This is a genomic window from Pandoraea pulmonicola, assembly GCF_000815105.2.
GTDB classification, from domain to species: domain Bacteria; phylum Pseudomonadota; class Gammaproteobacteria; order Burkholderiales; family Burkholderiaceae; genus Pandoraea; species Pandoraea pulmonicola.
The window spans coordinates 4,714,488-4,772,158 of the sequence record NZ_CP010310.2; the positions used below are offsets into that span (position 1 = coordinate 4,714,488).

At 66.6% G+C, this 57,671-nt stretch carries 49 protein-coding genes (2 of these 49 cut by a window edge); 29 read left to right on the plus strand and 20 right to left on the minus strand.

The genetic code is table 11. The features are described 5' to 3' along the window. The 3 genes from argF to RO07_RS20155 form a co-directional block, all read left to right on the plus strand. A protein-coding gene (argF, locus tag RO07_RS20145) for an ornithine carbamoyltransferase (RefSeq protein ID WP_039413022.1) crosses the window boundary here: on the plus strand, positions 1-493 show its 3' portion. The gene continues 434 nt to the left of window position 1, outside the view; 493 of the gene's 927 nt are visible here — the last part of the coding sequence; its start codon lies off the left edge, out of view; it ends in the stop codon at positions 491-493. A 420-nt stretch (positions 494-913) separates the two neighbouring features. Continuing rightward, positions 914-1,237 (plus strand): pyrimidine/purine nucleoside phosphorylase, encoded by a 324-nt coding sequence (gene ppnP, locus RO07_RS20150; RefSeq protein WP_039405221.1) that lies wholly within the window; start codon positions 914-916, stop codon positions 1,235-1,237. A 93-nt stretch (positions 1,238-1,330) separates the two neighbouring features. Further along, positions 1,331-2,809 (plus strand): patatin-like phospholipase family protein, encoded by a 1,479-nt coding sequence (locus tag RO07_RS20155; RefSeq protein WP_335645802.1) that lies wholly within the window; start codon positions 1,331-1,333, stop codon positions 2,807-2,809. 33 nt (positions 2,810-2,842) lie between these two features. On the opposite strand, the gene murB is transcribed toward RO07_RS20155, so the two are convergent. Beyond that, positions 2,843-3,859, minus strand: a complete 1,017-nt coding sequence (murB, locus tag RO07_RS20160; protein WP_039405223.1) for a UDP-N-acetylmuramate dehydrogenase — start codon at positions 3,857-3,859, stop codon at positions 2,843-2,845. Between the two features lie 241 nt (positions 3,860-4,100). Between murB and RO07_RS20165 the strand changes: the two genes are divergently transcribed. Beyond that, entirely contained in the window at positions 4,101-4,586 is a 486-nt protein-coding gene (locus tag RO07_RS20165; protein WP_039405225.1) for a YajQ family cyclic di-GMP-binding protein, read from the plus strand. Between the two features lie 83 nt (positions 4,587-4,669). Here the strand turns inward: RO07_RS20165 and plsY are convergent, their stop codons facing one another. Beyond that, on the minus strand, positions 4,670-5,272 hold the full coding sequence (gene plsY, locus RO07_RS20170) for a glycerol-3-phosphate 1-O-acyltransferase PlsY (protein WP_039405227.1): 603 nt from the start codon (positions 5,270-5,272) through the stop codon (positions 4,670-4,672). Between the two features lie 126 nt (positions 5,273-5,398). After that, a complete protein-coding gene (ybaK, locus tag RO07_RS20175; protein ID WP_039405230.1) occupies positions 5,399-5,890 on the minus strand; it encodes a Cys-tRNA(Pro) deacylase in 492 nt (163 codons plus the stop codon). 97 nt (positions 5,891-5,987) lie between these two features. Here ybaK and RO07_RS20180 point away from each other — a divergent pair, with 97 nt between their 5' ends. Further along, a complete protein-coding gene (locus RO07_RS20180) occupies positions 5,988-7,553 on the plus strand; it encodes a class I adenylate-forming enzyme family protein (RefSeq protein ID WP_039405233.1) in 1,566 nt (521 codons plus the stop codon). A gap of 22 nt (positions 7,554-7,575) precedes the next feature. Here RO07_RS20180 and xerD read toward each other — a convergent pair whose 3' ends face one another. Then, entirely contained in the window at positions 7,576-8,529 is a 954-nt protein-coding gene (xerD, locus tag RO07_RS20185) for a site-specific tyrosine recombinase XerD (RefSeq protein ID WP_039413029.1), read from the minus strand. 104 nt (positions 8,530-8,633) lie between these two features. Continuing rightward, complete coding sequence (queG, locus tag RO07_RS20190) at positions 8,634-9,890, minus strand: tRNA epoxyqueuosine(34) reductase QueG (protein ID WP_084072725.1); 1,257 nt, start codon at positions 9,888-9,890, stop codon at positions 8,634-8,636. Between the two features lie 8 nt (positions 9,891-9,898). Between queG and tsaE the strand changes: the two genes are divergently transcribed. Together tsaE and RO07_RS20200 are read left to right on the plus strand one after the other, a co-directional pair. Continuing rightward, on the plus strand, positions 9,899-10,432 hold the full coding sequence (gene tsaE / locus RO07_RS20195; RefSeq protein ID WP_039405235.1) for a tRNA (adenosine(37)-N6)-threonylcarbamoyltransferase complex ATPase subunit type 1 TsaE: 534 nt from the start codon (positions 9,899-9,901) through the stop codon (positions 10,430-10,432). After that, complete coding sequence (locus RO07_RS20200) at positions 10,414-11,874, plus strand: N-acetylmuramoyl-L-alanine amidase (protein WP_115089057.1); 1,461 nt, start codon at positions 10,414-10,416, stop codon at positions 11,872-11,874. Before tsaE ends, RO07_RS20200 begins: the two co-directional genes overlap by 19 nt. 139 nt (positions 11,875-12,013) lie before the next feature. On the opposite strand, the gene RO07_RS20205 is transcribed toward RO07_RS20200, so the two are convergent. Next, positions 12,014-12,682 carry a VTT domain-containing protein gene (locus RO07_RS20205; RefSeq protein ID WP_039405237.1) on the minus strand — a complete coding sequence of 223 codons (669 nt, stop codon included), beginning with the start codon at positions 12,680-12,682 and terminating at the stop codon, positions 12,014-12,016. Positions 12,683-13,066: 384 nt separating this feature from the next. Here RO07_RS20205 and mutL point away from each other — a divergent pair, with 384 nt between their 5' ends. The 9 genes from mutL (at position 13,067) to RO07_RS20250 (ending at position 24,059) form a co-directional block, all read left to right on the plus strand. Continuing rightward, on the plus strand, positions 13,067-15,046 hold the full coding sequence (mutL, locus tag RO07_RS20210) for a DNA mismatch repair endonuclease MutL (protein WP_052266751.1): 1,980 nt from the start codon (positions 13,067-13,069) through the stop codon (positions 15,044-15,046). Positions 15,047-15,053: 7 nt separating this feature from the next. Further along, positions 15,054-16,001 carry a tRNA (adenosine(37)-N6)-dimethylallyltransferase MiaA gene (gene miaA, locus RO07_RS20215; protein WP_039405239.1) on the plus strand — a complete coding sequence of 316 codons (948 nt, stop codon included), beginning with the start codon at positions 15,054-15,056 and terminating at the stop codon, positions 15,999-16,001. Between the two features lie 301 nt (positions 16,002-16,302). Continuing rightward, the gene (locus RO07_RS20220) at positions 16,303-17,178 is read left to right on the plus strand and encodes an ABC transporter permease (protein ID WP_039405241.1); all 876 of its coding nucleotides are present in this window, start codon (positions 16,303-16,305) and stop codon (positions 17,176-17,178) included. A gap of 1 nt (position 17,179) precedes the next feature. Then, entirely contained in the window at positions 17,180-18,232 is a 1,053-nt protein-coding gene (locus RO07_RS20225) for an ABC transporter ATP-binding protein (protein ID WP_039405242.1), read from the plus strand. A 61-nt stretch (positions 18,233-18,293) separates the two neighbouring features. Further along, positions 18,294-19,358, plus strand: a complete 1,065-nt coding sequence (locus tag RO07_RS20230; RefSeq protein WP_039405244.1) for an extracellular solute-binding protein — start codon at positions 18,294-18,296, stop codon at positions 19,356-19,358. Between the two features lie 74 nt (positions 19,359-19,432). Further along, a complete protein-coding gene (locus RO07_RS20235) occupies positions 19,433-20,320 on the plus strand; it encodes an ABC transporter permease (protein WP_039413039.1) in 888 nt (295 codons plus the stop codon). A gap of 166 nt (positions 20,321-20,486) precedes the next feature. After that, positions 20,487-21,683 carry a M24 family metallopeptidase gene (locus RO07_RS20240; protein WP_039405247.1) on the plus strand — a complete coding sequence of 399 codons (1,197 nt, stop codon included), beginning with the start codon at positions 20,487-20,489 and terminating at the stop codon, positions 21,681-21,683. Between the two features lie 44 nt (positions 21,684-21,727). Beyond that, positions 21,728-22,969 (plus strand): metal-dependent hydrolase family protein, encoded by a 1,242-nt coding sequence (locus RO07_RS20245; protein ID WP_039405249.1) that lies wholly within the window; start codon positions 21,728-21,730, stop codon positions 22,967-22,969. A gap of 175 nt (positions 22,970-23,144) precedes the next feature. Continuing rightward, positions 23,145-24,059, plus strand: a complete 915-nt coding sequence (locus tag RO07_RS20250) for a LysR substrate-binding domain-containing protein (protein ID WP_039405252.1) — start codon at positions 23,145-23,147, stop codon at positions 24,057-24,059. Positions 24,060-24,345: 286 nt separating this feature from the next. On the opposite strand, the gene RO07_RS20255 is transcribed toward RO07_RS20250, so the two are convergent. Together RO07_RS20255 and purM are read right to left on the minus strand one after the other, a co-directional pair. Then, positions 24,346-25,371: an IS110 family RNA-guided transposase gene (locus RO07_RS20255; protein WP_039405255.1), complete on the minus strand. Its 1,026-nt coding sequence runs from the start codon at positions 25,369-25,371 to the stop codon at positions 24,346-24,348. A gap of 151 nt (positions 25,372-25,522) precedes the next feature. Beyond that, positions 25,523-26,569 (minus strand): phosphoribosylformylglycinamidine cyclo-ligase, encoded by a 1,047-nt coding sequence (gene purM, locus RO07_RS20260; RefSeq protein WP_039405259.1) that lies wholly within the window; start codon positions 26,567-26,569, stop codon positions 25,523-25,525. A 147-nt stretch (positions 26,570-26,716) separates the two neighbouring features. On the opposite strand from purM, the gene hda reads away from it, so the two are divergent. From hda to panB, 6 genes are read left to right on the plus strand one after another with little or no spacing between them, the layout of a single operon-like run. Further along, entirely contained in the window at positions 26,717-27,427 is a 711-nt protein-coding gene (gene hda, locus RO07_RS20265; RefSeq protein ID WP_039405262.1) for a DnaA regulatory inactivator Hda, read from the plus strand. 30 nt (positions 27,428-27,457) lie between these two features. After that, positions 27,458-28,138, plus strand: a complete 681-nt coding sequence (locus RO07_RS20270; RefSeq protein WP_039405265.1) for a histidinol-phosphatase — start codon at positions 27,458-27,460, stop codon at positions 28,136-28,138. After that, positions 28,135-29,664 carry a polynucleotide adenylyltransferase PcnB gene (gene pcnB / locus RO07_RS20275; protein ID WP_039405268.1) on the plus strand — a complete coding sequence of 510 codons (1,530 nt, stop codon included), beginning with the start codon at positions 28,135-28,137 and terminating at the stop codon, positions 29,662-29,664. Before RO07_RS20270 ends, pcnB begins: the two co-directional genes overlap by 4 nt. After that, positions 29,661-30,173: a 2-amino-4-hydroxy-6-hydroxymethyldihydropteridine diphosphokinase gene (gene folK, locus RO07_RS20280; protein WP_039405271.1), complete on the plus strand. Its 513-nt coding sequence runs from the start codon at positions 29,661-29,663 to the stop codon at positions 30,171-30,173. The genes pcnB and folK overlap by 4 nt, the downstream gene beginning before the upstream one ends. Continuing rightward, positions 30,170-30,826 (plus strand): deoxynucleoside kinase, encoded by a 657-nt coding sequence (locus RO07_RS20285; protein WP_039405273.1) that lies wholly within the window; start codon positions 30,170-30,172, stop codon positions 30,824-30,826. Before folK ends, RO07_RS20285 begins: the two co-directional genes overlap by 4 nt. Positions 30,827-30,878: 52 nt before the next feature. After that, complete coding sequence (gene panB / locus RO07_RS20290) at positions 30,879-31,697, plus strand: 3-methyl-2-oxobutanoate hydroxymethyltransferase (protein ID WP_039405275.1); 819 nt, start codon at positions 30,879-30,881, stop codon at positions 31,695-31,697. A 54-nt stretch (positions 31,698-31,751) separates the two neighbouring features. Here panB and RO07_RS20295 read toward each other — a convergent pair whose 3' ends face one another. Both RO07_RS20295 and RO07_RS20300 read right to left on the minus strand, forming a co-directional pair. Continuing rightward, entirely contained in the window at positions 31,752-33,131 is a 1,380-nt protein-coding gene (locus tag RO07_RS20295; protein WP_039405277.1) for a sensor histidine kinase, read from the minus strand. Continuing rightward, positions 33,128-33,790, minus strand: coding sequence for a response regulator transcription factor (locus RO07_RS20300; RefSeq protein WP_039405279.1), 663 nt, complete (start codon positions 33,788-33,790; stop codon positions 33,128-33,130). Before RO07_RS20300 ends, RO07_RS20295 begins: the two co-directional genes overlap by 4 nt. A 281-nt stretch (positions 33,791-34,071) precedes the next feature. Here RO07_RS20300 and RO07_RS20305 point away from each other — a divergent pair, with 281 nt between their 5' ends. The 3 genes from RO07_RS20305 to RO07_RS20315 all read left to right on the plus strand — a co-directional run bounded on the left by RO07_RS20305 (position 34,072) and on the right by RO07_RS20315 (position 36,895). Continuing rightward, positions 34,072-34,872 carry an ABC transporter ATP-binding protein gene (locus RO07_RS20305; protein ID WP_052266752.1) on the plus strand — a complete coding sequence of 267 codons (801 nt, stop codon included), beginning with the start codon at positions 34,072-34,074 and terminating at the stop codon, positions 34,870-34,872. Positions 34,873-34,882: 10 nt separating this feature from the next. Further along, the gene (locus RO07_RS20310; RefSeq protein WP_237171308.1) at positions 34,883-35,794 is read left to right on the plus strand and encodes an ABC transporter permease; all 912 of its coding nucleotides are present in this window, start codon (positions 34,883-34,885) and stop codon (positions 35,792-35,794) included. 72 nt (positions 35,795-35,866) lie between these two features. Then, complete coding sequence (locus RO07_RS20315) at positions 35,867-36,895, plus strand: ABC transporter substrate-binding protein (RefSeq protein WP_039405282.1); 1,029 nt, start codon at positions 35,867-35,869, stop codon at positions 36,893-36,895. Positions 36,896-36,950: 55 nt separating this feature from the next. Here the strand turns inward: RO07_RS20315 and RO07_RS20320 are convergent, their stop codons facing one another. From RO07_RS20320 to grpE, 5 genes are all read right to left on the minus strand, one after another. Beyond that, positions 36,951-38,909, minus strand: coding sequence for a chorismate-binding protein (locus RO07_RS20320; RefSeq protein ID WP_039405283.1), 1,959 nt, complete (start codon positions 38,907-38,909; stop codon positions 36,951-36,953). A 3-nt stretch (positions 38,910-38,912) separates the two neighbouring features. Next, positions 38,913-40,055, minus strand: a complete 1,143-nt coding sequence (gene dnaJ / locus RO07_RS20325) for a molecular chaperone DnaJ (protein WP_039405285.1) — start codon at positions 40,053-40,055, stop codon at positions 38,913-38,915. A 127-nt stretch (positions 40,056-40,182) separates the two neighbouring features. Continuing rightward, positions 40,183-42,099, minus strand: coding sequence for a molecular chaperone DnaK (dnaK, locus tag RO07_RS20330; RefSeq protein WP_039405287.1), 1,917 nt, complete (start codon positions 42,097-42,099; stop codon positions 40,183-40,185). A gap of 96 nt (positions 42,100-42,195) precedes the next feature. Next, the gene (locus RO07_RS20335) at positions 42,196-42,624 is read right to left on the minus strand and encodes a thioredoxin family protein (protein ID WP_039405289.1); all 429 of its coding nucleotides are present in this window, start codon (positions 42,622-42,624) and stop codon (positions 42,196-42,198) included. A gap of 181 nt (positions 42,625-42,805) precedes the next feature. Beyond that, complete coding sequence (gene grpE / locus RO07_RS20340; RefSeq protein WP_039405291.1) at positions 42,806-43,351, minus strand: nucleotide exchange factor GrpE; 546 nt, start codon at positions 43,349-43,351, stop codon at positions 42,806-42,808. Between the two features lie 296 nt (positions 43,352-43,647). On the opposite strand from grpE, the gene RO07_RS20345 reads away from it, so the two are divergent. Next, a complete protein-coding gene (locus RO07_RS20345) occupies positions 43,648-43,836 on the plus strand; it encodes a hypothetical protein (protein ID WP_167369440.1) in 189 nt (62 codons plus the stop codon). Between the two features lie 157 nt (positions 43,837-43,993). On the opposite strand, the gene RO07_RS20350 is transcribed toward RO07_RS20345, so the two are convergent. From RO07_RS20350 to hrcA, 4 genes are all read right to left on the minus strand, one after another. Then, positions 43,994-44,395 carry an RNA-binding S4 domain-containing protein gene (locus RO07_RS20350; RefSeq protein WP_052266753.1) on the minus strand — a complete coding sequence of 134 codons (402 nt, stop codon included), beginning with the start codon at positions 44,393-44,395 and terminating at the stop codon, positions 43,994-43,996. Beyond that, entirely contained in the window at positions 44,392-45,567 is a 1,176-nt protein-coding gene (gene hemH, locus RO07_RS20355; protein ID WP_072637111.1) for a ferrochelatase, read from the minus strand. The genes RO07_RS20350 and hemH overlap by 4 nt, the downstream gene beginning before the upstream one ends. A 149-nt stretch (positions 45,568-45,716) precedes the next feature. Beyond that, positions 45,717-48,188 (minus strand): DUF6600 domain-containing protein, encoded by a 2,472-nt coding sequence (locus RO07_RS26760; RefSeq protein WP_157118220.1) that lies wholly within the window; start codon positions 48,186-48,188, stop codon positions 45,717-45,719. A 246-nt stretch (positions 48,189-48,434) separates the two neighbouring features. Continuing rightward, positions 48,435-49,463 (minus strand): heat-inducible transcriptional repressor HrcA, encoded by a 1,029-nt coding sequence (gene hrcA / locus RO07_RS20365; RefSeq protein WP_039405293.1) that lies wholly within the window; start codon positions 49,461-49,463, stop codon positions 48,435-48,437. 117 nt (positions 49,464-49,580) lie between these two features. Here hrcA and RO07_RS20370 point away from each other — a divergent pair, with 117 nt between their 5' ends. Beyond that, positions 49,581-50,489 (plus strand): NAD kinase, encoded by a 909-nt coding sequence (locus tag RO07_RS20370; protein ID WP_039405295.1) that lies wholly within the window; start codon positions 49,581-49,583, stop codon positions 50,487-50,489. A 23-nt stretch (positions 50,490-50,512) separates the two neighbouring features. Beyond that, positions 50,513-52,177, plus strand: a complete 1,665-nt coding sequence (gene recN / locus RO07_RS20375) for a DNA repair protein RecN (protein ID WP_039405297.1) — start codon at positions 50,513-50,515, stop codon at positions 52,175-52,177. Positions 52,178-52,259: 82 nt separating this feature from the next. Here recN and glnE read toward each other — a convergent pair whose 3' ends face one another. Then, positions 52,260-55,073, minus strand: a complete 2,814-nt coding sequence (gene glnE / locus RO07_RS20380; RefSeq protein WP_052267431.1) for a bifunctional [glutamate--ammonia ligase]-adenylyl-L-tyrosine phosphorylase/[glutamate--ammonia-ligase] adenylyltransferase — start codon at positions 55,071-55,073, stop codon at positions 52,260-52,262. 403 nt (positions 55,074-55,476) lie between these two features. Between glnE and RO07_RS20385 the strand changes: the two genes are divergently transcribed. After that, positions 55,477-57,671, plus strand: partial view of a YhdP family protein gene (locus RO07_RS20385; RefSeq protein WP_084072726.1) — the 5' portion only. 2,182 nt of this gene lie beyond the right edge of the window; the window shows 2,195 of its 4,377 coding nt (coding positions 1-2,195); the start codon lies at positions 55,477-55,479; the stop codon falls past the right edge of the window.

Genomic DNA, 57,671 nt, shown 5'->3' on the forward strand with positions numbered 1-57,671 from the left:
CTACTACGAACACCGCGGCCCCATCAAGGGCAAGACGGTGACGTGGATCGGCGACGCGAACAACATGTCGTATACGTGGATCCAGGCCGCCGAGATTTTCGGCTTCCAGTTCAATATCTCGACGCCGCCGGGCTACCGCCTCGATCAGGCGATGGTGGCCGAATCGAGCCGTCCGTTCGTGCGCGAGTTCGACGATCCGCGCCAAGCGTGTGAAGGCGCCGATCTCGTGTCGACCGACGTCTGGACCAGCATGGGCTTCGAAGCGGAAAACGAAGCGCGCAAGGCCGCCTTCGCCCAATGGTGCGTGAACGCCGAGCTCATGCAGCGCGCCAAGTCCGATGCGCTCTTCATGCACTGCCTGCCCGCTCACCGTGGCGAGGAAGTCTCCGCGGACGTGATCGACGGCCCGCAGAGCGTGGTCTGGGACGAAGCCGAGAACCGCCTGCACGTGCAGAAGGCCCTCATGGAGTTTCTTATGCTCGGCCGCGTGTAAGCGCTCACCGAAGAACGTCCAATCCGCCAGCCCGGATCGGTGCAACGCCATCCGGGCTTACCTTTGCCCACTGTTTTGCATGCTGCTGTTTGCGCGTTGTTTCGCACGGCGCCCGCCCTCACGCCCCAAACGCATCTGCGCCCCACCGCAACAAACGTTCCGCTATCATCGCTGACGCGTTGCCGTCACGCATCGACGCACGCATCATGGCAGCACGCCGCCGTCCGACACCGCCGCCAGGACATTTCACAATTTGCACCACAACGGGGCAAATCTGTTGTGCAACGCACAAATTCCTGGCGAGTCGACGTTCGAAACGTGCTAGCATGAATTCACGCCTGCCCCGTCGGGGCGGGCATATCGAGTCTCTAACACAGCTCTTCATCGCGACTTCCATCGCTTTCGACACCGCATTCGGTCATGACGCAAAACGCTACGCAGTTCGACAACGTTTCCGTAATCAAGCGCGCTAACACCTATTTCGACGGCAAGTGCGTCTCGCACACCGTGCTGTTCCCGGATGGGACGCGCAAGACGCTGGGTGTGATCTTCCCGGCCACGCTGCAGTTCGGGACCGATGCCCCTGAAATCATGGAAGTCACGGGCGGCCGCTGCCGCATTCGCCTGGCCGGCCAGACCGAATGGCAGGAATACGCCACCGGTCAGCAATTCTCCGTGCCCGGTAACAGCAAGTTCGATATCGAGGTCGTCGAGACGCTCGATTACGTCTGCCACTACGGCTAACCGACGGCCAGCATCGCAGCCGCGCGAGCATGATCGACGTCTCGCGCGTTGCCCTCTCGGCCGGTTCAGCGCGGCCCGGCGCCGCTACTCACTATGTCGCGTCTGCCCCCCGAATCCGCCGACGATGCCGCCGGCGAACTGCCCTCCTCGGCGCCGGCATCGGCGCGCGATCCGTCCACGAGCACCACCCGCACGGCCCGCGCTAGCCGCGCCCGCCGCACTATCGGCGCTGCCGAGCCTCCCGACACTTCGCCGACACCGTCAAACGGCACGAACACCGATCTCGAGCCGAGCGACGTCCCCTTGCTGCCACCAGACGGCCGCACCCGCTCCGGCAAGGCGCCGGCGACGCGCGCCCGCAAGCCTCCATCGACGGCGAAGCGCAAAGACAGTCACGCCGACGCCAAGGGCGACCTCGACACGCCTGCCGGGACCGGCAACGGCTCACGGACTTCGGGCACGCCCACCCAATCCTCGAAACCTTTGCGCAGCCGGCGCGGCAATGCCAAGCACAAGGGTATCGATCTGGGATTGCAGGGCGGCGGCGCGCACGGCGCCTATGCGTGGGGCGTGCTGGACAAACTGCTGGAGGACGGACGCCTCGAGTTCGAAGGCATCAGCGGCGCGTCGGCGGGCACGATGAACGCCGTGGTCCTCGCGCATGGCCTGCTCGAACGCCCGGGAGTGGACCCACGCGAGAAGGCCCGCGAGGCACTGCACAGCTTCTGGCTCGGGGTATCGCAGGCAGGCTCGTCGGCAACGGCGTGGGCGCAAACCGTCTTCAGCTGGCTCAATGGCCGACCGACCGAGTATCCCGTGTGGCACGACTGGATGCAGAGCATGCAGCAATGGATGATGCCGTTCTCGCAGCCCACGACCGAGATCAATCCGCTGCGTACCGTGCTCGAAGCGCAGGTCGATTTCGAACGACTTCGCGAGAGTACGGCGACCCATCTGTTCGTGTCCGCGACCAACATCCGCACCGGCAACATCCGCATCTTCCGCACGCCGGAAATCACGCTCGACGTGGCGATGGCATCGGCGTGTCTGCCGTGGTTGTTCAAACCGGTGAAGATCGAAGAAGACTATTACTGGGACGGCGGCTATCTGGGCAACCCCGCGCTCTACCCGTTCTATTACGAGACGGTCACGAGCGACATCCTGATCGTCCACATCAATCCGATCGAGCGCAAGGAGAAGCCGGTATTGCCGGGGCAGATCATGAATCGCGTGAACGAGATCACGTTCAACGCTTCGCTGCAACGCGAGTTCCGCGCCATCTCCTTCGTCCACAAGCTCATCGACGAAGGCTGGTTGAAGCCGGAATTCCGCAAGCGTCTGAAGTACCCGCTGATCCACTCGATCCGCGCCGACAAGGAACTCTACGATCTGTCCTCGTCGACGAAATTCGTGACCGACTGGCACTTCCTCACCACGCTGCGCGACCGTGGCCGCGAAGCCGCGAGCCGCTGGCTCGACGCGCACTATGGCGACGTCGGCGTGCGCTCGTCGGTCGATCTGCGACGCGACTACTTGCAGCGCCTGCCCGACGCGACGGCGATCAAGGCCTGAGCCATCCGGCGTCGGACGGCGGCGGCACGGCCGTCAAAGCACGAGCGGTTCGGGTTCGAGCGTGATGCCGAAGCGCGCCTGCACACTGGCCTGCACGGCGCGCGCGAGCGCGACGATATCGGCGCCGCTCGCGCCGCCGCGATTGACGAGCACCAGCGCCTGACGTTCATGCACGCCCGCCCGGCCGAGCGACTTGCCGCGCCAGCCGCACTGGTCGATGAGCCAGCCGGCGGCCACCTTCGAGGTGCCGTCGGGTTGTGCATAGCCCACCGCTTGCGGGAAACGCTCGCGCAGCGCGGCGAACGTCGCCGCATCGACCACGGGGTTCTTGAAGAAGCTGCCCGCATTGCCGAGCTCCATCGGATCGGGCAGTTTGCGACGGCGAATGCCTGCGACCGCATCGAATAGCTGACGGGCGTCGGGGGTCTCGATACCGGCGTCGGCGAGCGTGCGAGACACGTCGGCATAGCCTGTGACGGCCTGCCACGGTTGCGGCAGGCGCAGCGTCACCGCCACGACGATGTAGCGGCCCGGCTCGCGTTTGAACAACGAGTCGCGGTAGCCGAACGCGCACGCCTCGCGCGTGAGCCTAACGAACTGGCCGGTCGCCGTATCGAGTGCGCGCAGCTCGGCGAAGCGCTCGGCCAGTTCGAGCCCGTAGGCGCCGATGTTCTGGATGGGCGCCGCGCCCAGCGTGCCGGGAATCAGCGCGAGGTTTTCGAGGCCGGGGCAGTCTTGCGAGAGCGTCCAGTCGACGAAGTCGTGCCAGACTTCGCCCGCGCCACCGCGCACGTATCGCGCATGCGCGTCGTCGGCGAGACGTTCGCGGCCGCGAATCGCCATGCGCAGCACCACGCCGTCGAAGTCGCGCGTGAGCACCACGTTGCTGCCGCCGCCGAGGACGAGCCGGGGCAAGCCACTCAGCTCGGGCGTGGCGAGGGCCTCCAGCAGCGCCGCCTCGCTGTCGATCGTCACGAGATAGCGGGCGGTGGCGGGCAGGCCGAAGGTGTTGAATTCGCGCAGACTGGCGTCGCGTTGCAACTGGAGCATGAGGTACACAGAGACCGGTGGGCGCGGCCGCTCCGGCCATCGTCAGATGGGGGACGCGGAACCGACGGCTGAATTACAATGTCGGGCGAAAGCACTTGCGTACGAGTTCACGCACGAATTTGCGCATTATACCGGCGCCGTCCCCGCCGTTCGGAATGCCGAACGGGCCCATGACGCGCGCCGGCCCTGCCGCCGCGCACGGCAGCCATTTCACGAACCCTTTGTATTTCAGGAGAACCAGATGCCATCGTTTGACGTGGTTAGCGAAGCCAACATGGTAGAGGTCAAGAACGCCGTCGAGCAGGCCAACAAGGAAATCTCGACGCGATTCGACTTCAAGGGATCGGACTCGCGCGTCGAGCACAAGGAGCAGGAGCTGACGCTGTTCGCGGACGACAACTTCAAGCTCGATCAGGTCACGCAGGTGCTCGTCAGCAAGATGGCCAAGCGCAACGTGGACGTGCGCTTCCTCGACTACGGCAAGATCGAGAAGATCAGCGGCGACAAGGTCAAGCAGGTGGTCAAGGTCAAGAAGGGCGTCGAAGGCGATCTGGCCAAGAAGATCGTGCGTCTGATCAAGGACAGCAAGATGAAGGTGCAGGCGAGCATTCAGGGCGACAGCGTGCGCATCTCGGGCGCCAAGCGCGACGATCTGCAAAGCGCCATCGCGCTGCTGCGCAAGGACGTGACCGACACGCCGCTCGACTTCAACAACTTCCGCGACTGAGCGGCGTGCATCCCGCTGCCGCACTCGGCAGGCACAAAAAAACCCGCAGCGACTGCGGGTTTTTTCATGGCTCGGCACCGGCGTCACTTCTTCTGGCCGATGCGGCTCTCCTTGCCGGCGATCAGCTTGCCGATGTTCGAACGGTGCCGGTAGACGAGCAGGACCGCCATCACGATCACCGCCGGCGCGTACGGTCCGAAACCGAACATGAACACGTAGTACAGCGGGGCGAACACGGCGGCCACCAGCGCCGCCAGCGACGAGTAGCGGAAGAAGACGGCGATGATCAGCCACGTGGCGATGACGGCCACGCCGAGGATCGGATCGATGGCGAGCATGACGCCGGCAGCCGTTGCCACGCCCTTGCCGCCCGCGAAGCGCAGGAACACCGGGTACAGGTGGCCGACGAATACGGCCAGCGCCACGGCAGCCAGTCCGAAGTCGCCCACGCCCCAGGCGTCGGCGAAGCGTTCGGCGAGATAGACGGCGAACCAGCCCTTGAAGGCGTCGCCGACGAGCGTGAGCACGGCCGCCTTCTTGTTGCCCGAGCGCAGCACGTTCGTGGCGCCGGGGTTGCCCGAGCCATAGCTGCGCGGGTCGGCAAGCCCCATGGTGCGGCTGACGATCACCGCAAACGGCACCGAGCCGATCAGATACGCGAGAACGATAAAAACCAGTGTGGCCATGAACTTCGTGCGTGATGAGTTTTTGTGATGGGCGCCATTCTACTTGAGCCGCCCCGCCACCCCATTCTGGCAAACACGGGGTTGCGTTGCGTCGCCATCGCGCTGACGGATGGCAACGCCGACGCCTCATTCGTCCAGCGCGCAGGCCACCGGTTTGGCCGCCAGCGTATTGAGCAGCACTTGCGGCGCGATGCCGATGAGATAGCCGCGGCGGCCGCCGTTGATATAGATCTGCGGCAAGTCGAGAATCGACGACTCGACGTAGACCGCCATGGCCTTCTTCGTGCCGAACGGCGACGTGCCGCCGACCATGTAGCCCGAATGCCGTTGTGCGACGTCGGGCTTGCAGGGTTCCACGCGCTTGGCGCCGATCTGGCGCGCGAGATTCTTCGTGGAGACAGTGCGGTCACCGTGCATGAGCACGATCAACGGGCGCGCCTTTTCGTCCTCCATGACCAGCGTCTTGACGACGCAATGCTCGTCCACGCCCAACTGGCGTGCCGATTCGCCCGTCCCGCCATGGTCGACGTACTCGTAGACGTGTTCCGTGAAGGCCACTTTCTTTTGCTTCAGAAACTGCGTGGCCGGCGTTTCCGAGACGTGTTTGGTCTTGCTCATGGGCGCCTATTGTAATGAAATGGGTAGCCTCGCGCCGTCCCGGCATGTTTTCCACTTCCCCCTCTCTCGTCCCCCTCACCCGCATTACAATGCGGCCATGTCCGCTCCCCCCGATACCTCGCGTGAAGACGCGTTCGCCGCCACGCTGCTGGCGAGCCTGCCCGCACGCATCGACACCCTGCCCGCGCGCATCGCCGCGCACGCCCCTTCGCGCGTCGCCCTGATCGACGACTTTGGCCGCCTGACCTACGACGAACTCGCTCGCGCCGTCGCGGCGTGCGCCGCGCGCCTGCATGCGCACGGCGTCGGCGGCGGCGACCGCGTGATGATCGTCGGCGAGAACGGGATCGCTTACGTGGTGCTGCTGCTCGCCGTCGCTTCGCTCGACGCATGGCCCCTGCTGTGCAACGCACGGCTGAGCGCGGCGGAGTTGCGCGCGATCCGCGAGCACGCACGGCCACGCTGTGCCGTCTACACCGTCGACGCCTCGCCGGACGCCGCCGCCCACGCACGCGCCGACGCCGCGACCGTCGCCTGGACCGAACTCGCGCTCGGCGCCATTGCGGTGTCCGACGTCGATCCCGGGAGCGAGGCCGAAGCGGTGGCAACGGACCCCGCCACGCAATGCGCCGCGCTGATCTACACGACGGGTACAACCGGCACCCCGAAAGGGGTCCGTCTGTCGCATCGCAACCTGATGTTCGTCGCAGCGGTATCGAGCACGCTGCGTCGCGTGGGCGCCGACGACGTGGCATACGGCGTGCTGCCCATCTCGCACGTGTATGGCCTCACATCGGTGTGCCTCGGCACGCTCTACGCAGGCGGGACGTTGCGGCTTGCGGCGCGTTTCACCCCCGAAGCGGCGCTCGATTCCCTCGCCCACGACGGTCTGACGATCCTGCAAGGCGTGCCCGCCATGCACGCTCGCCTGATGGCCCATGTGGCAAGCGAGGGCACGCCACTGGTCGCGCCGCGCCTGCGCTTCGTCTACTCCGGCGGCTCCCCGCTCGACGCGACGCTCAAGGCGCGTGTCGAAGCCTTCTACGGCCTGCCGATCCACAATGGCTACGGTCTCACGGAGAGCAGCCCAACCGTCTCCCAGACCTTGCTCGATGCGCCGCGGGAAGACTGCGCGGTCGGGCTCGCAATTCCCGGCGTCGCGGTACGCATCGTGTCACGCGACGGGCACGACCTGCCGGACGGCGAAGTCGGCGAACTCTGGGTGCGCGGACCGAACGTCATGCTCGGCTACTACCACGCCCCCGAACTGACCGCCGCGGCCGTCACCGCCGACGGCTGGCTGCGCACCGGCGATCTTGCGCGCCGCGAGCCGGATGGCGCCCTGTTCCTGGCAGGCCGCGCCAGGGAACTCATCATTCATTCCGGCTTCAACGTCTACCCGATCGAAGTCGAGCAGGCGCTCGCAAGCCATCCGGACGTGTTGCAGGCCGCCGTGCTCGGTCGTCCCGGGAACGGCAACGAGGACGTCGTCGCCTTCGTGGAGGCGCGACCGGGCCGCGAGATCGACGTGACGACGCTCGCGGCGTGGGCAGCCGGGCGTCTAGCGCCCTACAAGCGTCCCGCGCAGATCCGCGTGCTCGACGCCCTGCCCGCCGCCTCGACGGGCAAGGTGCTCAAGCACAAACTCAAGACGTTGTTGTAAAGGGGCGTTGGCGCGCGCCGGACTAGCCGCGCGGATGATGCTGCGCGTGCAGCGACTTGAGGCGCTCGCGCGCCACGTGCGTATAGATCTGCGTCGTGGAAATGTCCGCGTGGCCGAGCAGCAACTGCACCACGCGCAGATCGGCGCCATGATTGATCAGGTGCGTGGCGAACGCGTGACGCAGCGTATGCGGCGAGAGCGGCGCGCGAATATCGGCCTGCAGCGCGTAGCGCTTGATCAGATACCAGAACGCCTGACGCGTCATGCCGTCGCCGCGCTGGGTGACGAACAGTGTGTCGCATGCGCGGCCCGCAAGCAGCACGCCGCGACTCTCGGCGAGATAGCGCGTCAGCCAGCCGTTGGCTTCCTCGCCGAAAGGCACCAGCCGCTCCTTCGCCCCCTTGCCGAAAATGCGCAGCACACCTTCGTTCAGTCCCACTTCGATGGTCTTGAGCGCGACCAGCTCGGACACCCGCAGCCCGCTTGCGTACATCAGCTCCAGCATGGCGCGATCGCGCAGCCCCAGCGGCTGCGAGAGATCGGGAGCGGCCAGCAGCGCCTCGACTTGCGTCTCGGAAAGCGTCGAGGGCAGACGCTGCGCACGCTTGGCCGAGGCGATGCGCAAACACGGATCGTGCTGCACAATGTGCTCGCGCAGCGCCCACTGATAGAAGCGTTTGAAGACCGACAGGCGGCGATTGATGCTGCTCGCCAGGCTTTCGCGACGCCACGCCAGGTAGGCCGAGAGTGCCGCCTCGTCCACGCCGTCGAGCGACGTCTCTCGTTTGGCGGCGAGCCATTCCGCGAAGAGACGCAGATCGCGACGGTAGGCGTCCAGCGTGTTGCGCGAAAGGCCATCTTCGAGCCAGATCGTGTCGCAGAACTGATCGATGAGCGCGGTGCTGCGTCGGAACGTCTTGCCGTCGGGGTCGAAGCGCAACGCATTCGCGTCGGCATCGGCCCCGCGCTCGGTCATGCCGTCGCCATGTGTCCCGTCGAGCGCGGCCTGCTCGAAGGGTTCGTCGGCATCGGCCGCGTCGGTGGCATCGACGGGCGCGGTGACTTTACGGGCTCGCGTGCTCAAGCTGGAACTCCTTCCTGGGCGAGCGCCCATTCAACATGTTCACGCACGAGTGCGGACGGATGATCGCGGCGCGCAAGCAAGGCGTTGCGCAACGGGATCCGCGCAGCCGCGTCCGGCGTGTCGCGCAGCGCGTTGCCGAGCCCGACGGCCAGATTGCGCAGCCAGCGCTCGTGGCCGATGCGGCGGATCGGGCTGCCCGCGAGTCGCTCCATGAATTCCGCCTCGGTCCAGGCGAAAAGCTCGACGAGCGAGGCGCGCTCCAGCCCGTTGCGCGGCGCGAAATCGGCGAGCGGCGACGGCTGGGCGAATTTGTTCCACGGGCAGAAGAGCTGACAGTCGTCGCACCCGTAGATGCGATTGCCCATCTTCGCGCGCAGCGATTCGGGAATCGCGCCCTTGTGCTCGATGGTCAGATAGGAGATGCACAGTCGTGCATCCACGCGAAATGCTTCGGTGATCGCGCCGGTCGGGCATACGTCGCGGCACTTCTGGCACTGCCCGCAGTACTCGCCGCGCTGCATCGCGCCGTGAGCGTCGCCACGCTCGTCGAGCTCGCCCATGTCGACGGGCAGCGGCACGTCGACGAAGATCTCGCCGAGGAAAAAGAGCGAACCGGCGTCGCGGGAGAGCAGCAGCGTGTGCTTGCCGCGCCAGCCGAGGCCGGCCTTCTGCGCCAGTTCGACTTCGAGCACCGGCGCCGAATCGGTGAACACGCGATACCCGAACGGGCCGATGGCCTGCGCGATTCGCTCCGACAGTTGCTGAAGACGGTTGCGCATGACCTTGTGATAGTCGCGCCCCCGCGCATAGATCGACACGATCGCCTCGCCGGGATGTTTCGCCCGTTCGGCCTCGTGCCGACGCCACCCCGCCATGTCGGTGTCGCTCGGCAGATAGTTCATGCGCGCGCTGATCACACGCACGGTGCCCGGTACCAGTTCGGCAGGCCGGGCGCGCTTCATGCCGTGCGCGGCCATGTAGTCCATCTCGCCGTGGCAGCCGTCGTCGAGCCACCGTTGCAGGCCCGCTTCGGCGTGCGAGAGATCCGTGTCCGTGATGCCGATCTGGCCGAAACCAAGCTCGTGCGCCCACTCGCGAATGCGCAGCGCGAGCGCGCTCAGCCCCTCGGCGTCGAGGGCGGCGAGGCTCGCTTTGTCGCGCGATGGCGACACTTCCGAGGTATTCGGAAGCGTCGATGGCTCGACTTGTGCGGCGGTAGCGGGGAAAATCACGGGAGCTTTCATCTCCTCCATTTTACGCAATGCCCGCCATGCCCGATTCCTCCGCGCCGCCCCCGCTGGTCGAGCGCATCTTCGCGCTGCCGGACGAAGCCGCCACCGAGGCCTTCGCCGCGGCGCTCGCACGCGTCATCGTGGCGCGCATGGCGCATACCGACGCCGCCCATGCGGGCCTGCACGTGCAGCTCTCGGGCGATCTCGGTGCGGGAAAAACCACGCTCGTGCGCGCGCTGTTGCGTGCGCTGGGCCACGCGGGACGCGTGAAAAGTCCCACCTACGCGCTGTGTGAACCATACAACATCGACACACCGCACGGCGTGTTGCCGGTCTATCATTTCGACCTGTACCGCTTCGCCGATCCGGCCGAATGGCATGACACGGGCTTTCGCGAGCATTTCGCGGGCGACGCCCTGTGCCTGGTCGAGTGGCCCGAAAAGGCGGAAGACCTGCTGGGCACGCCCGATTTGCGCCTTTGCCTGGAACCTGTCGGCAACAGCCGCCGTCTGACGACGAGCGCCTACACGCCGGCCGGTCTTGCTTGCCTGAACTCATGCTGATCAAACGCTTCGCCCGAACCGACGACGCCTCATCGCCCAATGCCGGCCGACGCCGCGCACTGCGCGCCGGGGCCTCCACTCTCGTTCTCGCCCTCACCGGCCCCCGCCTCGCCTTCGCCAATGCGATCGTCGCCGTGCGCGTGTGGCCCGCCCGCGACTACACACGCGTCACGCTCGAGACCGACAATCCGGTCAAGTTCCAGCAACAGCTGATGGAGAGCCCGAACCGCTTCGTGATCGACCTCGACGAAGTGGACCTGAGCCCCGCGCTGCGCGACCTCGTCTCCAAGATCCAGCCGAACGACCCGCAGATCATGCAAGTGCGCGTCGGGCAGTTCAAACCCGGCGTGGTGCGCATGGTCTTCGACCTGAAGGCCGGCGTGAAGCCGCAGTCGTTCACGCTGCCGCCGGTCGCGGGCTACAGGTACCGCACGGTGTTCGATCTCTATCCTGCCGTCGAGCCCGACCCGCTCATGGAGCTGCTCGCCAAGTCGGGGCACAAGGCCGAAGCGCTGGCACAGAACTCGCCGCCCCCATCCGGCGCGGGCACACCGAGCACCGAAGAGAGCGAAGCGTTCTTCCAGCGCTACGCGCAGCGCGAGCCCGGCTCGCGTGCGTCGCGGCCCGGCCCGTCGCCAGCCACACCCGACAAGGCGCCGCCTCTCGCCCAACGCAAGGACGACGACGACGGCCTGCCCACGCCAGCACCCTCGCGCGGCCCGAAAACGGCGCGCCTGCTCACCATCGCCATCGATCCCGGCCACGGCGGGGAAGATCCGGGGGCGGTCGGCAGCGCAGGCACGTACGAGAAAGTGGTCGTGCTGCAGATCGCCAAGCGGCTGCGCGAGAAGATCGATGCCCAGCCGAACATGCGCGCGATGATGACGCGCGACGCCGACTTCTTCGTGCCGCTCGGCGTGCGCGTGCAGAAGGCGCGCCGCGTGGACGCCGATCTGTTCATGTCGATTCACGCCGATGCGTTCACGTCGCCGTCGGCCAATGGTGCGTCGGTGTTTGCGCTCTCGGAGCGCGGCGCCACGAGCGCGACCGCACGGCTGCTCGAAAAAACGCAGAACGCCTCCGACCTGATCGGCGGAGTCAACATCAAGACCAACGACCGGGCCGTGGCCCACGCGCTGCTCGACATGTCGACGACCGCGCAGATCCGCGACAGCAAAGTCTTCGGCAACGCCCTGCTCGCCGAGATCGGCACGGTGGCGGACCGGCTGCACAGCAAGAACGTCGAACAGGCGGCCTTTGCCGTGCTCAAGGCGCCCGACATTCCATCGGTACTGGTCGAGACGGCCTTCATCAGCAACCCCAAGGAAGAAAGCTACCTGAACGATCCGGCCTATCAGGATCGACTCGCCAACGCGTTGCTCAAGGGCATCAAGGCGTACTTCGCCAAGAATCCACCGATCGCGAAGAATCGCACGGCGTGAGGTTCTCTGTGAGGCTCGCTGTGATGTGCACCGAACGCCGCCCATGAGAAAAATGGCGCGTCCCGTTGCCGGACGCGCCATTTTGTTTTGCGAAGCGACGGCTTCGCGTCGCTTTGTGCTTGCTAGTGCTTGTTAGTGCTTACTCGCCCTGACCTTGCGGCACGCGCCGGCGACCTCGCGTGAACACCTTCCAGAGGGCGCCGAGCGCAATGGGCACCACGGCGGCCGAAATCCCGACCAGCACGATGACGTTGAGATACTGCTTGACGAACGGCAGGTTGCCGAACAGGTAGCCCCCGCCCACGAGCAGCACCACCCAGATCCCGGCGCCCAGCACGTTGTAGAGCTGAAAGCGCGCCCACGACATGGCCGACACGCCCGCCACGAACGGTGCGAAGGTGCGCACCACCGGGACGAAGCGCGCCATCACGATCGTCTTGCCGCCGTGGTGCTCGTAGAAGTCATGGGTCTTGCGAAGCGCGTCGCGATCGAGGAATCGCCAGTTCTTCTCGTACACGCGCGGCCCGATCTTGGAGCCGATCCAGTAATTCAGGGTGTTGCCGGTCACGGCCGCAATAAAGAGCAGCACGCCGAGCAGCCAGGGATCCATCGCGCCCGTGGCCGCGAAGGCGCCACCGATGAACAGCAGGGAATCGCCCGGAAGGAACGGAAAGAGCACCAATCCCGTTTCCACGAACACGATCATGAAAAGGAACAGATACACCCAGTTTCCGTATTGATCGATAAACACGCCCAGGTGTTTGTCGATGTGGAGCACCATCTCCAGCAACTGCACCAAAGTATCCAAGTCGATTCCTCAAGATAAAGGACGCCGGCCCGTCCCCACGGACTCGCGACGAGTCGCATCATACCAGCGCAAACGTCGGGCGTCGTTAAGTCCCCATGACAGTCGGCTGGCGTCGGACATGGGGAATCGAGCGCAGCGGCATTTCGCCCCCGAATGTCCGGATATACCCACTCGCCCTAACGCTCCCATGACGGGAATGTGTCGGATTCTAGTCGTATTGCGGGCTGAAACATCGGTCGGCTTATGTCTTTGAGGGCAGCCCTTATAATGGTTCCCATGTCAGCCACCCCGACCTCCACTTCCTCGGCACAAGCCCAGGCCTGCGCGCCGGGCGACGCCGCTTCCGACATCGCCGCCGACGCCTCCGAGCGCCGCCCCGGTCCCATGCCGGCGAGCCTGGCGCCCGCGCGTCCGATCCGCGTGCTGCCCGATCAACTCATCAGCCAGATCGCCGCGGGCGAGGTGGTCGAGCGTCCGGCGTCCGTGGTCAAGGAACTGCTCGAAAACGCGCTGGACGCGGGCGCCCAGGCCCTGCAGATCAAGCTGGAGGAGGGCGGCGTGCGCCGCATTGCGATCACGGACGACGGCGGCGGCATGTCCGCCGACCAGTTGCCGCTGGCCCTCACCCGTCACGCGACGAGCAAGATCCGCACGCTCGACGAACTGGAATCGGTGCTCACGCTCGGCTTCCGCGGTGAGGCGCTCGCGTCCATCGCCTCGGTGGCGCAGCTCACGCTCTCCAGCCGCCAGGCCGACGCCCCGCATGCCACCGCCATCGACGGCAACACCGGCGCCCTCACGCCGGCCGCGGGCCCGGTCGGCACTACCGTCGACGTGCGCGACCTGTACTTCAACACGCCCGCCCGCCGCAAGTTCCTGAAGACCGAGCAAACGGAGTTCGGGCATTGCATGGACGTGATCCGCCGCAGCGCGCTTGCGCGCCCGGACGTCGGCTTCTCGGTCCTTCACAACAACCGGGCGGTCGAACACTGGAACGCCTCGGACGCCGCCACGCGCGTCAAGCGCGTGCTCGGCAACGACTTCGCCGACGCCCACCTTGCGCTCGACGAAGGCGCCGGCGACCTGCGTCTGTCGGGCTTCGTCGGGTTGCCCACCGCCAGCCGCGGCCGCGCCGACCAGCAGTTCTTCTTCGTGAACGGCCGCTTCGTGCGCGACAAACTGCTCACGCATGCCGTGCGCGCCGCCTACGAGGACGTGCTCCACGGCGACCGCTACCCCGCCTACGTGCTGTACTTCGAGCTGCCGCCGCAGTTGGTGGACGTGAACGTCCACCCATCGAAGATCGAAGTGCGCTTTCGCGATGCCCGCAGCGTTCACCAGTTCGTGTTCCACGCGGTGCAGCGCGCACTCGCGCGGGCAGCCGGCAGCGGCGGCACCACGCATGCGGCGCATCTGACCGACAGCGGTGGACTCGCCGCCGGCCCGGGCGCTGCAAGTCCCGCCTTCGCGGGCGCGAGTCCGGCCGGCGGCTTCGGCACGCCGGGCGGCGCCAGTTGGACGCCGCGCATGCGACAGGGCACGCTGCCGGTCGCGCAGCCGATGTCCGTCTACGACAACCTGTTCGGCCGCACGGCGCCGCCTGCGCCGCGTCCGTACGGTCAGCCGGGCGTGACGAACGTGACGGATGTCCCCTCGCCCGCCTACGGCAACGCCGGTGCGACGCAAGACGGTGCCGCCGCGGACGGGCTGAGCGCCGCGCTCGGCGGCAATGCGGCACAAGCGGGGAGTTCGAGTGACGCGGGCAATCCGGAGACGCTCGAACAACCGCTCGGCTTCGCTCTCGGTCAGTTGCACGGCATCTACATCCTCGCGCAGAACGCCTACGGGCTCGTGCTCGTCGACATGCATGCCGCGCACGAACGCATTCTGTACGAGCGCTTCAAGCAGGCGCTCGTCGCGCGCAACGTGCCGGTGCAGCCGCTGCTCATTCCGGTGACGTTCTTCGCCGACCCGGTGGAGATCGGCACGGCCGAAGAGCATCAGGAGACGCTCACCGCACTCGGCTTCGATCTCGCCGCCATGTCGCCCACCACGCTCGCCGTGCGCGCGATTCCGGCTTTGCTCGACGGCGCCGACGCGCAAGCGCTCGCGCGCGCCGTACTGGCCGATCTGCGTCAATACGGCGGCTCGCGCGTGCTCACCGAGCGTCAGCACGAACTGCTCGGCACGCTCGCCTGCCACACGGCCGTGCGCGCGAACCGTCGCCTCACGCACGAAGAGATGAACGCGCTGCTGCGCCAGATGGAAGCCACCGAGCGCGCCGATCAATGCAATCACGGCCGCCCCACCTGGTATCAGCTCACGCTCGGCGATCTCGACAAATTGTTCATGCGCGGACGTTGAGCGGTTCATGAAGGCATCTCCCCCGATCGTCTGTCTGCTGGGCCCGACGGCCTCCGGCAAGACCGCCGCCGCCCTCGCGCTGGCGCAGGACACGCCGCTCGAGATCGTCAGCGTCGACTCCGCGCTCGTCTATCGCGAGATGGACATCGGCACGGCCAAGCCGAGTGCGGCCGAGCTCGCTGCCGTCCCGCATCATTTGATCGACATCATCGATCCGCGCGACGCCTACTCGGCCGCGCAGTTCCGCGACGACACGTTGCGACTCGTCGACGAGATCGCCGCGCGCGGCCGCCGCCCCTTGCTCGTCGGCGGCACGATGCTCTACTACAAGGCGCTCACGCAGGGCCTTTCGCCGCTGCCCTCGGCCGATCCGGCAGTGCGTGCGCGTCTCGACGAAGACGCCGCGCGCGACGGCTGGCCCGCCATGCACGCGCGTCTCGCGCGCATCGATCCGGTGACGGCGGCGCGCCTCGCGCCGAACGACTCCCAGCGCATTCAACGCGCGCTGGAAATCCACGAACTCACAGGCAAACCGATGTCGCAGTGGCTCGCCGAGCAGGCGCAGGCGCCACAAGACGCGAACCCGCACACCTTCGTGCCCGTCGCGCTGGAACCCGGCGATCGCTCGATCCTGCACGCGCGCATCGCCGAGCGTTTTCACGCCATGCTCGCAGCGGGCTTCGTCGAAGAAGTGGAGCGTCTGCGCGCGCGGGGCGATCTCGACCCGAGCCTGCCGTCCATGCGCTGCGTCGGTTATCGCCAGGTGTGGGAATACCTCGACGGCGAGACCGACTACGACACCATGCGCGACAAGGGCATCTTCGCCACGCGCCAGCTGTGCAAACGCCAGCTCACGTGGCTGCGCTCGATGCCCGAGCGTCACGTCGTCGATTGCACGGCCCCCGACGCCGCACAGCGCGCCCTGGCGACCGTGCGCGCCCTCTGGCGAGACTGAACGTCCCGCGACAGGCACTTCGCCGCATCGGCCGCGAAGTGCCGCACCTCGCGCCGTAGGCTTCGCGCCGCGGGCCCGGCCCTCGTACATCGAATCCCATTCCCCCCGCGACATCCCCCTTCAACCATCCCGCTCACGCCGTGCGAAAGACATCGCGATGTGCCGGCCGGTGCATGCTTCGCCTCCGTTGAAACCCTGACAGCTTTCCGGTTTGCATGTCGATTTTGATATGCTAATTTGCATATCAACGTTTCGATCAATGCAAATTTGCATCGAATCCACGATACCGGGAAGGACGCCAATGACGCAGACTTCGATGGAGCCAGGTGGGGTGGCAGGCAGCGCGCTCAGGTTGCCGGCGGGCGGTCCGCGTCGCGTGCCGCTGAGCAGATGGGCCGTGCGCGCGGGGATCACGCTGATCTACCTGTTCATGCTGAGTCCGCTGATCTTCGTGGTGTGGCTGAGCTTCTTCAAGGACGCGATCATCACGTTCCCGCCCAGCGGCTACACGGTGTCCTGGTATCTCAACGCGTGGCGCAATGCCGCGTTTGCCGACGGTTTCCTGCTCTCCCTCAAGCTCGCGGCCTGTGCCGCCATCGGCGGCGTGATCCTTGGCGTGGCGGCCTCGCTCGCGCTCGCGCGCTATCGGTTCCCGGGCCGCCGCACGCTGGGCAACGTGTTGCTGTTGCCGCTCGTCGTGCCGGGCATCGTGGCGGGCATCGCCACCTACCTTTTCTATCTGCGCGCCGAAAACCTGCTGGATGTGGACATCGTCGGCACCTTCGGCGGCCTCGTGATCGCGCACGTGTGTCTGACCATTCCTTGGACGATGCGACTCGTCGGCGCAAGCCTGTCGCAAATCGACGGCACCATCGAAGAAGCGGCGCGCAATCTCGGCGCTGGCCCATGGCGCACGCTCTGGCGCGTGACGCTGCCGATGCTGCGCCCGGCCATCGTGGCGGCGGTGCTGTTCAGCTTCATCGTGTCGTTCGAGAACCTGGAACTCACGCTGCCGCTCGTCGGCCCGGGCAAGACCACGCTGCCCATCGCGATCATGCAGTACCTCGAATTCAACCTCGATCCGACGATTGCGGCCGTCTCCGCCGCACAGATCGTGCTGCTCGGCATCGTCATGCTGATCACCGATCGCTTCGTCAAACTCAGCCAGGTGATCTGACATGGCCAACGTTTCGCTTCGCGGGCTGCGCAAGCAGTATGGCAACGCCGCTGCCGTCGCCGACTTCTCGCTGGAGATCGCCGAAGGCGAGCTCGTCGCCTTCCTCGGCCCGAGCGGCTGCGGCAAGACCACCACGCTACGCATGGTCGCGGGCTTCGTCGAGCCCACCGCTGGCGAGATCTGGATCGGCGGCAAGGAAGTCTCGCGTCTGCCGCCGCATCGCCGCAACACCGGCATGGTCTTCCAGCGCTATGCGCTGTTCCCGCACATGACCGTGGCCGAGAACGTGGCGTTCGGACTGGAGATGCGGCGCGTGTCGAGCGCCGAGCGCGACACGCGCATTCGCGAAGCGCTCGACATGGTGCGGCTCTCCGCGCTCGCCGATCGCTATCCGCGACAACTCTCCGGCGGTCAGCAGCAGCGCGTGGCGATCGCGCGCGCGCTCGCCATCCGCCCCGACGTGTTCCTGCTCGACGAACCGCTTTCGAATCTCGACGCCAAGCTGCGCACCGAAGTGCGCGAAGAGATCCGCGCACTGCAGCGCCGGCTCGGCCTGACCACGATCTTCGTCACGCACGATCAGGAGGAAGCGCTTGCCATCGCCGACCGGCTCGCGGTGATGCACGACGGTCGCGTGCAGCAGATCGGCACCGCCGATGCGCTCTACGAGCGTCCGGCCAATCCGTTCGTCGCGAATTTCCTCGGCAAGATGAATTTTCTCGCCGGTCGGATGCACGACGGGCATTTCGTCACCGCGAAGGGCGAGCGCCTGGCCCTCGCGGGTGCGGGGTCCGACGCGACCACGCTCGGCATTCGCCCCGAGCGCCTGCGGCTCGCCGACGCCCCCGCCGGCAACGAAACTGCCCTGCCCGTGACGGTGGATCAGACGATCTATCTCGGCGCCACGCTCGAGCTTCGGCTCAAGAGTGCGCAAGGCGAAACGCTCGTGGCGCACGTTCCCAACGTCGCGCGCGACGACGCGAGCCGCTACGCCCCCGGGCGCGCGCTCAAGGCATGCTTCGCAAGCCGCGACTGCCTGTTCTTCAATGCCTGACGACACCTCGCAATCCGCTTCACTCCCACACGCCTCGGCCCACGTTTCGAAGGATGACGACATGACGCATGCCCTGAACCGCCGCACGTTCCTGAAGACCGCTTCCGGTCTCGTGATCGCCCCCGCACTGGGCCTCGACGCCCTCTCGGCACATGCCGCCGCGGCGTGTCCCAACGTGGTCGTCGGCACCTGGGGCGGCGACTATCTGAACCTGCTCGAACAGAACATCGGCAAGCCGATCATCGAAGCCGCCGGCGGCAAGGTGACGTACGATTCCGCAGGACAGGTCGATCGCATGACGAAGCTGCGCGCCGAAAAGACCTCGCGCCGCGGTTCGATGGACGTGGCTTGTCTCGCCGATCTGGACATGTACGACATCAACCGCTCGGGCATTCTGGAGCCTGTCGACACCAAGCTCGTGCCGAATCTCGCCAACACGCTGGAGGCCCTGCGTCGGCCGTACTCGATCCCGCACATCTTCAGCGCGATGGTGATCGTCTACAACCCGGAGAAGCTCGGCACGAAACCCGATTCGTTTACGGCCGCACTCGACCCGAAGCTCAAGGGCAAGGTCGGCTTCTCCGACATCCTCTACAACTTCAATGTGGTGAGCAGCTCGCTCGCCGCCGGCCACAAGGACGGCAACATGGCGGGCGGCGTGCAATTCCTGCGCGAGCTGCGCAAGACGCAGCAACCCAAGGTGTATCCGTCGAACGAGGCGGTGGCATCGGCGCTCAAGAGCGGCGACATCTGGTTCACGTGCATGTGGAAGGCGCGCGCACTGCAGTGGAAAAAAGCCGGGGTACCCATCGAATACGTGCTGCCCAAGGAAGGGGCGGTGCCGGTCTCGTTCGAAGCGGCCGTGCCGAAGAACTCGCAGTCCAAGACCTGCGGCTTCAACTACCTTGACGCCATGCTCGACCCGCGCGCGCAGATCGGCTTCGCCGAGACGATGGGCTACGCGCCGACGGTGAAGAACGCGAACCTGCCGCCGTCGCTGCAGCAGAGCGTGGGCTTCACGAGCGCCGAGCTCGATCGCATGGTCAAGCTCGATTACGCGCGCTTCACCGCCGACAAGCCGGCGTTGCTCGACTTCTGGAACAAGGAATTCAAGGTGGGCCTGTGAACGTCGCCGCCCCGCCCGATTCCGACGACCGCATCGGGGATCCGCTCGTGAATTCGACCCACACGGCGCGCCGCATCGGCGCCGCACGTTCATCAGTACGCTCGGTAAGCGGCGCGCTCACGGGCGGCTCGCTCGCCGCGCCGGCCACGCTCGTCGTGCTGTTCGTGATTGTCCTGCCCGGCTTGCAGCTGGTGCGCTACAGCTTCAACCGGTTCGATCCCGTCGAGATGATGATGGCGGCGCTCACCGGCGCGAACTACGTCAAGTTCTTCACCGATCCCTATTACCTGTCGGTGCTGTGGACGACGATCAAGGTCGCCTCGCTGTGTACCGCGCTCGCGCTCGTGTTCGGCTTTCCGGTGGCCTATGTGCTCGCCCGCACGCAAAGCCGTTTCAAGAGTCTGCTCGTGATGCTGCTGGTGTTCCCATTGCTCGTGGGCAACGTCGTGCGCGCGGCCGGCTGGATGGTGATGCTCGGCAACGCCGGTTTCGTCAATTCGCTGCTCGTTTCGCTGGGCATCGTGCCGGAGCCGGTGCGGCTGCTGTACACGCCGTTTGCCGTCGTGGTCGGCACCACGGCGGTCGTGCTGCCGTACATGATCCTCACGCTGCAAAGCGTGCTCGAGGGCATGGACTTCTCCGTCGAGGAAGCGGCGCGCAACCTCGGGGCGACGTTCCAGCAGACGCTCACCCGCGTAATCCTGCCGATGGCGGCGCCGGGCATCGCGGCAGGCACCATGCTCGTGTTCATTCTGTGCATGAACGCCTACGCCACGCCGGTGCTGCTCGGGGGGACCGGCATCACCATGATGACGCCCGCGATCTACGACCAGATCGCCAAGGCGAACAACTGGCCGTTCGGCGCGGTGCTCTCGATCGTGTCGATGGTCGTGACGTTCGCGCTGGCCATCACGTCGCACTGGCTCATTCAACGCCGCTATGCGAAGACGATGATGACCTGACCGACTTCGCGCTCGCCTGCCGCGCCGTCTCGCGGCATTCACGCCACACGCGCCACCCGGGCCGCTCATCGCGTGGCCGGACACGCAACGATGCTGCCACACGTCCGACACATCCGACTCGCTCAACACTTCCGACACACCTGACACCCGCACAAAGGACTCCGCCATGCCGACACTCTCCGATGCCACACGTCAGTACCGTCAACGCCTGATGCACGAACTGATGGACCGCGCGCGCGTCGATGCGCTCGTGTTCACCGCCGCCGACTTCTTCCAGTGGGCCACCAACTTCCATGTCGACGTGCAGACCTGGGAGCGCCCGATCGCCGTATGCGTGCCGCGCAACGGCGAGCCGTTCGCCGTGATGAACGAGTTGTCCACGCACCATCTGATGATGGCGCGCGAGCGCGGCCACCTCTGGCTGGATCTCGATCGCGTCGCGCTCTATGCCGAGCATCCGCGCGTGACACAGCGTCTACCGCTGCTCGCCGAAGTTCCCGCGCTCATCGCCGAGCGGCTGCGCGCGGCAGGACTTGGCGCATCGCGCATCGGCGTCGACGCCGTGGGCGGGCCGCTCGCCCGTGCGGCCGCGTCGATGCCCGACGCAAAGCTCGTGCCAATGCTCGCCGACATGCGCGCGCTGCGCTGGGTCAAGCACGAGGAGGAGATCGCGATCATGCAGGCGGCGTCGGCGTTGGCCGACTGGGTGCAGGAGCGTTATCGCGAGAACATCCGTCCGGGGCGTCTCGTGCAGGAACTCGACTACGCGATGGCCGCGCTCATGGTCACCGAAGGCGCCAGGCGCTTTCCCGGCGAGAACCTCGAAGTCCTGCGCTGCTGGACGCTCTCCGGTCCGGCCTCGGCCTCTCCCCATGGCGACGGTGCGTCGTGCGGCGCGCGCATCAACGCGGGCGACGGCCTCGTCAACATCGTGATCCCGCGCCTGAACGGGCTCGTGATCGAAAACGAGCGCACGTGGTTCTGCGGCAAGCCGTCGAGCGAGCAGGCGCGCTTCCACGAAGTCGCGCGCGCCGCCAACGAAGCCGCCGTGGGCGCCGCCGTCACGGGCCGCCCGGTCTCCGGCATCGACGCCGCCGCGCAAGCCGTGATCGAGAAGGCCGGCTGCGGCGAGTACATCCGCCATCGCACCGGGCACGGCATGGGCATCATCGGCCACGAGTACCCGGACGACATGGCGTTCAACCACCGCCCGCTGCTGGCCAACGAGGTCTATTCGGCCGAGCCGGGCATCTACGTCTACGGCCTGGGCGGCTTCCGTCTCGACGACTCGGTCGTCACGGGCGACACGCCGCGCATGCTCACCCACACGCCGCGCACGCTGGCGCACGCCACCATCGACTGAGCGCGCCGCGCGTCAAGAAAAATCATCATTCGGGAGGAAAAGTCATGGAGTCGATCCTGTTGTCGAATTGCGCGCTGCTCGACCCGCTCAAGGGCGAGCTGCGCGAAGACCACGCCGTGCTGATCGAGGGCGGCCGCATCAAGGAAGTCTCGGACAAACCGATCCGCGCCCAGTCGGCGCGCGAGATCGACGTGCGCGGGCGCACCGTCATGCCGGGTCTCATCGATCTGCACGTGCATGTGCACGCCACGCAACTCAACCTGTCGGCGCAGGCGCATCTGCCCAACGTGCTCGTCACGCTCAAGTCCGTGCCGATCCTGCAGGGCATGCTGCGGCGCGGCTTCACCACGGTGCGCGACGCCGGTGGCGCGGGACACGCCATCAAGCATGCGGTCGAGAGCGGCCTCGCCGAGGGGCCGCGCCTGTTCGTGTCGGGCCGGGCGATCAGCCAGACCGGCGGACACGGCGACGGTCGTGCACGCACCGATTACATCGGCACCGATGGGCCGTGCCCGTGCTGCGTGCGCGTCGGCGCCCTCTCGCGTGTGGCCGACGGCGTGGACGAGGTGCGCCGCGCCGTGCGCGAGGAACTGCAAATGGGCGCCGATCAGATCAAGATCATGGCCTCCGGCGGCGTGGCCTCGCCGACCGATCCCGTCGGCGCGTGGGGCTACTCGGAAGACGAAATCCGCGCCATCGTGGCCGAAGCACGCGCCCGCGGCACGTATGTGCTTGCCCACGCCTATACGGCGGCGGCCATCGAGCGCGCGGTGCGCTGCGGCGTGCGCACGATCGAGCACGGCAATCTCGTCGACGCCCCGACGGCGCGCTACATGGCGGAACAGGGCGCCTACGCGGTGCCGACGCTCGTGACCTACGACGCGCTCGCCAGCGAAGGCAAGTCGCTCGGCCTGCCCGACGACAGCGTCGCGAAGATCGCCGACGTGCACGCGGCCGGGATGCGCTCGCTGGAGATTTTCCGCGAGGCCGGTGTGAAGATGGGCTACGGCTCCGATCTGCTCGGCGAATCGCAGCGCCTGCAGAGCGACGAATTCCGTCTGCGCGCCGAAGTGCTGTCGCCCGCCGAGATTCTGCGCAGCGCGACGGTCATCGGCGCGGAAGTGCTCGGGCAGGCCGGTCAGTTGGGCGAGATCGTGGCCGGCGCCCATGCCGACGTGCTCGTCGTCGACGGCAACCCGCTGAAGTCGCTCGACTGTCTGCTGGGCCAGGGTGAGCAGATTCCGGTGGTGATGAAGGGCGGTAAAATCCACGCTTTCGCGCTGTAAGGCGGGCGCAGCGGGCGCGTCATCCGGGCCGCCCCGGCGAGGGTTCCGAGGATCCCGCATGCATCGACACGCGGGACCGGGCGGTGGCCGCTCCAGGCGCCGTCCCTCGCGGCGGCGCCGGCTCCCGCGGGTCCGCCGCACATCGCGCACACGCTAACCCTTCCGTGGAGAATCGATGGATTTCCGGCACATCGACGCCTTTCGGGCGCTGATGCTCACGCGCACGACCACCAAGGCGGCACAGGCGCTCGGCACGTCACAGTCCGCGGTGAGCCGTCTCATCGCCGATCTGGAACGCTCGACGCGTCTCACGCTGTTCGATCGCGCACGCGGCCGTCTGGAGCCGACGGCCGAGGCATTCGCGCTCTTCGAAGAAGTCGAGCGCCGCTACGCCGGACTCGACAACATCCGCGAGTTTGCGCTCAACCTGCGCAATCCCGACAAGGCGGTCATTCGTGTGGGTTCGGTGGTGTCGTTCGGGCTGGGGTTCTTTGCCCGTGTGATGGCCGGCTACCGCGCGTTGCATCCCAGCGTGCAGCTCGCGCTGACGACCGGGGCCTCGGATCTGATTCGCGATCAGGTCATTACGCATCAACTCGCCCTCGGTCTGGTGACGGATATCATCGACGTGGCGGGGACAGACGCCGTCTCCTTCGCGAAACTCGATGCGATCTGCGCGCTGCCGGCAGCTCACCCGCTCGCACGCAAGAAGGTGGTTCGCCTGGCCGATCTGCGGGACCAGCCGATTCTGTCCTACGAACCGACCGACATGGTGCGCTGGGGCATGGATCGCCTGTTCGCCGAAGGCAATCTGCACCGGCAGGTCGTGGCTACCGCGCGTTATTCGATCAACATCGGCACGATGGTCAAGGAGAACGTCGGTATCGGGTTGCTGCACCCCGTGTCCGCCTACGACTTTCTCGACTCCGATCTGGTGTTGCGACGCTTCGAGCCGTCGATGCCGTTCCACACGCTGCGGATCACGCCACGCGCCGCCGCGCCCAGCGGCCAGCTTGACGACCTCGTGCGCGTGATGGAAACCACGCTCGACGATGTAATGCGTGCGGTCGAAGCGCGGATGAAGCGTTGACACCTCGCGGATCGTTCGGCAAAAACAATCTATGGTCACCCCCATTTTTGCAAGACTGATTTGATGCAGTGTTTGGCTTGCCTAAATCTATCCGGCGTCGATGTGGGGAGTTTCTCCCCGCGCCACGATGAGAGTCGCGCCTGACACTCCTAAAAAGCCCCTCGGCTTCAAGAGCCAATTGTTTTATCAGGTTGTTCGTCAGGCCGGTGTGCCGTTCACGTCATCCAATTTCAGTCGTCGCAAAACCAGGTGGGTGTTTCTCGGAAAATAGTTAGGGAGTAGGCGCTCAAGTTGGCATGGCGCTCGGCCTCGCATCGAATATCGTGTTGTGTGTGGCCAGCGCCCATGCGGTTCGTGCCAGCTTGTTCGCTAGCGCACAGGCCACTACGTTCGAATGCCTACGTGTGAGCATCGCGCGCACCCAGTCGGCGAGGCGGCCTGTCTGACGTTCCAGCCGCTGCATATATGCTCGGGCGCACTGCACTAACAAACGCCGCAAGTTCTTATCTCCACGCTTGCTTATACCCAGCAAAGTCGCACGGCCGCCCGTGCTGTACTGGCGTGGCACAAGCCCTGTGGCTGCGGCAAAATCGCGGCTGCATGCGTATTGCTTGCCATCGCCCATCTCAGCGGCCAACACGCTGGCGGTGATCGGTCCAACACCGGGGATGCTCAGCAGACGTTGCCCCAGATCGTCCTCGGCAAGTTGGCGCGTCAGCTCCTTTTCGATTTCACAGATTTGCTCACAAAGGTACTTGTGGTGAGCGTGTAATCGCTCGAGCACAGCGATAAGCCGTGGCGGCAGCGAATACTCGGCCAACACCGCAGGCAAACGCCTGATGACTGCCTGACCGATCGGCAGGCTGATGCCGAATTCGAGCAAAAACCCATGGAGTTGGTTAATCGTCTTGGTCCGATCCCGAATCAGCGATTCGCGCACCCGATGCAATGCCCCGAGCGTCTGCTGCGATTCGGTCTTTGGTGTCACAAACCGCATGGCCGGACGAGATGCCGCCTCGCAAATCGCCTCGGCATCCACGAAGTCGTTTTTGTTGCTTTTGACGAAAGGCCGCACGAATTGCGGCGAGATGAGCCTGACTTGATGCCCAAAGCCCGCAAGTTGCCGGGCCATATGATGGGCTCCGGCGCACGCCTCCATGACCACCGTGCAAGCATGAAATGTCGCGAAAAACTCGACCAGTTGCTTGCGACTCACCCTCTTGCGAAACACGGCTTTGCCTTGCCGATCCTGCCCATGAAGGTGAAACGTATGCTTGCCTAGATCGATTCCTACCAGCGTCACGGTTTGCATGATGGCCCTCCAAAATGAAAACACCCTACCGCGTTACCCGCGTGTAGGGTGGGGGTGACCATCTCATTAGCCCCCCGGAGGCCATCCCCCGACGGGCTTCATTCGTGCATTCCCTGCCGCGAGGGCGCCGAGCACCCCGGCCGCGGCCCGATTACGACACGATCGTTTGCGCCTCGCCTTCCTTGCGCTCGCGGATCGCGCCCAGACGGTAGACCGTCTCGCCCGAGGCTTCGAGGTGCTGGATCGCCGCATCGGCGTCCGCCGCCGAGACGATCACCGCCATGCCGATGCCGCAGTTGAACACGCGATGCATTTCGGCGTCGGCCACCTTGCCGTGCGCCTGCAACCATTGGAACAGCGGCGGCAGCGTCCAGGCGTCCTTCTTGATATCGGCCGTCAGGTTGTCCTGCAGCACGCGCGGGATGTTCTCGACGATGCCGCCGCCCGTGATGTGCGCCATGCCCTTGACCGGCAACGTCTGCATCAGCGCCAGCAGCGGCTTGACGTAGATGCGCGTGGGCGCCATCAGCACGTCGCGCAGCGGTTGGCCGTGAAAGTCGGCGTCCAGGTCCGGCTTGGCGACCTCGATGATCTTGCGAACGAGCGAGTAGCCGTTCGAATGCGCCCCCGACGAGGCCAGGCCCAGCACCACGTCGCCCGGCACGATGGTCGTGCCGTCGATGATCCTGCTCTTTTCGACCGCGCCGACCGCGAAACCGGCCAGGTCGTACTCGCCGTCCGGGTACATGCTCGGCATTTCGGCCGTCTCGCCGCCGATCAACGCGCAGCCCGCCAGCTCGCAGCCCTGCGCGATGCCCTTGACGACGGTGGCCGCCGTGGCCACGTCCAGCTTGCCGCAGGCGAAGTAGTCCAGGAAGAACAGCGGCTCGGCGCCCTGCACCAGAATGTCGTTGACGCTCATGGCGACCAGATCCTGGCCGACCGTGTCGTGCTTGTTGAGCGTGAAGGCCAGCTTGAGCTTGGTGCCCACGCCGTCGGTCCCCGAAACGAGCACCGGCTCCTTGTAGCGCTTGGGCACTTCGAACAGTGCGCCAAAGCCGCCGATGCCCCCCAACACGCCGTCGCGCAGGGTTTTCTTGGCAAACGGCTTGATCGCTTCGACCAGCGCGTCGCCCGCTTCGATGTCGACGCCAGCGTCGCGATAGGAAAGGCCGGAAGTTTCGTTAGGGTGTGACATGACGGGAATGCATCAAGGTTCGGTAAAATGCGATTTTACCCGATGCGCGTGCCCTTTCGGCGCGCAACCCGGATATCGGACGCCAACCACGGCTGGCGTGCCCTGCAAACCGTACTCTGCCGGCGTTTGTGCCGGCTTTCTTCGTTCGTGATCCAGCAACTGTATCTCGACCTCGGCACCCCGCCGCCCGCCACGTTCGACAATTTCATTGTCGGGCCGAATCGCGAGGCGGCGCAGACGCTCTCCGGCCTTCCCGCCGACCTCTCGGCCGGCACGGCGCGCGACCGCGGCATCTACCTGTGGGGTGCCGTGGGGTCCGGGCGCACCCATCTGATGGAAGCCCTGTGTCACGCCATCGGACCGAGCGCGCGCTATCTGCGCGCGCACAGCCCGCTGGCCGCCTTCACGTTCGACGACGCGAGCACGGTCTATTGCGTGGACGACTGCGACAATCTCTCGCCCACACAGCAAATCGCCGCCTTCAACCTGTTCAACGAGACGCGCGCCCGGCCCCATTGCGCCTTCGTGGCCGCCGGCTCGCAGCCGCCGGTGGACATGCCGCTGCGCGAAGACCTGCGCACGCGCCTCGGCTGGGGTCTCGTTTTTCACATTGTGGGACTCGACGACGACGGCAAGAAGCAGGCGCTGCAGAATGCGGCCCGCGAGCGTGGCCTGCAGCTCGCCGCGGATGTGCCGGCCTATCTGCTCACCCATTTCCAGCGCGACATGTCGAGCCTGATGGCGTTGCTCGACCGGCTGGACCGGTTTTCCATGGAACAGAAACGCGCCGTGACCTTGCCGTTGCTGCGCCAGATGCTCACCCACACCGACCCAGTCTCCCCCGACGGCAAAAACTGACCGTTGTTAGCTTCAGGTAAAATTCACGCAATGACCAATCTAGCTCTCTTCGATCTCGACCACACCCTGCTGCCGACCGACAGCGACAAGGAGTGGGGCCGTTTCCTCGTGCGCCAGGGCGCGGTCGAGCGTGACTCGTACGCGCAGGCCAACGAGGCCTTCTATCAGGACTACCGTGCGGGCCGGCTCGACATGCCGGCCTATCTGCGTTTCTGCCTGGCGCCGCTCGCGCGTTACCCGCGCGATCAGCTCGACGCCTGGCATGCGCAGTACATGGAAGAGTCGATTCTTCCGCACGTGCGCCCCGAAGCGCTCGAACTGATCGACATGCACCGCAAGGCGGGCGACCTGTGCGCCATCGTGACCGCGACCAACACGTTCGTGACGCGCCCGATCGCCAAGGCCTTCGGCATCGAGCACCTGATCGGCACCGAACCGGCGACCACCGGCGAAGGCCCGAACGCCCGCTACACCGGCGAATACGTCGGCACGCCGAGCTTCCGCGAGGGCAAGATCACCCGCACCGAAGCCTGGCTCGCCAGTCTCGGCAAGACGTGGGGCGATTTCAACCACGCATTTTTCTACAGCGATTCCGCCAACGACGTCCCCCTGATGGAGAAGGTCAACCATCCGGTGGCAACGAACCCCGATGAGGCGCTGCGCGAAATCGCGCTGGCGCGTCGCTGGCCCATTCTCGAGTTGTTCCAGTGATCCGCAAACTCATCAAGAAGCTGCTGGGCAAAGACGGCCAGACCGACAACGGCGGCGCAGGCAGCCCGCCCCCGACCGGCATGCCGGTCGTGATTCCCGTCTCCGTGCACGGCATCGACCCGACACTGCTCTCGAAGAACGCCGTGCGCGTGACCGATACGCTGCAGCAGGCCGGCTTCAAGGCGTTCATCGTCGGCGGCGCCGTGCGCGATCTGCTGCTCGGTATCGCTCCGAAAGACTTCGACGTCGCCACGAGCGCCACGCCCGAGCAGGTGCAGCGCCTGTTCCGCCGCGCCCGCATCATCGGCCGCCGCTTCCAGATCGTGCACGTGCAGTTCGGGCAGGAGATTATCGAGACCTCCACGTTCCGCGCGTTGGTCGATGCCGTGGACAGCGAGCAAATCGGTGCGCGTCGTCCGAAAAAAGGCGAGCTCGACCGCAAGACGCACGTGACCGACGAATCGGGCCGCGTGCTGCGTGACAACGTGTGGGGCGAGCAGGACGAAGACGCCGCACGGCGCGACTTCACCGTCAACGCCATGTATTACGACCCGGCCACGCAGACGGTGCACGACTACCACCACGGCTGGGAAGACATTCAGAAGCGCATGCTGCGCATGATCGGCGATCCGGCCACGCGCTACCGCGAAGATCCGGTGCGCATGCTGCGAGTGGTGCGCTTCGCGGCCAAGCTCGGCTTCAAGATCGACGAAGCCACGGCTGCACCGATCCCGCAGCTCGCGCCGCTCATCGACAACGTGCCGGCGGCGCGCCTGTTCGACGAGATGCTCAAGCTGCTGCTCTCGGGCCACGCGTGGGCCTGCGTGCAGCAACTGCGCGCACAGGGCCTGCACCACGGCCTGCTGCCGCTGCTCGACGTGGTGCTGGAGCAGCCGCTGGGCGAGAAGTTCGTCACGCTCGCGCTCGCCAACACCGATGCGCGCATTCGCGCGGGCAAGCCCGTTTCGCCGGGCTTCCTGTTCGCGGCCCTGCTCTGGCATCTCGTGCTCGAGAAGTGGCAGGCTTACCAGAGCGCGGGCGAGTACCCGATTCCGGCGCTGCATCTCGCGATGGACGACGTGCTCGACGCCCAGACCGGCAAGCTCGCGATCCAGCGTCGTTTCGTTGCCGACATGAAGGAAATCTGGGGCTTGCAGGTTCGGCTCGACAAGCGCGCGGGCCGCACGCCGCTGCGCCTGCTCGAGCATCCGCGTCTGCGCGCCGGTTACGACTTCCTGCTGCTGCGCTGCGAGTCGGGCGAAGTGCCGGCCGAAGCCGGCCAATGGTGGACCGACTTCCTCGAAGGCGATGCGGCCGCGCGCGACGCGCTGCTCGCGCAGGGCAGCGGCGCAGGTGGCAGCACGCCGGCGGCGAAGCGCCGTCGTCGTCGTCGCAAGCCGACGGGTGGACGTGGTGGCCAGGGCGGTGAAGGCGACACGGCCGGCGGCCCGGGTGAGAGCGGCGCCAGCGAAAATCATGGCAAGCGGGTATCATCGCGACAGCATGGTTCCGAAGGTGCTTCATGACTGTTGCCTATCTCGGGCTCGGCGCCAATCTCGGCGACGCCCGCCAAACGATCAAGGACGCCATCGTCTGTCTGGCGCAGCAAATCGGCGTCACGATCACGGCCAAGTCCGACCTCTATCGCACCGCACCCATCGACTCGAGCGGTGAGGACTATCTCAACTGCGCCGTCGCCGTCGAGACGAGTCTCACCGCACGTCAATTGCTCACGCTGTGCCTGAAGATCGAAATGCACTTCGGACGCGAGCGGCCGTACAAGAACGCGCCGCGCACGCTCGATCTCGATCTGCTGCTGTACGGCGACGAGCGCATTGCCGAACCCGACCTGATCGTGCCGCATCCGCGCATGGCCTCGCGCGCCTTCGTGCTGCGCCCGCTCGCCGATCTTGCCCCCGAACTCGACATTCCCGGTATGGGTCGCGTGAGCGCACTGCTGCCGGGCGTCGCGGACCAGCGCATCGAGCGCGTCGAGCAGTGCTGCTGCCCGACCAAGCGCGCCTACGCCTCATGAGGTCGCCCGTCCTCGGGCGTTTCCGTTACCTGGCCGTCGAAGGCCCGATCGGCGTGGGCAAGACTTCGCTTGCCCGCCGGCTGGCCGATGCCGCCGGTGCCGACGTGATGCTCGAGCAGCCCGCGCTCAATCCCTTTCTCGAACGTTTCTATCGCGACAGCGCACGCTACGCGCTGCCGGCGCAACTGACGTTCTGCCTGGAACGCGTGGACGAAGCGCGCGAGATCGCGCGACGCGAAATCGACGGCAAGCCGATCTTCACCGACTTCCTTCCCGAGAAGGACGGCCTGTTCGCACGGCTCACGCTCGCCGATGACGAACTCGATCTGTATCGCAAGCTCGTTGCGCACATCGAGCGGTCGCATCGCGTGCCGGATCTCGTGATTCATCTGCAAGCGAGTCCGGAGACGCTGTTCTCGCGCATCCAGAAGCGGGCGATTCCGATGGAGCAGCAGATTCCGGACACGTATCTGCGCGCGTTGTGCGACATCTACGGCGAATTCTTCTATCATTACGCCGCTGCGCCGGTATTGACTGTCGACACGGAACAATTCGACCCGGCGCACAACGACAGCGACTTCGCCCTGCTCGTCGAGCGCATCGACCAGATGCGCGGGCGCAAGGAAGTCTTCGTCAAGGGCGCACGCCCCTGATCGTCCCCAGGCCCGCCCGCACGCGGGCGAATCCTCCTGAACCGAGGCCGACATGAGTTATCTGCAGGAATCCAACCGCAAGGCCGTGACCGTTCCCGGACTTGCCCAGATGCGCGAGCGGGGCGAGAAGATCGCCATGCTCACCGCCTACGACGCGAGCTTCGCCGCCCTGCTCGACCGTGTGGGCGTCGATGTCATTCTCATCGGCGATTCGCTCGGCAACGTGATCCAGGGCCAGGGCACGACGCTGCCCGTCACGCTGCGCGACATCTGCTATCACACCGAATGCGTCGCCCGCTCGACCAGCAAGGCGCTGGTGCTCGCCGACCTGCCCTTCGGCACGTACGGTACCAAGGAGCAGGCGTATCAGAGCGCGGTCGCCGTCATGCAGGCCGGTGCGCAGATGGTGAAGATCGAAGGCGGCGCGTGGCTCGCCGAGACGGTGCGCTTCCTCATTGAACGCAGCATCCCCGTATGCGCTCACCTGGGCCTCACGCCGCAGTCCGTGCACGCGTTCGGCGGCTTCAAGGTGCAGGCGCGTGAGGATGACGCGCAAGTGCAATTGCTCGACGATGCGCGCGCATTGCAATCCGCCGGCGCGCAGCTGGTGGTGCTCGAAGCGATTCCGGCAGGGCTCGCCGCACGCGTGACGCCCGCACTGCCGACGATGCCGACCATCGGCATCGGCGCCGGCCCCGACTGCGACGGGCAGGTGCTCGTGCTGCACGACATGCTGGGCGTGTTCCCCGGCAAATCGCCGAAGTTCTCGAAGAACTTCATGGAAGGCCAGCCGAGCATCGCCGCCGCGGTCGAAGCCTATGTGCAAGCGGTCAAGCATGGTTCGTTCCCATCACAGGAACACTGCTTCTGAACGCGGATGGCGTCAGGCGAATGTAGAAAGGCGGCTCACGAACGAGCCGCTTTTTTATTGTTCCGGTTCCGCCACCGGTAACGTCAGCACGACGGCGAAGCCTTCGCCTTCGATATGCTCGAAGGTCATCTGCCCGCCGTGCGCGTGCATCACCTCCGCCACCATCGCCAGTCCGAGGCTAGCACCTTCGCGACCGTCGGCGCGCGACGAGAACGGCGTGCGCACGCGCTGCCATTCCGACGCAGGAATACCCGGTCCATCGTCGAAGAAGCGCACTGACCATTGCTCGCCCACGCGCGTCACATCGACGTGCAGACGCCGCGGCGCGCCGTAGGCCAGCGCATTGACCAGCACGTTCTTGACCGCTTCGCGCAGGCTCAGCGCGTCGCCGACGACCCTGCACGGCTCGTCGTCCGGCATGTGCAGCGCGACGTCGATATCGCGCGTCGCATACGACAGCGTTTCGCGCATCGCGGTGGACAGCAGCTCGTTCAGATCGACCGGCACGCGAGCCGCGCTGTCCGTGCGGTGCTGCACCATCGCGTGATTGATCAGTTGATGGATCAGCCCGCCCAGCCCGCGCACCTGCGCCTGGATCCGCGCGATATGGAGTTGACGCTGCGCTTCGTCCTGCGTTTGCGTGAGCATCTCGGCCTGTGCCGTGAGCGCCGTCACCGGCGTGCGCAGTTGATGTGCGGCGTCGCCGATCACGCGGCGCATGAGCGCGCGCGAAGTCGCCAGCCGTCGCATGAAGTCGTTGATCGCGCCGACCAGCGCCAGCGTCTCCGCCGGGGCCGTCACCGCGAGGGGCACGAGGTCGTTGGAATCGCGCGCCCGGATCGCCGCCTCGATCTGCTTGAGCGGCGCGAGCGCCTGGCGCAGCGTCCACAACGCGGCGAGCAACGTCAGAACGCCCGTCGCAATGGTGATGAGCAGCGTGTTGTCCGCCAGCCCGCGCGTGAAACGCACGCGCGCGTTCTGGGTGTGCGCGAGCGCCACCACGGCCCACGGATGCGGGGCGCTCACCGGCATGCGGCGCCCGACGATCGCGACGCGGATCGGCATCTCCTGATAAGTGCCGTCAACGACGATGGGGCCGTCGTCGAGCTTGTCCCACGGAATCGTCGGTCGAAATTCGGAGTCCCCCGCCACGGAGCGGCCGTTCGGATCGAGCACCGTGTAGAAGATCTGATCGCCCGGCGCGAGCGCGGAGAACGCGGCGAGCGGCACGTCCACGTTCACTTCGCCGTTCTGGTACCAGGTGTTCTCGGCAACCTGCAGCGCGCTGCCGAGCAGCCACCGGTCGTACGCGCGATCGACCGCCGCGCGCGTGGAAAACCAGATGCCCAGCATCACCGCCACCGCCGCGAAGGCCAGCACCGCGGCCATGCGGACGACGAGCCGCAGATAAAGCGAACGGCCCGGAACGATCATGACAGCACGAGCTGATAGCCCAGTCCGCGCAAGGTCCGAATCTGAAACCGCGCCGCGGCGAGTTTCTTGCGCAAACGCGCCACGTATTGCTCGATGGCGTTCGCATTCGGCGCGGGCTCGTCGCCATACAAGCGGTCCATGAGTTCGTCCTTGCCGAAGATGCGTCCAGGGCGCGCCGCGAGGATTTCGAGCAGCGTCACTTCACGACGCGTGAGCTCGACCGGCTGACCGTCGACTTCGACGCCCCGGCTCTTGCGGTCGAGCGTGAGGTTGGCGCACGTGAGCCGGTTCGTCGCGTCCTGCCCCGTGCGACGCATGAGAGCGCGCACACGCGCTTCCAGCTCGCGGAAATCGAATGGCTTGGTGAGATAGTCGTCGGCGCCGAGATCGAGCGCCCGCACACGCTCCTCGATCTCCGCGCACGCGGTGAGCATAAGCACGCGCGTGGACAGACCCCGCTCGCGCACACGTCGCAGCAGCTCGAAGCCGTCGACGTGGGGCAGCATCACGTCGAGGATCAGCAGGTCGTAGTCGTCGCCGATGCGCGCCGCCGCCACCGCACCGTCGGTCTCGCAATCGAGCGCGTGGCCGAGCTTGCGCAACTGCGTCGCGATGGCTTCGGCGACGTCGGCGGTGTCCTCCACCAGCATGATGCGCATGATTCCTGTGTCTCCTTCCGTGCAATGTCGCGCGACGGCGAGCATGGCCCGTCGTACCTCGCCGTACCCCGCCTTGCTCTGTCGTGCGATGCCTCTCGATGCCATGCGCGGCGGAGCACGCCTCCTCCAGGCGTTCTGTCGGCATTGTCTGGGAAATCCGGGACGGCGGCCTCGGTGTTTCCCCTGAATCGGGGCTCCGCCAGCCCGCGATGTCAGCTTCGCTACAGCTTGGCTGCTTAGTATCGGAGCCGATTATAAAAGCATCCCTCAGGAGACACGCCATGCAGATCGCCCCCCCGATGGGCGCGGAAGGCCCAGTGGCGGCCGCCGTGCCGCCGCTGCTGGAAATCGACCGCGTCACGCTGCAGTACAAGACCGACGACTACCTCGTCACCGCCGCCCAGCAAGTGAGCTTCAATGTCTATCCGGGCGACCGCTTCGTGCTGCTCGGCCCGTCCGGTTGCGGCAAGTCCACGCTGCTCAAGGCCATTGGCGGCTACCTGCCGCCGGTGCACGGCGAAATCCGCCTCAAGGGCCGCACGATCGCCGAGCCCGGCCCCGACCGCATGATGGTGTTCCAGGAATTCGACCAGTTGCTGCCGTGGAAGACGGTGCGCCAGAACGTGGAGTTCGCGCTGACCGCCAGCGCTCGCCTGAAGGGACGCGAAGCCTCCGAGCGCGCCGCGTATTACATCGAAAAGGTCGGCCTCGCGAAGTTCATCGACAGCTATCCGCACACATTGTCCGGCGGCATGAAGCAGCGCGTGTCGATTGCCCGAGGCATGGCGATGGAGCCCGATGTGCTGCTCATGGACGAGCCGTTCGCCGCGCTCGACGCCCTCACGCGACGCAAGATGCAGGACGAACTGCTGCGCCTTTGGGACGACACGCGCTTCACGGTGCTGTTCGTCACGCACGGCATCGACGAGGCCATTCGCATCGGCACCCGCATTCTGCTGCTCTCGCCGCATCCGGGTCAGGTCAAGGCGGAGCTCAACAGCATTGCGCCCGACCAGCTCGGCACCGCACACCAGAGCGCGCTCGAATCGCGCATCGATCAACTGCTGTTCGCCGCGCATTGAGGACACGACCATGAACGCCATTGCCTCGCAACACCCCGTGCCGGCCGAGCAAACGCCGCGCATCGAACCGGTCTATCGTCCGGAAATCGTGCTCGAACCGGTGCAGGCGGAGCTCTCGTCGATCCAGCGTCCGCTCTCCGCCTTCGAGACGCTCTACCGCCTGAGCTGGCTGCGCAAGACCGTCATCCTCTGCGTGCTGGCCATCATCTGGGAAATCTACGGCCGCTGGCTCGACAACGCCCTGCTCTTTCCGAGCTTCTCCGACACGGTCGCGGCCTTCGCCAGCGGTCTGACGAGCGGCGTGCTGCTGCTGCGCGCCGCGATCTCGCTCAAGACGCTACTCGTCGGCTACGGCATCGGGATCGCGCTGGCGGCCGTGCTCACCACCGTGGCCATCAGTTCGAAGATCGGCAACGACCTGCTCGAAACGCTCACGGCCATGTTCAACCCGCTGCCCGCCATCGCCCTGCTGCCGCTCGCGCTTATCTGGTTCGGTCTGGGCAACGGCAGCGTGATCTTCGTGCTCGTGCACTCGGTGCTGTGGGCGGTGGCGCTGAACACCCACAGCGGGTTCCGGGGCGTGTCGAAAACGCTGCGCATGGTCGGGCAGAACTATGGCCTGAAGCGCTTCGCGCTCGTGCAACACGTGCTCATCCCGGCCGCATTCCCGAGCATTCTCACCGGCCTGAAGGTCGGCTGGGCCTTCGCCTGGCGCACGCTGATCGCCGCCGAACTCGTGTTCGGCGTGTCGTCCGGCTCGGGCGGCCTGGGCTGGTACATCTTCGAAAACCGCAACTCGCTGGAAACGGCGAACGTATTCGCCGGGCTGTTCTTCGTGATCCTGATCGGGCTGGCGGTGGAGAACCTGCTGTTCGCGCGCATCGAGAAGCGCACGCTGCACCGCTGGGGCATGCAGCAGTGACGCTGACATGCAGCGAGATTGACGCCCCTTCGGGGGCATGAATAATTCCAACCATACGGAGACGACAACACCATGAACCGACGCCATTTCACCCGCTGGGCGGGCGCCCTCGCGCTGGCCGCCACCACCGCGCTGTCCACCCTCGGCAACGCGGCGCATGCCGAAGCGAGCACCGTACGCCTGTCGCATGGGTACGGCATTCTGTACCTGCCGCTGATGGTCATGCGCGACCAGCAGCTCGTCGAAAAGCATGCGAAGGCACTGGGCCTGGGCGATGTGAAGACGACGTGGACCATTCTCGACGGCGGCAATGTCATCAATGACGCCATGCTCGCCGGCAACCTCGACGTCGCCGGCACCGGCGCGCCCGGTTTCGTCACGCTGTGGTCGAAGGCACACGGCATTCCGCGCTCGGAAGTGATCGGCCTGTCGGCGCTCTCGACCGGCCCGCTGTGGCTGAACACGAACAACCCCAACATCAAGTCGCTCAAGGACTTCACGCCGAAGGACAAGATCGCGATTCCGGGCATCAAGACGTCGCTGTCGGCCGTGCTGCTGCAAATGGCCGTGGCCAAGACGTTCGGCATCGAGAACTACGCCAAGCTCGATCCGCAGACGGTCAGCCTGAGCCATCCGGAAGCCGTGAGCGCGCTGCTCTCGGGCAAGACCGAAATCACGGCGCACTTCACCTCGCCGCCGTTCTCGTATCAGGAACTGAAGGATCCACGCATCAAGCGCGTGCTGAATTCGACCGACGTGCTGGGCAACATCACCATCGACGTGGTGTTCGCGCCGAAGCAGTTCACCGTCCAGAACCCCAAGCTCGTGCAGGCGATCCTGGACGCGCAGGAGGAAGCGGCCGCCTACATCGCGAAGGACAAGGTCGGCGCGGCGAAGACCTTCCTGCGCGTGTCGAAAATGAACCTGCCGCAGGCCGAGATCGAGCAGATGCTCGCCGACCCGGGTCTGCAGTTCACCACGACGCCCAACGGGCTGATGCAGTACGTGGAGTTCATGGGACGCGCGGGTACGATCAAGACGCGCCCGGCCAAGTGGAGCGATCTGTTCGTGCCGCAGATGGCGGCACGTCAGGGTAGCTGAAGTCTCGGTGGGGGGCGGCGTGTGTGCCTTCTCACGCCGTCTCGCACGAGCCTCGTCAAACAGGCGAGGCCATCAGCAGTTTGGCAGGCAACGCGCCGCGTAGCGCGTTGCACACGACGATCTCCCTCGCGGCGAGCAGTTCCTCGCGCGTGATCACGCCTTCGACGGCGGCCCAGGCGGGGTCGGCGAGCATCACGCCACGCATCACGCCCGGCAACACGCCCGATGACAGCTGCGGTGTCACCCAGACGCCATCGCGCTTGACGAACACGTTCGAGCGCCCGCCTTCCGTCAACTCTCCCCGCTCGTTGAAGAACAGCGTGTCGAACGCGCCGTTCGCTTCCGCCTCCCGCCACGCCGCATCGTAGCGCGCGCGCACCGTGGTCTTGTGGCGCAGGAACAGGTCGTTCGCGCGGGTGGCGCTGGCGTCGTCGGCGAGCATGACATTCACCGTGCCGGCAGGCAGCGGCGTCAGCGGTGCATGCGTGATCGCGACCGTGCCGCCGTGCGACAGCGCAAGCCGCACACGGTGCGACGCATCGTCGACAAACGATGCGACGACGGCGTCGAGCTGCGTGCGCAACGCTTGTGCGTCGAAGCGGAAGCCGAAATACGCGGCCGATGCCGCCAGCCGCGCGAGATGCCGCTCGACGTGCGCGACACCGCCGCCCCGTGCGGCCCGCATCGTTTCGAACAGTTCGAAACCCGGGTCGAGTGCGCTCAGGAAACGCGCCTTGAGACGGCACTCCTCGCGCTCCTCGCTGGCCTTGCTGTCGAGCACGATGCCGGCGCCCACGCCGAGCCTGCCGCGACGCACGCCATCGACGTCCGGTGCTTCGAGTTCGAGCGTGCGGATCGCGACCGACAGACAGAAGTCGCCGAGCGCGTGCGGATCGTCCCGACGTGGGTCGAGCCAGCCGATGGCGCCGGTATAGAGGCCGCGCGGCGACGACTCCAGCTCGCCGATCAGTTGCATCGTGCGATGCTTCGGCGCGCCGGTGATCGAGCCACACGGATACAACGCACGCAGCACGTCGGCAAACGTCGTCGTGGGCGGCAACGTGGCCGTGACCGTCGATGTCATCTGCAGCACGCTGGAAAACCGCGTGACCTCGAAGAGCTTCGGCACGCTGACGGTGCCCGGCGTCGCGAGACGCCCGAGATCGTTGCGCAGCAGGTCCACGATCATCAGATTCTCGGCGCGGTTCTTCTCGTCGGCCGCAAGCGCGGCACTGCGCTCGGTGTCGATGGCCGCGTCTGCGCTGGCGGGCGCCGTGCCCTTCATCGGACGCGCTTCGATGCGTCCGCCCGAGTGGCGCAGGAACAGTTCAGGCGAGAGCGAGAGAATGGCCCGGCCAGCAACCCCGCGCGCGCCCGGCAGCACGACGAGCGCGCCGTAAGGCACCGGCTGGCGAGCCCGCAGACGGCGGTACAACGCCGCGGGCGAGCCGAAGGCGTCGAAGTTCAGACGGTAGGTGTAATTGATCTGATAGCACTCGCCTTGCGAAAGCCAGTCGTGGATGCGGGAGATCGCATCGTCGAACGCCTCGTCGCTCACGTCGCTGTGCAAGGCGGCGACGCCCGCCACACCGGGCGGCGTGTTGGTGTCGATGGCGGTCTGCGGGCCGCTGATCGCGGAAGGCGCGACGACGGGCGCTGGCGCGGCGCCGTCGCTCGGCTGCGCCGCCTCGTACGCCGCCAGCCACGTCTGTGTCTGCATCGCGTCGAGTCGTTGCAAGTCCCGGAACAGCAACGCACGGAATTGCCCCGGCGCGCGACGCGTCGCCGTCGTATGCACGCCGCCCAGGCGAACACCGAATTCGTAGTCGGCCAGCAGCACGGCATGCAGGCCGCGACGCGTGGCGTCTTCCATCTCGCGAAGCGCGTCGGAAAGCACGCCGGGCTCGTCGCAAGTCACCTCGCGTACGAGCCCGGTATACAGACGCGCCCCGCCGGCCGGATCGGCGCTGTCGTCCAACAGCGCAAACGCGGCCACCGGCGCTTCACTTGACATGACTTACTCGAAGAACTGCTTCACACGGTCGAACCAGCCCTTCGTCTGCGGGCTGTGGCGAGCGCCGCCCGCCTTGAGCGAGGCGTCGAAATCGCGCAGCAACTGCTTCTGCTTGTCGTCGAGCTTGACCGGCGTCTCCACCTGCACATGCACGTACAGGTCGCCCGGATAGCTCGCGCGCAGCCCCTTGATCCCCTTGCCGCGCAGGCGGAACGTCTTGCCCGTCTGCGTGCCCTCGGGCACCTCGAAGGTCGCCTTGCCGTGCAGCGTCGGCGCGTCGATGTCGCCGCCGAGCGCCGCCGTCGCGAAGGAAATCGGCATCTGGCAATGCAGGTCATCGCCGTCGCGCTCGAACACGTTGTGCGGCTTGATGTGGATTTCCACATACAGGTCGCCCGCCGGACCGCCGTTCACGCCCGGTTCGCCGTTGCCGGACGAACGGATGCGCATGCCGTCTTCGATACCCGCCGGGATCTTGATCTCCAGCGTCTTGGTCTTCTTGAGCTTGCCCGAGCCGTGGCAGTTGGTGCAGGGCTCGGGAATGTACGAGCCCGTGCCGTGGCACTTCGGGCAGGTCTGCTGGATGCTGAAGAAACCCTGCGACATGCGCACCGAACCCGAACCGTTACAGGTCGGGCAGGTCTCGGGCTTGGTGCCCGGCTTCGCGCCGTTGCCGTGGCAGACCTCACACTCTTCCCAGCTCGGCACGCGAATCTGCGTGTCGAAGCCGTTCGCCGCCTGCTCGAGCGTGATCTCCATGTTGTAGCGCAGATCCGCGCCGCGATACACCTGCGGACCGCCGCGGCCGCCGCGCCCGCCCGGGCCGCCCTGACCGAAGATGTCGCCGAAGATGTCGCCGAACGCATCGGCGAAGCCGCCAAAGCCCTGACCGCCCGCACCGCCGAAGCCGCCCATGTTCGGGTCGACGCCGGCGTGGCCGTACTGGTCGTAGGCCGCGCGCTTCTCCGGCTCGGAGAGCATCTCGTAAGCCTCTTTGACTTCCTTGAACTTCTCTTCGGCGCCCTTGCTGTCCGGATTGCGGTCCGGATGGTACTTCATCGCCAGCTTGCGATACGCCTTCTTGATTTCATCGTCGGTGGCGTTCTTGGCGACGCCAAGGACTTCGTAGTAATCACGTTTGGCCATAAGTCTTTCCAATGTTGGCGCATGTCGCCATCAGGCAAAAAGCCGGGTCGAGATTCCCTTCGCAGAGAACTTCGATACCCGGCCCACACGCGAGGCACATCCACGTGCCCCGCGCGCCATGCACGCATTACTTCTTGTCGGTGACGTCCTTCACCTCGGCGTCGACGACGTTGTCGTCATGCGGCTTGGCTTGCTCGGCGCCAGCGGCGCCGGCTTGCGCCTGCATGTCGGCATACATCTTCTCGCCGAGCTTCTGGCTTGCCGTACCCAGCGCTTCGACCTTGGCGTCGATGTCCGCCTTGTCCGAACCGCGCAGGGCGCCTTCGAGCGCCGTGATGGCCGATTCGATGGCTTCCTTCTCCGACGCTTCGATCTTGTCGCCGTACTCGGTCAGCGCCTTGCGGGTGCTGTGCACGAGCGCGTCGCCCTGGTTGCGGGCATCGGCCAGCTCACGCGCCTTCTTGTCTTCCTCGGCGTTGAGCTCGGCGTCCTTCACCATCTTTTCGATCTCGGCATCCGAAAGACCCGAGTTCGCCTTGATGGTGATCTTGTTTTCCTTGCCCGTCGCCTTGTCCTTCGCACCCACGTGCAGAATACCGTTGGCGTCGATGTCGAAGGTCACTTCGATCTGCGGCGTGCCGCGTGCTGCCGGCGGAATGCCTTCGAGGTTGAACTCGCCCAGCGACTTGTTGCCGGCGGCCATCTCGCGCTCGCCCTGATACACCTTGATCGTCACGGCCGGCTGGTTGTCGTCGGCCGTCGAGAACACCTGCGAGTGCTTCGTCGGGATCGTGGTGTTCTTCGTGATCATCTTCGTCATCACGCCGCCCAGCGTTTCGATACCGAGCGAGAGCGGGGTCACGTCGAGCAGCAGCACGTCCTTGCGGTCGCCCGAGAGCACCGAGCCCTGAATCGAGGCACCGGCCGCCACGGCTTCGTCCGGGTTCACATCCTTGCGCGGATCCTTGCCGAAGAACTCCTTGACCTTCTCCTGCACCTTCGGCATGCGCGTCATGCCGCCGACCAGGATCACGTCGTCGATGTCGCTCACCTTCACGCCGGCATCCTTGATGGCCAGACGGCAGGGCTCGATCGTACGCTCGATCAGGTCTTCGACCAGGGCTTCGAGCTTGGCGCGCGTGACCTTCAGGTTCAAGTGCTTCGGACCCGATGCATCGGCCGTGATGTACGGCAGGTTGATTTCGGTCTGCTGGCTCGACGACAGTTCGATCTTCGCCTTTTCCGCGGCTTCCTTCAGGCGCTGCAGCGCGAGCACGTCCTTCGACAGATCGACGCCCTGTTCCTTCTTGAACTCGCCGATGATGTAGTCGATGATGCGCTGATCGAAGTCTTCGCCGCCCAGGAACGTGTCGCCGTTGGTCGACAGCACTTCGAACTGGTGTTCGCCGTCCACATCCGCGATTTCGATGATCGAGATGTCGAACGTGCCGCCACCCAGGTCATACACCGCGATCTTGCGGTCGCCGCCTTCCTTCTTGTCCAGACCGAAAGCCAGTGCGGCAGCGGTCGGCTCGTTGATGATGCGCTTGACTTCCAGACCGGCGATGCGGCCGGCGTCCTTCGTGGCCTGACGCTGGCTGTCGTTGAAGTAGGCCGGCACCGTGATCACGGCTTCCGTGACCGGCTCGCCCAGGTAGTCCTCGGCGGTCTTCTTCATCTTGCGCAGCACTTCGGCGGAAATCTGCGGCGGGGCCAGCTTCTGGTCGCGCGCTTCCACCCAGGCGTCGCCGTTGTCGGCCTTGACGATCTTGTACGGCATCAGGCCGATGTCCTTCTGCACTTCCTTTTCTTCGAAGCGGCGGCCGATCAGGCGCTTGACGGCGTACAGCGTGTTTTTCGGATTGGTCACCGCCTGGCGCTTCGCCGGGGCGCCGACGAGAATCTCGCCGTCGTCCATGTAAGCGATGATCGACGGCGTGGTGCGTGCACCTTCCGCGTTTTCGATGATCTTGACCTGGTTGCCTTCCATCACGGCAACGCACGAGTTGGTGGTGCCCAAGTCAATACCGATGATTTTGCCCATATGAATTTCTCCTAGCGTCCTTTGCGTCTTTCTATCGGGCTCAACGCCCGGTCAATTCGTTGATCTGCACGACATATGGGTGCAGCGCGGTGCATTTCAAGCCCCTTTTTGCAACCCGGTTTTACCGCCCGCCGCCGCGATCTTCCCGCGTGCGGCGGCCACCGCCAGCCGGAACTGGGGCAGGCCATGCCAGCCGGTCGCCCGGCCCAGCGTCTTCCCCTCACGGAAAAAGACGAAGGTGGGCACACCGTGCAGCCCGAAGCGCTTGCCCAGCGCCATATCGGCATACACGTTGGCGTGGAACCAGCACAGCCCGAGCGCCGCGATGGCGTCGCGCTGCGCGAGCATGGTCTTCTTGGCGACTTCGCAATTGAAGCAATCGACGCCCCAGAAAAACACGACGGCGAGCGCATCGCCCGCCTCGCGCAAGCCCTCGTCGAACGTGGCCGACGTAAGTTCGCGCATCGAAAACGCCTCGAATGCCGTGCCGTCCACACCCGCCACTCCCGGAAGATCGGCTGCCATGTTCGCTGCTCCCGTGCCCGCGCCGACGGCGCCCGTCCTTCTTTCCCTGGCAGCCTCCCGGCCATCCTGCCTGCCGGGCCCATCGGATGCGGCCTGTTCTGCCTGACTTTCCGTCGGACGCCGCAAAGCTTGCCATCATGTCATGCATGACAAGCGACAAGCGGCGGCCGACGGCGCCTGATTACTTGGCCGCGGCGACGGTCACGAGGGCCGGGCGCAGCACGCGGTCGGCGATCAGGTAACCCTTTTGCAGCACGGTCACGACGGTGTTCGGCTCCTGCTCGGCCGGGACCATCGAGATGGCCTGATGCTGATGCGGGTCGAATTTCGCGCCGGCCGGGTCGATGACCTTCACCTTGCCGCGCTCGAGTGCCTGCACGAGCTGACGCAGGGTCAGCGCCACGCCTTCCTGCAACTTCGCCACGTCGCCGCTCTTGTCGGCGGCCGCGGCTTCCAGGCTGTCCATTACCGGCAGCAGGCCTTCGGCGAAACTCTCGACGGCGAATTTACGGGCCTTGGCCACGTCCTCTTCCGCACGACGGCGGATATTCTCCACTTCGGCGCGCGCGCGCAGCAACTGGTCGCGGAAATCCGCCGCTTCGGCCTGTGCCGCCAGAAGTTGCGCCTCGACCGAGGGCAGCGCGTCGTTCGCGCCCGCAGCATCGGTCGGGGCCGCGTCGGCCTGGGACGGAATCGGCTGATCGGGGGTGTTTTGCTGTTCAGTCATGAGCTTGAGTCGTCAAAAGGTTCTTGCAGCGCACCAAGACGATGCGCCGCCGGTTCAAATCCCTTTGGAAAGTAGGGGCGTTCACACCGATTTCAAGAGCAGGCGGGCATTCTGTGCGCCAGGTCGGTGCGCGCGGCAGACCGGCAAATATCCGGTTACACGCGTTACGAGTCCTCTATTGTATCGGCCGTTGCTGCGACCTAACATGAAATACGGTCCGGTTGTTCTTGTGCCATGCCGGACCCGGCCGCTCGCCGGACATCCCTGTCCGGCGCAGTGTTCTCTAGGAGCGCATCATGAAGCTGCCACTGGCTGTTGTCTTCATCCTTGCGTTGGTGACGACGGTAACGATTACGATCTGCCTGTCCGGCGCAGTTACCCGACGCGACACCGAGTACGGTGGCGTGCGGGCTGTCCTGCATCGCTTCGTCGAAATGCCGGGTATGCCGGCACACTCGTCCAATTCCGGAATTCCCTCGCACTGATCGCCCCGGGCCTCTGCAGCTTGCCACCCGTGCAGGCGTCCCGGTCGCCCCGTCCTCGCGGGGCTGGTCGTTTCCGCTCCCTCATGTGTCCGCCGCCGCGCCTCTCGCCGGCGGCGGCGTTCATTTCTGCGTCGGAAATGGGGGGATGGCGAAACGGCTATTCGCCGAGGCCGCCCAGGCGGCGGCGATCCCGCTTGGTCGGGCGGCCGTGCATCTGCGCGGCCGGCTCCTGAAAAAGATGGCGGCGCTCACGCTCTTCGGCGCGCGCGCGAATGCTTGTCTCCGTCTCTTCGTAGAGCGATTGCGCGACCGATGCCGGACCACGCACTTCCGCGATGGCCTTCACGCGGACTTCCCAGCGTGTGCTGCCGTTGTCCACCGAGACGAGGTCGCCCGGACGGACGTCGCGCGCCGGTTTGACGCGAGCCTCGTTGCACAGGACGCGACCGCGGTCGACGGCCTGCGTGGCGAGCGAGCGTGTCTTGAAAAAGCGCGCGGCCCACAGCCACTTGTCGATGCGCGTGGCGGCCTGGGCGGAATCGTCGACCTTGACTGTCATGCCCCGGCCCCCGGTTGGGTTTGGGCCGCTGTTGCCGCGGCCGCCACCGCTTCATCGAAGGCCGCGACCGCCGCCACCTGACGCTGCCGGGTCGAGGCCACGGCGGCTCCCGCCGCCTCGGCCGCCCCTTCGGGCGAGAGCACCGGCCAACCTTGCAGATGGCGTGCCGCAATCTCGCCCAGCGCGGTGATCCACGCGCTCGCACCGTTCAGGCAAGGAATGAAATGGAACGCCTTGCCACCAGCGGACAGGTAGGCGTGGCGGCCTTCCATATTGATTTCTTCGAGCGTCTCGAGGCAGTCGGACGTGAAACCCGGACAGAACACGTCGACGCGAGGCGTCCCGCCCCGGCCCAGCTCCTCGAGCGTCGGCGCGGTGTACGGCTGAAGCCATTCGGCCTTGCCGAAGCGCGACTGAAACGTAAGCCGGCAAGTCGTCTCGTCTAGGCCGAGCGCGGCGCCCAGCAAACGGGCCGTGCGCACGCATTGGTCGTGATAGGGGTCGCCCAGATCGAGCGTGCGGCGCGGCACGCCGTGAAAGCTCAACAGCAGGCGCTCGCCCGCCGCGAAGTCCGGGCGACCGTGCTGCTGCCAGTAACCCTCGACTTGCTGACGCAACGCCTCGATATAGGCGGGGTGATCGTGATAATCGCGCACCGTGCGCACGTCCGGCTGGTTGCGCAGGCGGCCGAGCACGCGGAATACGGCATCGCTGGCGGTGGCCGTCGTGCTGCTCGAATACTGCGGATAGAGTGGCAGGACGAGAATCCGCTCCACGCCGTTCTGGCGCAGTGCGCGAATCCGATCGGGAATCGACGGGTTGCCGTAGCGCATGGCGTAGTCGACCACGACGTCGTAGTCGTTCGCATGCAGCAGCGCGCGCAACGCGTTCGTCTGATATTCGGTGTTGACCTTGAGGGGCGAGCCCTCACGCGTCCACACCGTTGCGTACTTTTGCGCGGACTGACGCGAGCGCAACGGCAGAATCACCAGACGAAGCAGCGGTTGCCACACCAGCGGCGGGATTTCCACGACGCGCGGGTCCGACAGAAACTCGCGCAGGTAGCGGCGCACGGCGGCAGGACGCGGCTCGTCCGGTGTGCCGAGGTTGATCAACAGAACGGCCGTCTTGCCGGTCTGGCCATGCGAAATAGGTTCGGGATCGAAGCGCATGGAACGTACTTTACCGCAAACCCCGGGTAATCCCGGCGGCGGTTTGGCGCAGGCGCCGGATGCGCCCCGACCCGAGAGGTTCCCGCCATCGCCGTGCTCGCAACCAGGAGACGGCGGGAATGAGGCCGGCCGCGCTTCACGACGGCGTGTCAGCCGTGCGCATGCTCGTCTTTGTGCGACGGCCGGTGCTCGGCGGCCGGATGGTCGTCATGCGCCGGCGCACGTGCGCCCTCCGGCCGATTCTCCCGAGGCGCCGGCTGCGGGTGCGGACGCTCCTGCGGCGGCGGATGCGGGGCGGCCTGCGGTTCCGGGCGGGGCTGCGTGCGCTCGGGCGGCGGTTGCAGTTGCGGCCGCACCTGCGGCGTCGGCTGCCCTTGCGGCACAAAGGGTTCGGGGCGCGACTGCCACTGCTGCGGACGACGCCCGGGCTCCGCTTCGGTCGGCGTGTTCGGCGCCGGACGCTGCGGCGTCGCAGCGCCGCGTGCCTCGGCGGCTCCCCCCGGCGATTGTGTCGATTGGCGGCGCATCTGCATGTCGCGCTGTGCGGCGTCGTGCCCCGGTTGCTGCACGCCCTGCGGCACTTCGCCGCGTATTGAGGGTTGCGAGGGTTGCGCCGGGACAGCGCCTCCCGGTGGATGCGGCACCCCGCGTGCCGGCTCCTGTGCCTGCTGCCCGACCTGTCCCGGGCGATTCCGATCGAAACCCTGACGCACAGCGCCCGGCTGCCCCGGTACACCAGGCGCGCCCGGCTCTCCGGGAACGCCTGGTGCGCCGGGTAGGCCCGGGACGCCTGGATGGCCGGGGGCCCCCGGTTGGCCCGGCACTCCGGGGGCGCCATGCGCGGGCGGCATGGCCCCTGTCGGCGGCAAACCGCCGTGGGCGGGCGCCGCGCCGGCGGGCCCCAGGGCGGGCTGCGCGGGCGTGGGCGTCGTTGCACGGTTTGCACCGGTCGCCCCGTTTGTCGCATTGACCCCATTTGTCCCATTGATCCCTATCGGCGCACCCACCGGGCCGCGGGTACTGACCACGGTCACGCGAGGTTGCACGCGGGACTGCAAACTGCCGTTTCCGGCGTTGGCCGGGCCCGCGGGATGGCTCCGCCCTCCCTGTCCCGCGTTCGGACCGAACGCCAACGGCGCGCCGCCAGCGTTGGGAACGGCGTGCAGGGTGCTCGTCAACTCGCGCGACGTCATCGCACGAACCGCCGGCGCGCGCGTCGCGAGCACCTGACGGTTGAACACCCCGGCCGGCGGCGTCCCGGCGGCCGGACGGCTATTGCCGACGAGGCTTTGCCGCACCGGCGCCACGCCCGGGGTATTGGCCACACGCCAGGCCTGGCCGGAACGCGGCGCGGCCAGCGCCACCGGCGCGCCCACCGGACGCCCCTGCACGAACGCCTGTGCCGGCATCGTCGACACCGCGCCGCGCACGTTCCGATTCACGTACATGTTATTGACGTTGATGTTGGTGATATTGGTGGTGTTGGTCGTTTTGATTACCGTCGAGCGATTGATGTTGGTGATGTACGTCGAACTGGCGTGATAGGCAGGGCGGTACGGATCGTGCGGGCCGAGTGCGAACCAGGCGAGACCGACGCCGCCCGCCGCGAACGACACACCCCACGCGTTGCCGCCGCCGCTGCCCCCCACCCAGCCGACCAGCGCCGGCGCGTAGACCGGGCGAACCGCGACCGGCCCCGGCACCCAACACCAGCGCGCGTCCACATAGGCCCAGCGGCCGTAGTGATACGGCGCGAAGCCCCACGGCGCTTCGTCGACCCACGTCCAACCCCACGGGTCGACCCAGACCCAGTGCCCCGTGCGATACGGCGCCCAGCCCGAAGGGACGTTCGATGGCACCCACACGGCACCGTAGCTCGCGGTTTCCTGCCATTCGCCGTAGTCGTCCAGGCTTTCGAAGCCGGTCATGTCGCGCGGCACGTAGCGCGCGGAGACGGACGCGTCTTCCCTGGCATCGCGCTCGCGCACCCATTGATCGAAGGCGTCCGCGACCAGCGGGCCAGTCGGCTGCTGCGTCAAATTCTGGCCAACGAAGGCCACGCGCTGCCCCTGCTGCAACGGCACCGACGCGCCCTGCCCGTACGCCGTGCCGGCCCCACGCCAGACGCTGACCGTCGTCACGCCGTTCGGATCGACGTCGACGCGGTACTCGCCAGCCTGTTGCGGCACGAACGCCAGGTTCGGCGTATCGATCTCGTAAGGTTGATTCGGGTCGTAGCCGCGAAGACGCACGCCGAGCGTGCCCTGCGTTACGTTCAGTTGCACATTCTGATCGGTGACGGCCGACAGCGCGACGCTGGTGGAAGCGCCAATGCGCACGGCCGTGCCGCCCACGTGCATTTCCGCGCTGCTGTTGCGGTCGACCCAGACGGCGTCGCCGGTGGTAAGCGGCCGGTTGCGGTTGGCATAGCGCCAGTCGCTGGTGCCTGCCGGGGCGTAAGTCACGGTGCCAGCGAATTCGTTCAGGCGGGCGACCCGCCCAGGGGGATCGGCGCTCTGTGCCTGCGCAAACGCCGGGATGCCGGCCGCGCCCATCGCACCCAGCGCAAGCCCAACGCCTAGATAGCGAACCATCGTCCGCCAGGAAATGAGGGGTTTCATAAACACTCCGGGCCGTTCGGCCAAACGCGCCGTACGTTGTCAGAGCGCGTCATTTCGTTATTCCGTCCGAATCCTTCGGCGGGCGCCGCCGCGTCGAGCACCACCTCGAACCCGCGATCCGGCTCACCACAAGTGACACTTCGAGCCTAAGCCTGCCGTGTGTGACAGCGTGTAAAGGAGTGCTACGGGGATGTAACCGACGGAAAGCCGGCGAGCGTCGCCATGCCGGCCCCCGGTCACGGCGTCTCAGTGCTGGCTGAGCGCGTGCGACAGGAGTTTGGCCGTGATGTCGACGATCGGGATCACGCGCTCGTAGGCCATGCGCGTCGGGCCGATCACGCCGAGCGTGCCGACGACCTCGCCGTCGACTTCGTACGGCGCGGTGACGACCGTCATCTCCTCGATCGGCACGAGGCTGGACTCGCCCCCGATGAAGATCTGCACGCCCTCCGCACGGCTCGACACGTCGAGCAGTTGCAGCAGGCTCGTCTTGGACTCGAAGACGTCGAAGAGCTTGCGCAGCCGCTCCATGTTCGACGACAGATCCTCCACGCCCAGCAGGTTGCGCTCGCCGGAGATCAGTACGCTCTCGCGCGTGGTGTCGGCCATGGCGTCGCTGCCCGCCTCGACGGCGGCCTGCATCAGTGCGCTCATGTCGGTGCGCAGGGCATCGAGCTCGCCGCGCAAGAAAGCGCGGACATCGTCGAAACTCTGGCCGCCGAAGTGCGCGTTCAGATAGTTCGCCGCCTCGACCAGTTGCGCCGGGGAATAATCTTTTTCGGTCAGGATGATGCGATTCTGCACATCGCCTTCGGGCGTGACGATGATCAGCAGCACCCGCTTGTCGGAAAGACGCAGGAATTCGATTTGCCGGAACGTCTGGCTGCGGCGCGGCGTCAGCACCACGCCCGCGAACTGCGACAGGTTCGAGAGCACCTGCGCGGCCGAGGCCACCAGTTGCTGCGGGCCGGCCGGCTGCAGGCGGTTCTGGACCTGGGAGGCCAGTTGATGCACGGCTTCTTCGAGCGGGCGCACCGAGAGCATGGTGTCCACGAACAGCCGGTAGCCCCGCGGCGTGGGCACGCGCCCGGCCGAGGTGTGCGGGCTGGCCACGAAACCGAGCGCCTCCAGATCGACCATCACGTTGCGGATGGTGGCCGGCGACAGGTCGAGTCCCGAGTAGCGGGAGAGCGTGCGCGAGCCGACCGGCTGGCCATCCGCGATGTACCGTTCGATCAGGGTTTTGAGGAGAGTCTGCGCACGTTGATCTAGCATGGCAAAAATTGTAACGCGAAATATGCGTACGCGGCGTGCGGCGTACTCGGGAGTGAACGCCGTGGTGTGGCGTGCTTGCCAATGGTTGCTGTCATCGACTTATGGTGTAATGGCGGCATGAAAACAGGGAGCCCTTTCAAGACCGTGGCGCTCGTCGGGAAGTACCATGCCGACGGCGTTGCCGAGCCATTGCTCACACTCGCGGCGTGCATTGCCCAGCGCGGGCATCATGTCGTGTTCGAGCGCGATACCGCACATAACATCGGCGCCGACGCCGGCCGTTACGACACGCTCGACATCCTCGAAATCGGTACGAAGGCCGATGTGGCCGTCGTGGTGGGCGGCGACGGGACGATGCTCGGCGTCGGCCGGCAGCTCGCCGCCTCGAAGGTGCCGCTCATCGGCGTGAACCACGGGCGCGTCGGCTTCATCACCGATATTCCGCTCGACGAGATGCGCCAGGTCGTGCCGGCCATGCTCGAAGGGCATTTCGAAGCGGAGCAACGCACATTGCTCGCCGCGCGCATCGAGCGCGACGGCAAGACGCTCTACGACACCCTTGCCTTCAACGACGTGGTCGTGAACCGCTCGGGCATCTCGGGCATGGTCGAGCTGCGCGTGGACGTCGACGGCCGCTTCATGTACAAGCAGCGCTCGGACGGCCTCATCGTGGCCACTCCGACCGGCTCGACAGCCTATGCGCTCTCGGCCACCGGGCCGATTCTGCATCCGCGCCTGGGCGGCGTGGTGCTCGTGCCGATCGCGCCGCACGCGCTGTCGAACCGTCCGATCGTGCTGCCCGACTCCAGCAACATCGTCATCACGATCACGGGCGGGCGCGAGGTCGGCGCCAACTTCGACATGCAGTCGTTTGCCGAACTGCGTCAGGGCGATCGGATCCTGGTGAGCCGCTCCGAGCATCAGGTGACGTTCCTGCACCCGGTCGGCTACAACTACTACGCCACGCTGCGCCGCAAGCTGCACTGGAACGAGCATATCTCCGACGAAGATACGCCGCAGAACTGAACACACGCCTCCTTCGACACCTCATGCTACGCAGTCTCTCGATTCGCGATTTCGTGATCGTCGATCGCCTCGATCTGGAATTCTCCGCCGGCTTCACCGTGTTTTCGGGGGAGACCGGCGCGGGCAAATCGATCCTGATCGACGCGCTGGCGCTGGCGATGGGCGAGCGCGGCGACGCCAGCATGGTGCGCACGGGGCAATCCCGTGCCGACATCACCGCCGAGTTCGCCGCCGACGCCTCGGCCCGCCCCGATCTCGAAGCCTGGTTGCAGGCGCAGGCGCTCTCGCTCGAAGAGCATGGCGGCGTGCTGCTGCGCCGCGTGCTCGACACGAGCGGGCGCTCGCGCGCCTTCGTCAACGGCACCCCCGCCACGCTGGCGCAACTGCGCGAACTCGGGGAGATGCTGGTCGACATTCACGGCCAGCACGCCCATCAGCAACTGCTGCGCCCCGACGCGCAGCGCCGCCTGCTCGATTCGCATGCGGGCGCCACCGCGCTCGCCGCCGACGCGGCCGCGGCGCACAGGGAATGGCGCCGCCTCGTGAAGCGTTGCGAGGAAGCGCACGGGCGCGATCGCGAACTGCAGTTGGAGCGCGAGCGCCTCGAGTGGCAGACCGCCGAGCTCGACAAGCTCGCGCCGCAGGAAGGCGAGTGGGACGAGGTGAGCGCCGAACATCGCCGCCTGTCGCATGCCGCCAGCCTCATCAACGGCGTGCAGGGCGCGCTTGACGTACTCGCCGAGGCCGACGGCGCCATCGTGCCTTCGCTCGGCCATGTCGTGCATCAGATTCGCGAGCTGGCGGAGATCGACGCCGGGCTCGCCGACACCCTCGCCGCGCTCGAGCCCGCGGAGATCCAGCTTCGCGAAGCCGTGCATTCGCTCACGCACTATGCACAGCGTATCGACCTCGACCCGGAGCGTCTGGCCGTGGTCGAGCAGCGTCTCGATGCCCTGCACTCGGCCGCCCGCAAGTTCCGCGTGACACCGGAGCAGCTGCCGGCCGAGCTCGCCGAGCGGCGCGCGCAACTCGACGAGCTCACGGCGTCGCAGGACACTGCCGCGATGCAGGCGGCCGCCGACGCCGCCCACGCCACCTATCTCAAGCTGGCCAAGGCGTTGTCGAAGGCCCGCGCGCAAGCCGCGGCGTCGCTCTCGCGCGAAGTCACGCGGGCGATGCAGGACCTCTCGATGCCGGGGGGCCGCTTCGACGTGGCGCTGAGCCCGGTCGCCGAGCCGCAATCCTTCGGTCTGGAAACGGTCGAGTTTCTGGTCGCCGGGCACCCGGGCGTACCGACGCGGCCGCTGGCCAAGGTCGCCTCGGGCGGCGAACTCGCTCGCATCAGCCTGGCGCTGCAAGTGATCGCGAGCAGCGCCAGCCTCACGCCGACGCTGATTTTCGATGAAGTCGATTCGGGCATCGGCGGCGCCGTCGCCGAAGTCGTCGGCCGTCTGCTGCGGGAGCTGGGTCAGGGACGGCAGGTGCTGTGCGTGACCCATCTGCCCCAGGTGGCCGCCCTCGGCCATCAGCATCTGCGGGTGAAGAAGCGCAGCGACGGCGATACGACGATGAGCGAAATCGAGCCGCTCGGCCGTACGGAACGCGTCGAGGAAATTGCGCGCATGCTCGGCGGCGTCGAGATCACGGCGACCACGCGTAAGCACGCGCGCGAGATGCTTGCGCTCTGAACGTCACATGGCGACGTGCATCGCCGTCCCGCAATCCCAATGAAAACGCGGGCAAGCCCGCGTTTTTTTCACTGCGTTGCCGTCACACCGGTCCCGCATCGGCGAACACGGAATCCCACAGTCCGATGACCGCGTCGCGTTCCGCCGCAACCTGATCGACCGGCACGCGCGCCGCTTCCACGCCATCGAGCCGCAGCTTGTGTTGACGCTTGCGGTACGTGCGATACGCGGCCGCGGCGTCGTCGGCGAGCTTGGCGTCGATGAGCCCCAGTTGCGCGGCCTCGCGCAGCAACGCGATATTGCCCGCATTGCGCAGCAGCGCCGGGTGCGCGCCCGAATGCAGCAGCACCAGATACTGCACGGTGAATTCGATATCGACCATGCCGCCCCGGTCGTGCTTGAGATCGAACAGCGCCGTGGGGTTCGGATGCCCTTCGAGCACCTTGCGGCGCATCGCCACGATCTCCTGCGCGAGCGGCGCCGCTTCACGCGGCGTGGCCAGCACCTGCGCACGAATGTTCTCGAACTCGGCGCCGATCGCTTCATCCCCTGCGCAGAAGCGCGCCCGCGTGAGCGCCTGATGCTCCCACACCCAAGCCGTATTCGCGTTGCCCTCGCGGAACTGGTACTGGCGGAAGCTCTCGATGTTCGTCACCAGCAGGCCCGACAGGCCATTGGGACGCAGGCGCAGATCGACGTCGAACAGCATGCCCGCGCCCGTGTGTGTCGTGAGCCACGTCACGAAGCGGCGGGCGAGCGCGGCGTAAGCGTCCGGCGCGCGGTCGTCGTCATCGTCGTACAGGAAGATGAGATCGAGATCGGAGGCGTAGCCGAGCTCCTTGCCGCCGAGCTTGCCGTAGGCGATGACGGAGAAGCGCGGGACTTCGCGATGACGCGAGACCACGTGCGGCCAGACCGTCGAAATGGTCACGTCGACGATGATGTCCGCCAGCTCCGAGAGCCGGTCGCTGATCGTCTCGACGGACAGCGCGCCCTGCAGATCGAGCAGCAGGATCCGGAACACTTCCGCGTGGTGCGCGCGACGCAGGATGTCCATCTGCACTTCCACGTTGCCGGCCGCACCTGCCGCGTTCAGACTCAGCAGCAGCTGCGTCTTGAACGACGGCCAGTCGAACGGCGCGGCGAGCGCTTCGTCATCGAGCAATTCGTCGAGCAATTGCGGATGGCTGATCAGATAGCCCGCCGCCCAGCGCGATCCCGCCAGCACCTTGACCACGCGCTCCAACGCGCGCGGATATTCGGTAAGCAGCGCCAGGTACGAGCTGCGACGGCTGATGGCCGAGAGCAGGTCGAGCATGCGCGCGAGCACCGCGTCGGCCTCCCCCGTGCCCGCGGCCCCTTCGACCGAGCGTTGGACGAGTTGATCGAAGCGCCGCCGGCTCTGCTCGCCGAGCGCCTTGTAGCGCGAGGACGTCCACACGGCGCGCAGGCGATCGAGCGCCCCCGCGGCATCGGCGAAGCCCAGCCGCGTGAGCTGATTGCCGAGATCGCCCGTCTGCGCCTCGTCGGCGAGGCACTCGCTCCACAACTCGGGCGGGCATTCGCACTCGCCCGTGCCGGACGACGCCCGGCCGCCCTTCTGCCCGTTGCCGTTCGCCTTGTCGGCGAAGATCTCGTCGAACTGCGCGGCCACGAACTCGCGGTGCTCGTCGAGCACGGTCATGAACGTCGCCTCGTCTGGGAAGCCCATGGCGCGGGCCACCGCGAGACGATCGTCGCCGGAGGCTGGCAGGATGTGCGTCTGCGCGTCGTCGAGATACTGGATGCGGTGTTCGAGCTTGCGCAGGAAGACGTAGGCGTGGCTCAGCGCGTCCGCAACGCTCTGCGCGAGCCAGCCGCGCCGAGCGGCCACGCCGAGCACGGCGAGCGTCGGCCGCACGCGCAGTTCGGGCTCCTGGCCGCCCCGGATGAGCTGAAACACCTGTGCGGAGAATTCGACTTCGCGAATACCGCCGCGTCCGAGCTTGATGTCGTTGATGCGCGCCGGCTTCGCCCGCGCGCGGCGCTCGGCTTCATGGCGAATCTGTTCGTGCAGCGCGCGAATCGCACCGATCACGCCGTAATCGAGATAGCGACGGAAGACGAACGGCTGCACGAGCGACGCCAGCAACCGCTCGATGCGCTTGCCCGGCTCGCTCGCCACTTCGGAGACCAGCCGCCCCTTGATCCATGCGTAGCGCTCCCATTCGCGCCCCTGCACATAGAAATACTCCTCGAGCATCGGCAGGCTACACACGAGGGGCCCGGAATCGCCGTTCGGGCGCAGACGCATGTCCACACGGAACACGTAGCCGTCGGATGTGAGTTCGGAGATCAGACCGATCAGCTTGCGGCCGAGCTTCGTGAAGAATTCATGGTTCGAGAGTAGGCGCAAGCGGTTGGCGGCAGCCGGATCGGCGTCGTCCGGCGCGGAGGTATCGCCGTCGTCCTCATAGAGAAATATCAGGTCGATGTCCGAAGAGACGTTCAATTCGCGCCCACCGAGCTTGCCCATGCCGACCACGGCGAGCGTCTGGCGCTCGCCTTCGGCATTGCGCGGCACGCCATGAATCGCTTCCAGGTCGCGCGACAGGACCGTGACGCCGGCCTGGATGGCGAATTCGGCCAGGGCCGTCATGGCTTCGGTGACTTCGGACAACTCGGCGCGCCCGTCCAGATCGCGCTGCATGACGGCGCAGATCGCCTCGGCACGCAACACGCGCAGCGCCCGGGCGAGCCCGGCTTCGTCCACGCCGGACACCCCGGACGGCTGTTCGGGCGGGGTCAGCGTGGTGTCGGTGATGGCTTCGAAGCGGCGAGCGAGCCAGCGCGCGTCCACGGGATGCTGGGCCAGCGCGGGCAACGCTTCGGCCAGCGCAGGGCGGCTCGCCAGCATGCGCGCGGCGTAACGCGAGTAGGACGTGATGTCGATCGGGGTTTCGGGTGAACTCACTGGCGGGCTTCCGGTCTGCACTGAGAATGAGGAGACACGATGTCTATCGGCAAGACCGAAACCCAAGCCGGAGCGGGCCTGCGACGCCACACCGTCCGGGCGACGCCTGCCTGCCATGTCAGGCAGGGACCGCGCGCGAGGGTGTCCGCGCGCGCCGGCGTGCGCGATCGTCGTCGGCCGCCCTCGCCCTTTCCGGTGCTTTCGCGGGCTTTCGTTGGCTTACCCGCGCGCGAGCAGACGCCCGATCCCCCGTCTGTTTCCGCGACGGCCGGCCGGTCGAACGGTGCTGGGCTTGTGTTACAGTCTTTGCCACAGAAACTACCACATTCCCTCGTAGACGCGCAGCATGACCGACCGTAAGCCGCCTGCCTCACCCACTGCGACCCGGTCCTGGTTCTCGTCACTGCCGCGTGGCTTGCGCCTGGGCCTGGAATGGCTGCTGGCGCTCATCGTCATCGTCTATTTCGGACTGGGTGCCGTCGTCCTCGCGACCCGGTACGTGATCCTCCCGCGTGTTGCCGACTACCGCCCGCAAATCGAAGCGGCGGCCACGCGCGCCATCGGCCTGCCCGTCACCATCGGCCGCGTCGACGCCGTCTGGCGCGGCTGGCACCCCTATCTGACGCTGGAAGACGTGCGCGTGGCGCGCGCCACGCCGAAGCCGGCGCCCAAGGCGTCGGCGCCCGTGCTTGCGGGCCGACCCGGCGCATCGTCGGCGGCGGCCCATGGCGCCCATGACGCCCATGGCACCGATCGCACCGATGAAGCCGCCGTTGCCTATGCCCCGCCGGGCGCGCCGCCGCCAGCCGATCCGGGCCTCACGCTGCACCGGCTCGACGCCGTGCTCTCGTGGACCAGCCTGCTCCATTTCGATCTGCGCCTGTCGGACCTCACGCTGTATCAGCCGGATCTGACGGTGGAGCGTCTGGCCGACGGCTCGGTACTCGTCGCGGGCCTGCCGGTCGCCGGCAATACCGGCGCGTCGAACACGAAGGCGGCCGACTGGCTCATGCGGCAGGCACGCATCGTTATCCGCGGCGGTACGGTGCGCTGGCGCGACGCCACGCGCGACGCGCCCGAAGTCGTCGTCACGCAGGTCAATGCCATGCTGCGCAATCGCGGCTACGAGCACCGCTTCGGCCTACAGGCCAACCCGCCGACAGGCATGGTCGCACCGCTCGACGTCCGCGCCCGCTTCACCAACCCGTTGTTCACGCGCCCCGGCGAAGTCGACCGTTGGCGCGGTCAGATCTATGCCGACGTCGGCACGCTCGATCTGGGCGAACTGGCACGCTACGTCGACCTGCCGGGCAAGGATTCGCGCGGTCGCGTCGCCGCGCGCGCGTGGGTCGATTTCGACAGCGGCGCGATCGTCGGGGCGACGCTGCGCGCGGCCGGGGAGAACACGTCGGTGCAATTGGCCGACGATCTGCCTCCGCTCACGTTCGACGCCACCGCGGGCCGTATCGACGTCATACGCGCGGGTGCGCAGCCCGACGCCGGGTGGAATCTGCGCGCGCGCGATCTGACGCTGCAGGCTGCAGGCCGCCCAACGCTCGACATTCCCGAACTCAAAGGCAGCTACGCGCCGAGCGCCGAAGCGCACGGCCTGCGCGTGGCGTTCGCCGGACAGCGCTTCGATATCGGCGCGGCGATGGCACTCGTGCCGTCACTGCCCATCGATGCGCAGACCCGCGAGACGCTCGCCAGCTTCCGTCCGCGCGGCCGCCTCGCCAACTTCGACCTCAGCTACCAGGCGCCCAAGCCGCACGGCGCCAGCAACTGGCGCGACCTGCCGGGCCTCAAGCAACTGCCGCCCGAGCGCGACCGCTACCGGTTGGTGGCCGACTTCGAAGACCTCGGCATCGACAGCCAGATCAGCCAGCGCGCGCCCGCGCATCCCGGTGCGCCGAACGCGGGCCGTCCCGGCTTCTCGAATCTGAGCGGCCACGTGGACGCCGACCAGACCCGCGGCAGTCTGACGCTCGACGCCAAGAACGCCACGCTCGACTTCCCCGGCCGTTTCGACCAGCCGCGCATCGATCTCGACACGCTCACCGCGCGCACGTCGTGGCGTATTTCGCATTCGGCGACCCGGCGCGATGCGCCCGCCGACGTACAGGTGCGCGTCGATGCGCTGCATCTGCAGAACGCCGAACTCGCGGGCGACGTGAGCGGCACGTGGCGCAACGGCGGCAAGGGCAACGGCATCGTCGATCTGAAGGGCAGCATCGTGCGCGCGAATGCGAATTCGGTGCCGCGCTATCTGCCGACGGACGTGGGCGCCGGCGTGCGCGACTACCTGCAGCGCGCGCTGCTCGCCGGCACGGTGCAGAATGCGCCGTTCGCCGTGCAGGGCGACCTGGAAGACTTCCCGTACGGCAAGGGCGAGGGCAAGTTCCACATCGACATTCCCCTCGTGGATGTGACCTTCAACCCGTCGCCGCTGCGTCCCGGCCATACCGAAGTCTGGCCAGCCTTCGAGAAGGTGCGCGGCAATCTGCGCTTCGATGCCGACAAGCTGCACATCGCCATCGACTC

What these genes read in the sequence shown, in the direction of transcription:
- glnE (WP_052267431.1), bottom strand. Translation starts at nt 55,073, where the DNA reads ATGCTGGCGAGCCGCCCTGCGCTGGCCGAAGCGTTGCCCGCGCTGGCC.
- RO07_RS20155 (WP_335645802.1), top strand. Translation starts at nt 1,331, where the DNA reads ATGTCGCGTCTGCCCCCCGAATCCGCCGACGATGCCGCCGGCGAACTG.
- hemH (WP_072637111.1), bottom strand. Translation starts at nt 45,567, where the DNA reads ATGCGCTTCGATCCCGAACCTATTTCGCATGGCCAGACCGGCAAGACG.
- RO07_RS20300 (WP_039405279.1), bottom strand. Translation starts at nt 33,790, where the DNA reads ATGCGCATCATGCTGGTGGAGGACACCGCCGACGTCGCCGAAGCCATC.
- RO07_RS20310 (WP_237171308.1), top strand. Translation starts at nt 34,883, where the DNA reads ATGAACGCCATTGCCTCGCAACACCCCGTGCCGGCCGAGCAAACGCCG.
- recN (WP_039405297.1), top strand. Translation starts at nt 50,513, where the DNA reads ATGCTACGCAGTCTCTCGATTCGCGATTTCGTGATCGTCGATCGCCTC.
- hrcA (WP_039405293.1), bottom strand. Translation starts at nt 49,463, where the DNA reads ATGCTAGATCAACGTGCGCAGACTCTCCTCAAAACCCTGATCGAACGG.
- grpE (WP_039405291.1), bottom strand. Translation starts at nt 43,351, where the DNA reads ATGACTGAACAGCAAAACACCCCCGATCAGCCGATTCCGTCCCAGGCC.
- mutL (WP_052266751.1), top strand. Translation starts at nt 13,067, where the DNA reads ATGCCGGCGAGCCTGGCGCCCGCGCGTCCGATCCGCGTGCTGCCCGAT.
- ybaK (WP_039405230.1), bottom strand. Translation starts at nt 5,890, where the DNA reads ATGAGCAAGACCAAACACGTCTCGGAAACGCCGGCCACGCAGTTTCTG.
- tsaE (WP_039405235.1), top strand. Translation starts at nt 9,899, where the DNA reads ATGCCCGCCATGCCCGATTCCTCCGCGCCGCCCCCGCTGGTCGAGCGC.
- RO07_RS20335 (WP_039405289.1), bottom strand. Translation starts at nt 42,624, where the DNA reads ATGGCAGCCGATCTTCCGGGAGTGGCGGGTGTGGACGGCACGGCATTC.
- RO07_RS20180 (WP_039405233.1), top strand. Translation starts at nt 5,988, where the DNA reads ATGTCCGCTCCCCCCGATACCTCGCGTGAAGACGCGTTCGCCGCCACG.
- RO07_RS20345 (WP_167369440.1), top strand. Translation starts at nt 43,648, where the DNA reads ATGAAGCTGCCACTGGCTGTTGTCTTCATCCTTGCGTTGGTGACGACG.
- dnaK (WP_039405287.1), bottom strand. Translation starts at nt 42,099, where the DNA reads ATGGGCAAAATCATCGGTATTGACTTGGGCACCACCAACTCGTGCGTT.
- RO07_RS20225 (WP_039405242.1), top strand. Translation starts at nt 17,180, where the DNA reads ATGGCCAACGTTTCGCTTCGCGGGCTGCGCAAGCAGTATGGCAACGCC.
- murB (WP_039405223.1), bottom strand. Translation starts at nt 3,859, where the DNA reads ATGCTCCAGTTGCAACGCGACGCCAGTCTGCGCGAATTCAACACCTTC.
- plsY (WP_039405227.1), bottom strand. Translation starts at nt 5,272, where the DNA reads ATGGCCACACTGGTTTTTATCGTTCTCGCGTATCTGATCGGCTCGGTG.
- RO07_RS26760 (WP_157118220.1), bottom strand. Translation starts at nt 48,188, where the DNA reads ATGAAACCCCTCATTTCCTGGCGGACGATGGTTCGCTATCTAGGCGTT.
- purM (WP_039405259.1), bottom strand. Translation starts at nt 26,569, where the DNA reads ATGTCACACCCTAACGAAACTTCCGGCCTTTCCTATCGCGACGCTGGC.
- RO07_RS20315 (WP_039405282.1), top strand. Translation starts at nt 35,867, where the DNA reads ATGAACCGACGCCATTTCACCCGCTGGGCGGGCGCCCTCGCGCTGGCC.
- xerD (WP_039413029.1), bottom strand. Translation starts at nt 8,529, where the DNA reads ATGACCGAGCGCGGGGCCGATGCCGACGCGAATGCGTTGCGCTTCGAC.
- dnaJ (WP_039405285.1), bottom strand. Translation starts at nt 40,055, where the DNA reads ATGGCCAAACGTGATTACTACGAAGTCCTTGGCGTCGCCAAGAACGCC.
- RO07_RS20295 (WP_039405277.1), bottom strand. Translation starts at nt 33,131, where the DNA reads ATGATCGTTCCGGGCCGTTCGCTTTATCTGCGGCTCGTCGTCCGCATG.
- folK (WP_039405271.1), top strand. Translation starts at nt 29,661, where the DNA reads ATGACTGTTGCCTATCTCGGGCTCGGCGCCAATCTCGGCGACGCCCGC.
- RO07_RS20230 (WP_039405244.1), top strand. Translation starts at nt 18,294, where the DNA reads ATGACGCATGCCCTGAACCGCCGCACGTTCCTGAAGACCGCTTCCGGT.
- RO07_RS20245 (WP_039405249.1), top strand. Translation starts at nt 21,728, where the DNA reads ATGGAGTCGATCCTGTTGTCGAATTGCGCGCTGCTCGACCCGCTCAAG.
- RO07_RS20240 (WP_039405247.1), top strand. Translation starts at nt 20,487, where the DNA reads ATGCCGACACTCTCCGATGCCACACGTCAGTACCGTCAACGCCTGATG.
- RO07_RS20350 (WP_052266753.1), bottom strand. Translation starts at nt 44,395, where the DNA reads ATGACAGTCAAGGTCGACGATTCCGCCCAGGCCGCCACGCGCATCGAC.
- RO07_RS20305 (WP_052266752.1), top strand. Translation starts at nt 34,072, where the DNA reads ATGCAGATCGCCCCCCCGATGGGCGCGGAAGGCCCAGTGGCGGCCGCC.
- RO07_RS20270 (WP_039405265.1), top strand. Translation starts at nt 27,458, where the DNA reads ATGACCAATCTAGCTCTCTTCGATCTCGACCACACCCTGCTGCCGACC.
- RO07_RS20165 (WP_039405225.1), top strand. Translation starts at nt 4,101, where the DNA reads ATGCCATCGTTTGACGTGGTTAGCGAAGCCAACATGGTAGAGGTCAAG.
- miaA (WP_039405239.1), top strand. Translation starts at nt 15,054, where the DNA reads ATGAAGGCATCTCCCCCGATCGTCTGTCTGCTGGGCCCGACGGCCTCC.
- RO07_RS20370 (WP_039405295.1), top strand. Translation starts at nt 49,581, where the DNA reads ATGAAAACAGGGAGCCCTTTCAAGACCGTGGCGCTCGTCGGGAAGTAC.
- panB (WP_039405275.1), top strand. Translation starts at nt 30,879, where the DNA reads ATGAGTTATCTGCAGGAATCCAACCGCAAGGCCGTGACCGTTCCCGGA.
- queG (WP_084072725.1), bottom strand. Translation starts at nt 9,890, where the DNA reads ATGGAGGAGATGAAAGCTCCCGTGATTTTCCCCGCTACCGCCGCACAA.
- RO07_RS20255 (WP_039405255.1), bottom strand. Translation starts at nt 25,371, where the DNA reads ATGCAAACCGTGACGCTGGTAGGAATCGATCTAGGCAAGCATACGTTT.
- RO07_RS20285 (WP_039405273.1), top strand. Translation starts at nt 30,170, where the DNA reads ATGAGGTCGCCCGTCCTCGGGCGTTTCCGTTACCTGGCCGTCGAAGGC.
- RO07_RS20320 (WP_039405283.1), bottom strand. Translation starts at nt 38,909, where the DNA reads ATGTCAAGTGAAGCGCCGGTGGCCGCGTTTGCGCTGTTGGACGACAGC.
- RO07_RS20250 (WP_039405252.1), top strand. Translation starts at nt 23,145, where the DNA reads ATGGATTTCCGGCACATCGACGCCTTTCGGGCGCTGATGCTCACGCGC.
- ppnP (WP_039405221.1), top strand. Translation starts at nt 914, where the DNA reads ATGACGCAAAACGCTACGCAGTTCGACAACGTTTCCGTAATCAAGCGC.
- RO07_RS20220 (WP_039405241.1), top strand. Translation starts at nt 16,303, where the DNA reads ATGACGCAGACTTCGATGGAGCCAGGTGGGGTGGCAGGCAGCGCGCTC.